This window comes from Pseudoalteromonas sp. AWH4_217 (assembly GCF_056161105.1).
The window spans coordinates 1-57,671 of sequence record NZ_JBSWYM010000004.1 but is presented as its reverse complement, the minus strand read 5'-3'; the positions used below and the strand labels follow the sequence as shown (position 1 = coordinate 57,671).

The 57,671-nt window shown below is 46.6% G+C and carries 49 protein-coding genes and 7 tRNA genes (1 of these 56 running past the window's edge); 35 read left to right on the top strand and 21 right to left on the bottom strand.

Annotated elements, in window-relative coordinates; genetic code table 11:
• The 5 genes from ACXAH1_RS05430 to ACXAH1_RS05410 form a co-directional block, all read left to right on the top strand.
• Positions 1 to 1,023, top strand: partial view of a hypothetical protein gene (locus tag ACXAH1_RS05430; RefSeq protein WP_475194535.1) — the 3' portion only. It extends 606 nt beyond the left edge of the window; only the last 1,023 of its 1,629 coding nucleotides appear in the window; the start codon falls outside the window, past its left edge; it ends in the stop codon at positions 1,021 to 1,023.
• 5 nt (positions 1,024 to 1,028) lie between these two features.
• Complete coding sequence (locus tag ACXAH1_RS05425) at positions 1,029 to 1,736, top strand: hypothetical protein (protein WP_475194532.1); 708 nt, start codon at positions 1,029 to 1,031, stop codon at positions 1,734 to 1,736.
• A 2-nt stretch (positions 1,737 to 1,738) separates the two neighbouring features.
• Complete coding sequence (locus tag ACXAH1_RS05420) at positions 1,739 to 3,598, top strand: type IV secretory system conjugative DNA transfer family protein (protein ID WP_475194530.1); 1,860 nt, start codon at positions 1,739 to 1,741, stop codon at positions 3,596 to 3,598.
• Positions 3,595 to 4,644, top strand: a complete 1,050-nt coding sequence (locus ACXAH1_RS05415) for a hypothetical protein (protein ID WP_475194528.1) — start codon at positions 3,595 to 3,597, stop codon at positions 4,642 to 4,644. The genes ACXAH1_RS05420 and ACXAH1_RS05415 overlap by 4 nt, the downstream gene beginning before the upstream one ends.
• Positions 4,645 to 5,258: 614 nt before the next feature.
• On the top strand, positions 5,259 to 6,893 hold the full coding sequence (locus ACXAH1_RS05410; protein WP_475194526.1) for a DUF342 domain-containing protein: 1,635 nt from the start codon (positions 5,259 to 5,261) through the stop codon (positions 6,891 to 6,893).
• A gap of 49 nt (positions 6,894 to 6,942) precedes the next feature.
• On the opposite strand, the gene rnt is transcribed toward ACXAH1_RS05410, so the two are convergent.
• Complete coding sequence (rnt, locus tag ACXAH1_RS05405) at positions 6,943 to 7,608, bottom strand: ribonuclease T (RefSeq protein WP_475194525.1); 666 nt, start codon at positions 7,606 to 7,608, stop codon at positions 6,943 to 6,945.
• A 278-nt stretch (positions 7,609 to 7,886) separates the two neighbouring features.
• Here rnt and ACXAH1_RS05400 point away from each other — a divergent pair, with 278 nt between their 5' ends.
• Complete coding sequence (locus ACXAH1_RS05400) at positions 7,887 to 8,762, top strand: flagellar protein MotY (protein WP_138546393.1); 876 nt, start codon at positions 7,887 to 7,889, stop codon at positions 8,760 to 8,762.
• 44 nt (positions 8,763 to 8,806) lie between these two features.
• Here ACXAH1_RS05400 and mnmC read toward each other — a convergent pair whose 3' ends face one another.
• The gene (gene mnmC / locus ACXAH1_RS05395) at positions 8,807 to 10,792 is read right to left on the bottom strand and encodes a bifunctional tRNA (5-methylaminomethyl-2-thiouridine)(34)-methyltransferase MnmC2/FAD-dependent 5-carboxymethylaminomethyl-2-thiouridine(34) oxidoreductase MnmC1 (protein WP_475194522.1); all 1,986 of its coding nucleotides are present in this window, start codon (positions 10,790 to 10,792) and stop codon (positions 8,807 to 8,809) included.
• 180 nt (positions 10,793 to 10,972) lie between these two features.
• Between mnmC and fabB the strand changes: the two genes are divergently transcribed.
• Positions 10,973 to 12,187, top strand: coding sequence for a beta-ketoacyl-ACP synthase I (gene fabB / locus ACXAH1_RS05390; protein ID WP_138552412.1), 1,215 nt, complete (start codon positions 10,973 to 10,975; stop codon positions 12,185 to 12,187).
• 64 nt (positions 12,188 to 12,251) lie between these two features.
• On the opposite strand, the gene smpB is transcribed toward fabB, so the two are convergent.
• On the bottom strand, positions 12,252 to 12,731 hold the full coding sequence (smpB, locus tag ACXAH1_RS05385; RefSeq protein WP_046004234.1) for an SsrA-binding protein SmpB: 480 nt from the start codon (positions 12,729 to 12,731) through the stop codon (positions 12,252 to 12,254).
• 129 nt (positions 12,732 to 12,860) lie between these two features.
• On the opposite strand from smpB, the gene ACXAH1_RS05380 reads away from it, so the two are divergent.
• Complete coding sequence (locus tag ACXAH1_RS05380; RefSeq protein ID WP_046004233.1) at positions 12,861 to 13,298, top strand: SRPBCC family protein; 438 nt, start codon at positions 12,861 to 12,863, stop codon at positions 13,296 to 13,298.
• Positions 13,295 to 13,618 carry an RnfH family protein gene (locus tag ACXAH1_RS05375; RefSeq protein ID WP_475194519.1) on the top strand — a complete coding sequence of 108 codons (324 nt, stop codon included), beginning with the start codon at positions 13,295 to 13,297 and terminating at the stop codon, positions 13,616 to 13,618. Before ACXAH1_RS05380 ends, ACXAH1_RS05375 begins: the two co-directional genes overlap by 4 nt.
• Before the next feature lie 62 nt (positions 13,619 to 13,680).
• On the opposite strand, the gene ACXAH1_RS05370 is transcribed toward ACXAH1_RS05375, so the two are convergent.
• The 5 genes from ACXAH1_RS05370 to ACXAH1_RS05350 form a co-directional block, all read right to left on the bottom strand.
• Positions 13,681 to 14,133, bottom strand: coding sequence for a DUF2069 domain-containing protein (locus ACXAH1_RS05370; protein ID WP_253049651.1), 453 nt, complete (start codon positions 14,131 to 14,133; stop codon positions 13,681 to 13,683).
• Positions 14,130 to 14,681, bottom strand: a complete 552-nt coding sequence (gene wrbA, locus ACXAH1_RS05365) for an NAD(P)H:quinone oxidoreductase (RefSeq protein ID WP_054017103.1) — start codon at positions 14,679 to 14,681, stop codon at positions 14,130 to 14,132. Before wrbA ends, ACXAH1_RS05370 begins: the two co-directional genes overlap by 4 nt.
• 4 nt (positions 14,682 to 14,685) lie before the next feature.
• On the bottom strand, positions 14,686 to 15,033 hold the full coding sequence (gene arsC / locus ACXAH1_RS05360) for an arsenate reductase (glutaredoxin) (protein ID WP_138546387.1): 348 nt from the start codon (positions 15,031 to 15,033) through the stop codon (positions 14,686 to 14,688).
• A gap of 182 nt (positions 15,034 to 15,215) precedes the next feature.
• Entirely contained in the window at positions 15,216 to 16,667 is a 1,452-nt protein-coding gene (gene bepA, locus ACXAH1_RS05355) for a beta-barrel assembly-enhancing protease (protein WP_475194515.1), read from the bottom strand.
• Position 16,668: 1 nt separating this feature from the next.
• A complete protein-coding gene (locus ACXAH1_RS05350; protein WP_475194514.1) occupies positions 16,669 to 17,334 on the bottom strand; it encodes a hypothetical protein in 666 nt (221 codons plus the stop codon).
• Between the two features lie 373 nt (positions 17,335 to 17,707).
• Here ACXAH1_RS05350 and ACXAH1_RS05345 point away from each other — a divergent pair, with 373 nt between their 5' ends.
• A complete protein-coding gene (locus tag ACXAH1_RS05345; protein ID WP_475194511.1) occupies positions 17,708 to 18,784 on the top strand; it encodes an AI-2E family transporter in 1,077 nt (358 codons plus the stop codon).
• Positions 18,785 to 18,933: 149 nt separating this feature from the next.
• Complete coding sequence (locus tag ACXAH1_RS05340) at positions 18,934 to 21,210, top strand: aminotransferase class V-fold PLP-dependent enzyme (RefSeq protein WP_475194510.1); 2,277 nt, start codon at positions 18,934 to 18,936, stop codon at positions 21,208 to 21,210.
• A gap of 34 nt (positions 21,211 to 21,244) precedes the next feature.
• Here ACXAH1_RS05340 and ACXAH1_RS05335 read toward each other — a convergent pair whose 3' ends face one another.
• Complete coding sequence (locus ACXAH1_RS05335; RefSeq protein ID WP_475194508.1) at positions 21,245 to 22,279, bottom strand: LacI family DNA-binding transcriptional regulator; 1,035 nt, start codon at positions 22,277 to 22,279, stop codon at positions 21,245 to 21,247.
• 390 nt (positions 22,280 to 22,669) lie between these two features.
• Here ACXAH1_RS05335 and pgi point away from each other — a divergent pair, with 390 nt between their 5' ends.
• From pgi to pgl, 3 genes are all read left to right on the top strand, one after another.
• Positions 22,670 to 24,310, top strand: coding sequence for a glucose-6-phosphate isomerase (pgi, locus tag ACXAH1_RS05330; RefSeq protein WP_475194505.1), 1,641 nt, complete (start codon positions 22,670 to 22,672; stop codon positions 24,308 to 24,310).
• A 488-nt stretch (positions 24,311 to 24,798) separates the two neighbouring features.
• Positions 24,799 to 26,271 (top strand): glucose-6-phosphate dehydrogenase, encoded by a 1,473-nt coding sequence (gene zwf, locus ACXAH1_RS05325; protein WP_475194504.1) that lies wholly within the window; start codon positions 24,799 to 24,801, stop codon positions 26,269 to 26,271.
• Positions 26,271 to 26,981 (top strand): 6-phosphogluconolactonase, encoded by a 711-nt coding sequence (pgl, locus tag ACXAH1_RS05320; RefSeq protein ID WP_475194502.1) that lies wholly within the window; start codon positions 26,271 to 26,273, stop codon positions 26,979 to 26,981. Before zwf ends, pgl begins: the two co-directional genes overlap by 1 nt.
• A 147-nt stretch (positions 26,982 to 27,128) precedes the next feature.
• On the opposite strand, the gene ACXAH1_RS05315 is transcribed toward pgl, so the two are convergent.
• The 4 genes from ACXAH1_RS05315 to ACXAH1_RS05300 all read right to left on the bottom strand — a co-directional run bounded on the left by ACXAH1_RS05315 (position 27,129) and on the right by ACXAH1_RS05300 (position 31,728).
• Positions 27,129 to 28,475: a sodium-dependent transporter gene (locus tag ACXAH1_RS05315; protein ID WP_253049675.1), complete on the bottom strand. Its 1,347-nt coding sequence runs from the start codon at positions 28,473 to 28,475 to the stop codon at positions 27,129 to 27,131.
• Positions 28,476 to 28,663: 188 nt separating this feature from the next.
• Positions 28,664 to 29,974, bottom strand: a complete 1,311-nt coding sequence (locus tag ACXAH1_RS05310) for a sensor histidine kinase (protein ID WP_475194498.1) — start codon at positions 29,972 to 29,974, stop codon at positions 28,664 to 28,666.
• A 98-nt stretch (positions 29,975 to 30,072) separates the two neighbouring features.
• Positions 30,073 to 30,780 (bottom strand): response regulator, encoded by a 708-nt coding sequence (locus ACXAH1_RS05305; RefSeq protein WP_253049679.1) that lies wholly within the window; start codon positions 30,778 to 30,780, stop codon positions 30,073 to 30,075.
• A 141-nt stretch (positions 30,781 to 30,921) separates the two neighbouring features.
• Positions 30,922 to 31,728 (bottom strand): hypothetical protein, encoded by an 807-nt coding sequence (locus ACXAH1_RS05300; protein WP_475194495.1) that lies wholly within the window; start codon positions 31,726 to 31,728, stop codon positions 30,922 to 30,924.
• Positions 31,729 to 31,908: 180 nt separating this feature from the next.
• Here ACXAH1_RS05300 and ACXAH1_RS05295 point away from each other — a divergent pair, with 180 nt between their 5' ends.
• On the top strand, positions 31,909 to 33,069 hold the full coding sequence (locus ACXAH1_RS05295) for a serine hydrolase domain-containing protein (protein WP_475195118.1): 1,161 nt from the start codon (positions 31,909 to 31,911) through the stop codon (positions 33,067 to 33,069).
• A gap of 20 nt (positions 33,070 to 33,089) precedes the next feature.
• Here the strand turns inward: ACXAH1_RS05295 and yhbY are convergent, their stop codons facing one another.
• A complete protein-coding gene (gene yhbY / locus ACXAH1_RS05290; RefSeq protein WP_054017088.1) occupies positions 33,090 to 33,386 on the bottom strand; it encodes a ribosome assembly RNA-binding protein YhbY in 297 nt (98 codons plus the stop codon).
• Between the two features lie 83 nt (positions 33,387 to 33,469).
• Here yhbY and rlmE point away from each other — a divergent pair, with 83 nt between their 5' ends.
• The 10 genes from rlmE to ACXAH1_RS05240 all read left to right on the top strand — a co-directional run bounded on the left by rlmE (position 33,470) and on the right by ACXAH1_RS05240 (position 43,226).
• Entirely contained in the window at positions 33,470 to 34,099 is a 630-nt protein-coding gene (gene rlmE, locus ACXAH1_RS05285; RefSeq protein ID WP_138546373.1) for a 23S rRNA (uridine(2552)-2'-O)-methyltransferase RlmE, read from the top strand.
• 68 nt (positions 34,100 to 34,167) lie between these two features.
• Entirely contained in the window at positions 34,168 to 36,102 is a 1,935-nt protein-coding gene (gene ftsH / locus ACXAH1_RS05280) for an ATP-dependent zinc metalloprotease FtsH (protein ID WP_475194490.1), read from the top strand.
• 287 nt (positions 36,103 to 36,389) lie between these two features.
• A complete protein-coding gene (gene folP / locus ACXAH1_RS05275) occupies positions 36,390 to 37,235 on the top strand; it encodes a dihydropteroate synthase (protein WP_475194486.1) in 846 nt (281 codons plus the stop codon).
• On the top strand, positions 37,232 to 38,572 hold the full coding sequence (gene glmM, locus ACXAH1_RS05270; protein ID WP_475194484.1) for a phosphoglucosamine mutase: 1,341 nt from the start codon (positions 37,232 to 37,234) through the stop codon (positions 38,570 to 38,572). Before folP ends, glmM begins: the two co-directional genes overlap by 4 nt.
• 79 nt (positions 38,573 to 38,651) lie before the next feature.
• On the top strand, positions 38,652 to 39,395 hold the full coding sequence (tpiA, locus tag ACXAH1_RS05265) for a triose-phosphate isomerase (RefSeq protein ID WP_475194482.1): 744 nt from the start codon (positions 38,652 to 38,654) through the stop codon (positions 39,393 to 39,395).
• Between the two features lie 4 nt (positions 39,396 to 39,399).
• Positions 39,400 to 39,747: a preprotein translocase subunit SecG gene (gene secG / locus ACXAH1_RS05260; protein WP_253049694.1), complete on the top strand. Its 348-nt coding sequence runs from the start codon at positions 39,400 to 39,402 to the stop codon at positions 39,745 to 39,747.
• Positions 39,748 to 39,759: 12 nt separating this feature from the next.
• A tRNA-Leu gene (locus tag ACXAH1_RS05255) sits at positions 39,760 to 39,845 on the top strand.
• A gap of 82 nt (positions 39,846 to 39,927) precedes the next feature.
• A tRNA-Leu gene (locus ACXAH1_RS05250) sits at positions 39,928 to 40,013 on the top strand.
• A gap of 309 nt (positions 40,014 to 40,322) precedes the next feature.
• Complete coding sequence (locus ACXAH1_RS05245; protein ID WP_475194478.1) at positions 40,323 to 42,116, top strand: UvrD-helicase domain-containing protein; 1,794 nt, start codon at positions 40,323 to 40,325, stop codon at positions 42,114 to 42,116.
• A gap of 129 nt (positions 42,117 to 42,245) precedes the next feature.
• Positions 42,246 to 43,226: an ATP-grasp domain-containing protein gene (locus ACXAH1_RS05240; protein WP_475195114.1), complete on the top strand. Its 981-nt coding sequence runs from the start codon at positions 42,246 to 42,248 to the stop codon at positions 43,224 to 43,226.
• Positions 43,227 to 43,280: 54 nt separating this feature from the next.
• On the opposite strand, the gene ACXAH1_RS05235 is transcribed toward ACXAH1_RS05240, so the two are convergent.
• Together ACXAH1_RS05235 and queC are read right to left on the bottom strand one after the other, a co-directional pair.
• A complete protein-coding gene (locus ACXAH1_RS05235) occupies positions 43,281 to 43,511 on the bottom strand; it encodes a hypothetical protein (protein ID WP_046005768.1) in 231 nt (76 codons plus the stop codon).
• A 125-nt stretch (positions 43,512 to 43,636) separates the two neighbouring features.
• Positions 43,637 to 44,293 (bottom strand): 7-cyano-7-deazaguanine synthase QueC, encoded by a 657-nt coding sequence (queC, locus tag ACXAH1_RS05230; RefSeq protein WP_138552435.1) that lies wholly within the window; start codon positions 44,291 to 44,293, stop codon positions 43,637 to 43,639.
• A gap of 230 nt (positions 44,294 to 44,523) precedes the next feature.
• Between queC and queE the strand changes: the two genes are divergently transcribed.
• The gene (queE, locus tag ACXAH1_RS05225) at positions 44,524 to 45,189 is read left to right on the top strand and encodes a 7-carboxy-7-deazaguanine synthase QueE (protein ID WP_253049704.1); all 666 of its coding nucleotides are present in this window, start codon (positions 44,524 to 44,526) and stop codon (positions 45,187 to 45,189) included.
• Here the strand turns inward: queE and ACXAH1_RS05220 are convergent, their stop codons facing one another.
• The 5 genes from ACXAH1_RS05220 to ACXAH1_RS05200 all read right to left on the bottom strand — a co-directional run bounded on the left by ACXAH1_RS05220 (position 45,190) and on the right by ACXAH1_RS05200 (position 52,205).
• Positions 45,190 to 46,164 (bottom strand): AraC family transcriptional regulator, encoded by a 975-nt coding sequence (locus ACXAH1_RS05220; RefSeq protein ID WP_475194470.1) that lies wholly within the window; start codon positions 46,162 to 46,164, stop codon positions 45,190 to 45,192.
• On the bottom strand, positions 46,151 to 47,530 hold the full coding sequence (locus ACXAH1_RS05215) for an MATE family efflux transporter (RefSeq protein ID WP_475194468.1): 1,380 nt from the start codon (positions 47,528 to 47,530) through the stop codon (positions 46,151 to 46,153). The genes ACXAH1_RS05220 and ACXAH1_RS05215 overlap by 14 nt, the downstream gene beginning before the upstream one ends.
• Positions 47,531 to 47,630: 100 nt before the next feature.
• Positions 47,631 to 48,512, bottom strand: coding sequence for a substrate-binding periplasmic protein (locus ACXAH1_RS05210; protein ID WP_475195112.1), 882 nt, complete (start codon positions 48,510 to 48,512; stop codon positions 47,631 to 47,633).
• A 215-nt stretch (positions 48,513 to 48,727) separates the two neighbouring features.
• On the bottom strand, positions 48,728 to 49,696 hold the full coding sequence (gene cysK / locus ACXAH1_RS05205; protein WP_253049711.1) for a cysteine synthase A: 969 nt from the start codon (positions 49,694 to 49,696) through the stop codon (positions 48,728 to 48,730).
• Positions 49,697 to 49,895: 199 nt separating this feature from the next.
• The gene (locus tag ACXAH1_RS05200; protein ID WP_475194465.1) at positions 49,896 to 52,205 is read right to left on the bottom strand and encodes a carbohydrate binding family 9 domain-containing protein; all 2,310 of its coding nucleotides are present in this window, start codon (positions 52,203 to 52,205) and stop codon (positions 49,896 to 49,898) included.
• Between the two features lie 214 nt (positions 52,206 to 52,419).
• Here ACXAH1_RS05200 and ACXAH1_RS05195 point away from each other — a divergent pair, with 214 nt between their 5' ends.
• From ACXAH1_RS05195 to ACXAH1_RS05155, 9 genes are all read left to right on the top strand, one after another.
• On the top strand, positions 52,420 to 53,586 hold the full coding sequence (locus tag ACXAH1_RS05195) for a dicarboxylate/amino acid:cation symporter (protein WP_475194462.1): 1,167 nt from the start codon (positions 52,420 to 52,422) through the stop codon (positions 53,584 to 53,586).
• Between the two features lie 182 nt (positions 53,587 to 53,768).
• Positions 53,769 to 54,419, top strand: a complete 651-nt coding sequence (uvrY, locus tag ACXAH1_RS05190; RefSeq protein WP_010385932.1) for a UvrY/SirA/GacA family response regulator transcription factor — start codon at positions 53,769 to 53,771, stop codon at positions 54,417 to 54,419.
• Between the two features lie 39 nt (positions 54,420 to 54,458).
• Positions 54,459 to 56,282, top strand: a complete 1,824-nt coding sequence (gene uvrC / locus ACXAH1_RS05185; RefSeq protein ID WP_475194460.1) for an excinuclease ABC subunit UvrC — start codon at positions 54,459 to 54,461, stop codon at positions 56,280 to 56,282.
• A gap of 43 nt (positions 56,283 to 56,325) precedes the next feature.
• The gene (pgsA, locus tag ACXAH1_RS05180) at positions 56,326 to 56,871 is read left to right on the top strand and encodes a CDP-diacylglycerol--glycerol-3-phosphate 3-phosphatidyltransferase (RefSeq protein WP_138552443.1); all 546 of its coding nucleotides are present in this window, start codon (positions 56,326 to 56,328) and stop codon (positions 56,869 to 56,871) included.
• A gap of 214 nt (positions 56,872 to 57,085) precedes the next feature.
• Positions 57,086 to 57,161: transfer RNA gene (locus ACXAH1_RS05175), tRNA-Gly, on the top strand.
• Between the two features lie 33 nt (positions 57,162 to 57,194).
• Positions 57,195 to 57,268, top strand: a tRNA-Cys gene (locus tag ACXAH1_RS05170).
• Positions 57,269 to 57,305: 37 nt separating this feature from the next.
• Positions 57,306 to 57,392, top strand: a tRNA-Leu gene (locus tag ACXAH1_RS05165).
• 86 nt (positions 57,393 to 57,478) lie between these two features.
• Positions 57,479 to 57,554: transfer RNA gene (locus ACXAH1_RS05160), tRNA-Gly, on the top strand.
• A 32-nt stretch (positions 57,555 to 57,586) separates the two neighbouring features.
• Positions 57,587 to 57,670 (top strand) — tRNA-Leu (locus ACXAH1_RS05155).
• Position 57,671 lies beyond the last annotated feature (1 nt).

Below are 57,671 nucleotides of genomic sequence, written 5' to 3'. Positions count from 1 at the left end.
GGTTTTTTAGCAAATCTGAGTTTAGCACAGCAGCTTAAAAATGAGAGTGACAACAGAGTTTCAAACCTTGTTGATGCTTTTGGAGTATTTGAGGCTAATCGTACAGTTGAGAGTGAAGAAGAATTACTCACGGCATACAAAAAGCTTACTAAAGTCGACAAGTCTAGAAACTATCATGGCTATCAGCAGCTTGTGTTTAATTCATCACAAAAAATGGCCGAGGATAGAGTAAAACGTACTCAGACACTTATTCGTCTTGAGTCTTTGGTAGACAGAGCCGAAAGTCGAGAAAGTATTGCAGATACAGAGTTGGAAGCATTTGCTAACGTACTAAACTATTTAAATACTATTGACTCTGTACTTTTAACAGAGCGTGAAAAAGAGTTAGTAGAACAAGCCAGCGAATTGTCCTTTGGTCATCAAGTGCAAAAACTAGATGACTTAATAACCCATTTCAATAGCACAAAAAGCAACGACTTAATCGAGCCAATAGCTAGTCAGTTTAAGCAAATAAAAGCGAGTTACCCTAACCGAGTGACGGAACTAAACAATGATATAAGTGCTATTTCACTTGATGCTGTAACTAAGGTTGAAGCGAGTAATCAGAGGCTGGCAGCTTTGATAAACGCAGCGGAAAATTTAGCAAATAAAATGAGCCCAGCCAGCATTAGTCAGATACAACAGGCGCAAGGTCGCTTAACCAAGCTCGATTTAACTCGGCTTACGGCGGAGCACAACCAAGCTATTAGGCTTGCTGAAAAGGCATCATCTGGTGTGTTAGAAAGTGATGAACGAATTAAAAGTTTTGTGTTGGCGTTTAATAACTATGTGAATCAGGGGTGCTCTAAAGTAACTTTAAATGCGCTAGTCAAATCTAAAAATGTACTCGGTAAGCTTGACATAGCTCGGACGTCAGAAAAAGTTAAACGCGCTATTGATATAGCAAATTCTTATACAGCTAGGACTTATTGCATAGAAAGTCCATTGAGCAAAGTTAGACCAATAAATAATTCAAGGGATTAAATAGAATGTTGAACGTAAATATCTCACTTATCGCACTTCTCTCAAGTACGATGGCTTTTTCTGCTGAGCCTGAAGTTGAAAGCGTCGCTGTCATAACTAATCTTACTGAGCCAACTGAATTGTACAGCGATGGCTTGATAGCAACAGTTTATTCATCGTCAAAAAGTGTAGGCACCTGGGCCTCAAAAGACCCTATAGGGGTTCCTATTGGTGAGTTTATTGATGCAACACCTTCTCGTTTCTCATTTTCTGATTTGGAAAGTGATGAAGATTCGTGGGCTACTTTCTTAGGTTCTCACGTCGGTGTTAAATGGAGCGGCTTTCTTAACGCGGAAGAGGAGGGGAATTATGTCTTCTCTCTTGATTTCGTGAAGTATACAAAAGGTGGTACTTTGGATGGCTGGGCACGTTTTTATGCAAATAGCTGCTATTCTTCAATGAAGATTTCGGGTAAAAAGCTTATAGTAAATCAATACAAATTTAAGAAAGAAGATAGCTATATAGGAGGTGAAGAGACAAGAAAAACCGAAAGTGCGTCCGTTGACTTAAAGAAGGGCTACTATCCATTGGAAGTATGGGTTCATTGTGGGGTGGCTTATGAATGGAACAGCTGGATTAACACTGCAAAAAATGCGTATTGGGATTTTAGAGTTAAAAGACCGAGTGATCGGATCGTTAATGAGGCACCTAAAGGCGTTCTTGTCTGGAAGTAACCATGATTGCTAAATTAATCTATAGAGCTGCCTTATACGGCAGCCCTATCATTATTTGGTACTTATCCAGGGTTATGGCGGGCAATCTGGCTGAAGGTACCGCATTTTATGGCGTTGCGTTAACGCTGGGCCCGTTTTTATTGTTTGTGACGTGTTTTGGCTTGTATCGCGGTCGCATTTTACCTCTAACCGTTTATTCGCTAAGCCTGCTGGGCAGTGTAGCGTCAGGCATTTATGCGTTGTGGGCTGAGTACAGTCGTTGGCAATCAGTTCAGGGGCCTGGCTATGACTTTTTTACAATATTAAAACACCTCGACTACCCTTTGGTTGTAAGTGGTTTAATTTGTATAGCTGTGCCTTTTTTCGCCATATATAGCTCAACAGATTTTTATAGAAGGTCCAGACTTTTATCACGAAATAAAAACTTACAAGGTTCGGCGAAATGGATGCCGCTTCGAGAAGCGAAAAAAGTGCTATCAAGCGGCAGCTTAGTATTAGGGGAAGCATACTCACCTAATAAAGAAGAGCTTGCAGGTAAAGCGCCTTTATTGCATTTCGATGGTAGCGGTCATTTAATCACGGTAGCAGGCTCTGGTGGTGGAAAATCGGTGAGTGTTGCTATTCCAAATACGTTAAATTGGGAAGGAAACCTTGTTGTACACGATCCAAAAGGTGAGCTCGCAAGTTTATGCAAAAAGGCAAGAGAAGCGAAAGGCCAAAAGGTAGTTGTTTTAGATCCTAACAGCAATCACTCAGACTCAATTAATGTTCTTGACTGGATAGATACCTCATCTGCACAGGCAATAGAGGAAGCTCAAGCTATTATTGGTTGGCTGAACCCTGATAAAGGGACTGTAGGCCATGATAATTATTTTGAAAAAGAAGGCGAAAAGCTACTATTGACTTTATTACTACATGTGTTGTTTAGCCCCAGTTTCTCCAAAGTAAATAAAACGCTCACTGAATTTAGAGGGTTGGTTTCTTCTGGAGTTGTTGAGCACATATTAGAAAAAGACATCCTTACCCAAGGTGACGATTATGGCTTTGGGGTGCCTGTACAGTATGCAAAAGAGCTTTTGTCTATAGCTAAAACGGCTGAAGGGCAGTGGGCTGGTATTATTGGGCATGCATCTAATATTACTGCCTGGTTATCACAGCCAAATTTGGCAGCATTAGTAAGTGGAAAAGCGACAAACCAAGTCGAGATTATCGAACTAGTGACAGGTCAAGTAGACTTCTTTATTAATATTCCGATTAAGACGCTTGAAACTACTGCTTCCCCTGCGCGCTTAATCATAGGTGCGTTGCTAAATATCAAATATGAATATGCGAAGCAGCATCAAGATGAAAAACCGGCTAAAGCCCTCTTTTTATTAGATGAGATGCCAAGGCTCAAAAAGATGGAGATCCTTGAAACTGCAAGGGACGTGGGACGAGGGGCTGGTATTGTATTGTGGTCAATTATTCAAGATCTTGGGCAGTTAGAGCAATCTTATCAAAAACATGGTTGTCGCAGTTGGCTAGAGAATGCCAAAGTTAAAACATTTTTTGGTATTTCAGACTTGGAAACTGCCAAACTATTATCTGAGATGCTTGGTAATGAAACCGTACTTTCGTCAGCAATAAACAACTCTCAACAACATGGAGCTAGTGCAGGCGGCAATTCAGGCAGTAGCCATCAAATAATATCCAAGCCGTTAATGGCTCCTAGTGAAATTATGAACATGAAGGTTGATGGTAAGAACGATCCTGACGAGCAGCTTATTTTCGTTAGAAGTTGTCAACCTATCCGATGTGGTATGGCAAAGTATTACAGACGACCAGAACTTAATAATATGGTTAGTGCCAGGAGTGTAACATGAGTGACTCTAAAATAAATAACGTGTCTGATGGTCACAAGAGGGACGAACTAACTGATTACTTAAACGGTATCAAAGAAAAAATTAGTCGAAGTGAATTAATGGCATCTACTTCTTTATCAACTGCTGCTCTTACGAATGCACAAAGTGCCTTTTTGAGCTCTGGCTTTTTGGACAAGGAAGGGAATGTTGATTTGAGTATGAGTACCCCAGAAAAGCTCGAGTTTTTTGAATCTTCGAATAATAATATAAACTGGTTTGCTAAATTGATGGATTCATATCAAAAAGGACCGTTATCACCACAGGGTCTAGATAACACTTTATCGAATTCGACTGATGCTATAACCAAAGCTCTATTTAATTTACATGAACAAATTGTTTCTATACCACTCTTAGGTGAGTATGCGGCGACGAAAGATGAATTTACTATAAGCGTTTTATTTGGGACTACCGTTATTTTGTCTGGGGTTACAGCTTCCCAATTGCCTGAAGCGAAGGGTAAAGTACTAGAGTCCTATCATTCAACCAAGCTAAAGCTATCAAGACTTATGGAAGGTGGAGCTCAAGATGCAAAGGATGAAGAAATACAAAAAATACTAACTGAAGCAAATTCAGAAATCATAAGTTATGCAAATGGCTCTCAGCAATGTGATGCTATGAGCGGACTAATTACAACTTTAAAATTAGCTGTAAGTACCAAGTATTATGCGGAAGTTTATCAGCATCAATCAAAAGATAAATTAAGCTCTATTTGTCAATCGGTTAAAAATTACTTTGATATGAAGTTAGGCCTTGACAAAGTTCAAGAAAATCACGTGCAACTTAATGAAGCGCAAGAAGGTGAATCTCAGAATAGTGAATCTAGTGAGCACAGTAAACAGCGAGATATGGAGTATGAGGGGCATTTGTCAGATATGAATGGTGGCAAGTTCAACTCAAAGGGTGATGATTTAAAGTCATATCTAGACTCACTTAAACAAAAAGTTGATGAGAGTAAAAAGTTAGACAATTTAAAGGTTAATCATAAATCTAAAGACTTGAAAATGTAGCTTAGAGATGTTCACTGGAGCTGTTGCGGCCGATCTCTGTCAGTCAGTGATTGTGGTCTACCCAATAAAATCCCTAAAGCTCAAGCTAAGTTTGCCGATAAGTATAGTGATAAGAACTACTTGGCGGTTTTATACTCAAGTCTCATTTACAATCGTTTATATTTTGTGTAGTTGAGCGACTGGTTGGGCTTAACAATTAGGGAAGGTTGTGCTCAAATAAGGCAAGGCGATGGTTGTTTTAACTTGTCGCTGTAAGTCAGTTTGACCGGTTCGTACCTGTTTTAGCTAGGTTCGAATTTTGGCTGCATCTTAGATTATGGGAAATATAGCACTTTGGTTGTATTTTTTCCAAATTATTTTTGTTGTTTGCCAAGATTAGCTTGCATATATAGGTACAACTGTAAAATGATGGGACTTGATGTTGGCGCACTAAAAAGCATGCGTGCTTTTACGGCGACGGCATAACAGGCTGTTTTCTGTTTAGGCTCTATACAGATTGTCAGCAAGGATGCAATACAGTATCAGAGGTTACACAGCGGCCCTTGTCCTATGTATAGACCTGGTAGTGCATAATAAATTTAATAACATCATGCATAATTTTCGGGAAGTAAGTGATGTCTTTGTTTCAATTTGATGAGGAGTCAGGGTACGTTTCAATTAACGAACACCCTGCAAATACCGGATTTCCGGCCAGTTCCGCGCAGCTTGTTGAAGCGCTGGAAAGCTCTCCTTATGCCGACTTTGATATCATACATGCCAATATCGGGCAGTTGTTTTCGCCGTCGGATGATAGAGAAAAGGATTCCTTAATTGTAGCTAAGGCGGTTGACGCTGAGCTGTCTATTCGGGTCGACGACAACAATATGATGGCCGAAGCACGACTGACGACAGCACGGGGCGGCAAAATGGTGACCATGGAGCAGGCCCGTGAAGCGCTAAAATCGGCCGGGGTAAAACGCGGGATCAGCAAGCAAGCATTGGATACCTTCTTAGGTCAGCAGTTTGAGCAGTCTCCTGGTAGTGTCTATAGTGGCATTGTTGCCCACGGTCAGCGTGCCAAAGATGGCACTGACGCCAGATTTGTCCGTTTGTGTATGACAGCGCAGGACAGAGTTCTAAGCCCGCAACAAAAAGACGGTGGCAAGGTTGATATGCGTGACCTCGGTGCCATCATTACCGTCAGCCCCGGCAGCCCGCTGATGAAGCGTGTGCCGCCAACGCCAGGCGAAGACGGGTATTCTGTATTTGGTGATGTGCTTGAGCCCAAACAGGGTAAAGACTTTGCGCTGGAAGTACCGGAAGGTACCAAAATTTCTCCCGATGACCCTAACCTGTTAATTGCTGACTCCAAAGGGGTGCCCGTGGCTATCCCACGCGGTATTCGCGTGGATGACGTGCTGTGTTACGACCAGGTGGATGTGACAACGGGCCACATTGAGTTCGATGGCAGTGTGATTGTCAGTGGTGATGTTAAAGACGGCATGAAAATCAAAGCGTCTGGTGATATCACAGTGATTGGCTTTGTTGAATCTGCACACCTTGAAAGCAATGGCGCGGTGACAGTTATGCTGGGCGTGATAGGTCGTAAGCGCGAAGAGGGCGAAGATTTCAGTTGTTGTATAAAAGCAAAACGCACCGTTTCTATTGGCTATGCACAGTATTGCCATATTGAATCTGAGCAGGATCTGTTAATTGAGCGTCAGGTATTACATTGCGATCTCAGAGCCAAACGCATGATCCGGGTCGGCAAAGGGGATACGCCCAGAGGTAAATTGATAGGCGGTACTGTATTCGATGCCATGCGTATTGAAGCCGGTGAAGTGGGTGCACCGTCGGGAACCCGAACACGTATTGCGCTGGCGCAGGATTGGCATATGCTGAAGAAAAAACAACAAGAATTCAAAGATCTGGAAAAGCGCCTTGCCGATAAAACCCTTGCCCTGAAGCGGGCCCAAATCAAAGCGCAGAAAGCACCGGCTTCCACCAAACGTGATGCTTATCTCAGTAAACTGGCTGTGAATGAGCAGCAACTCAGCAAACATTATGCACGTAATCAACGCAATATGAAGCTGGTACAGCTCAAGCTGGCACGGCTACTAAAGATGAGCCGGATCAAAATCAACGAGCTAATGCATCCGGGTATCGAACTTACCATTGCCAGAGACAGCAAGTCATTCTCACGGATTTATCCGCCGCATTCGGTATTGCTTGATGAGGGTAAGATCACTCAGGAGTTTGCTACACAATAATGTTGTCGCGATACCTGTGGCAGGTATCGCGCATGATGTCATGCCCTGGCTATTGAGCCGGCTCGTCATCCTCTTCATCCGACATGTTAGGTAAAGGCCAGCCACCCAGTGCTTGCCACTTATTTACGATATGACAAAACAGCTCTGCGGTTCGTTCGGTATCATATAGTGCGGAGTGTGCCTGACTGTTGTCAAACTCAATCCCCGCGGTACGACAGGCTTTGGCCAATACCGTCTGGCCCAGTGCCAGTCCGGCCAGCGAGGTGGTGTCGAAACTTACGAATGGGTGAAACGGGGTACGCTTGATTTTACAGCGCTCGATGGCGGCATTTAAAAAGCCGTGATCAAACGCAGCATTGTGGGCCACCACCACCGAGCGCTGACAGCCTGCGGCCTTTTGGGCTTTACGCACTGCTTTACAGATCTCTTTGATTGCTTCTTCTTCGTCTACGGCGCCGCGTAAGGCACTGAAGGGGTCTATACCGTTGAAGTCTATCGCTGATTGTTCAATATTGGCACCCTCAAAAGGCGCAACATGGAAATGAACCGTGTGGTCCAGGCTGAGCAGGCCCTGGTCGTCCATCTTGAGCATGCTGACGGCAATTTCCAGCAGTGCATCGGTGTCTTTATTAAAGCCTGCGGTTTCAACGTCAATGACGACGGGAAAAAAGCCGCGAAAGCGCTTTGCGAATAGGGTTTGCTCTTGTTCTGCCATAATCTGCTTGGTTTACTAATTTGAGCGGCCTATTATACTGATCAGAAATAAAGATGCGAACTTAGTGGCGCGTTTCCTGCTTCAGTATGCGTATCTGGCAGTACAGCCGTCATATCAGGTGTACCGTTTAAGGCTCTGGTGTCAGAACTCTGCCGTTCAGGAGCTTGGATTTAAGGCACGATTATTGCTTTGACTTTCAGTAAGACGCCAACGAAAGGCTGCCCTGTTTGCGGTCGCCGCGTCTCGTTCGGTATTTTTGTTCAAAGCGGAGTAAAAGCGTGAAGTTTAATACAAACCTGATCATTGCCACGACATTGAGTATCCTGACGCTTCAGGCGCAGGGCGCAATGCGGCAATACTCTGCCACGGCAGACAGCTCGCAATGGTTTGTCGACAGGACCACCCGGTTGTCGTGCGCGTTATCACACGAAGTTCCTTATTACGGTGAAGCAATTTTCTCTGCAACCGCAAGTAAAAACAAAGACCTGACCTTTAATCTGGATATGGTTGTAAGGCCCGATAGTTACGACTTTGCCGGGCTGGAATCGGTGCCGCCTGCCTGGCGCGCGGGTATGCCGGCCCGGGTAATGGGTCAGATGAAGTTGTTGAAAAAATTTGATGGTGAACTGACTAACGACATCTCCTGGGAAATGCTGACTGAGCTTGAAAAGGGTTATTATCCAACTTTTTATTATCAGGACTGGCAAAACCAGCACGACCAAATCTCAGTGGCGCTGTCTTCGGTGAATTTTAAAAACGCCTACTGGGAGTTTTTGCAATGCCGCGACAATTTACTGCCATACAGCTTTGAAGATATTGCCTTTACTGTAATGAATTATAAGTTTAACAGCAGCGAGCTCACCAAGTCGTCGCGCAAACGCCTGGATATGATCGGGGAATACCTCAATAACGACCCTGAAATTGAGTCGATTTATATTTCGGCTTACACAGACAGCTACGGCGGCCGCTCGGTTAATATGGCGATGTCGAAAAAGCGTGCGGAAGCAATTAAAACCTATATGGCGTCAAAAGGCATACCGGAAGACAAAATTGTCACTGATGGCTTTGGTGAGAAACGCCATGTTGCGCCGAACGATACACCCATCGGGCGTGATAAAAACCGCCGCGTGGTCATCCAAATCTCTAAACCATAATAGCAAGGCTCCCGTTTTGGGAGCCTGATGGCATTACACACTATTTAGATTTTATTCCTGATCAAATCCCTAACCACAAAGCGGGCTGGGTGCAGAGCCTGATTCAGTCGCTCGCTAAGCGGGCGGGGTTCATCACACAGCGCAGCAACCAGGTGCTCAGTCACCAGCGGTGCACTGCACAATCCGCGTGCGCCAAATCCGGTCACTACATGCAGACCTTCATGGGGTTGCGTTAGTGGTTCAAAATCATGATGTTTGCCCCGGCGCAGGTTCGCAAAAGCGTCGCACAGACTGGTTGGATCCGGTACCTGACCTATCATGGGGAAGTGATCGTTAAAGCAGCAACGTACCGCCGCTTTGGCACCTGTGATCTCCCCCAGGCTCTGATCAAACTGCGTATCACCATAAAAGCCCTGTAACTGAGCACGGTTGGTGGCATTATCCTGCTCGGTGACTTCCCGGCCCTTGCTGTATTTTTCAAAAGTCGCCCCCATACAATGTTCGCCCTGCAGGCTGGGTGTAAAGTAGCCTTTGTGGCATAACACTGTGGTGAGCTCTGAAGAGGCTTCACCGGCCTGGATATGAGAAACCTGGCCCCGCACACCATGCAACCCTAAATGCTGTGTCTGAGAAAACCCATCGCTGTGCTCACCGCCACATACAAAGACGTCAGAAAACGGCCCCTGCCACTGAGTATTAACGAGCAGATACCAGCCATCTTCACGTTTGTCGAGTTCGCTGACATCAGCATTAAAGTGCTGCTGACCCGGGCACTTAGCCTGTGCTGCGTTGTGGACGGCTTCGGTCAACTGAGGGGGGCTTACCCAGCCGGCCTGTTCGATAAACAGGCCGTCAAACGGGGTGTCTATATTGGCCAGATTTTGTGCTTCTGTTACCGAGACATAGCGTATTAATGATTCTGGAAACAAATCACTGCTGGTAATTTTCTGATGCTGTGTCCGTTTGCCATCGGTCACACTTTGCAGCAATACACCACACCAGTCATGGTCGTAGTTAAAGCCAGCCGCTTCAATGTGCTGATAAAAACGCCGCGCGTACAAAAAGCTTAGGGCATACAGCTCACTGGTGGTGCTGTACTCGGCCTGCAGGTTGGGGTAGACGGCGCCCTGGCGATTGTGCGATGCACCGCCGGCTAGGGTTTCATCTTTACAAAACAAGGTGGTGCTGATGTTACGTTTGGCAAGCTGGTAGCTTAAACAGGCCGAACCAATCCCACCACCAATGACGGCAACACGCTCAAGCTTGCGAGCAGAGTGACGATAGTATTCAGGGTTGGTTGCCTGCAGATTCGCCTCGTTAAACTGACCGATCACCATTTCCCGCTTACGACCGTAACCTTTGACTTTTTGACAATCAAACCCTGCCTGTTGCAAGCCCCGGCGTACAAAGCCCGCAGCGGTAAAGGTGGCGAAGGTGGCATTGGTACGGCTCAGTGCTGCCATGGCATCAAACAGAGATTGTTGCCACATATCCGGGTTTTTGCTGGGAGCAAAGCCATCCAGATACCAGGCATCCACCAGGCCACTGGGCGCATACGAGAGTTTAGGTAAGGAGGTATGTACATCGCCAAACCACAGATCCAGAATGACTTCACCGCCATCAAACTCAAGGCGATGACAGCCCTCAACGGCATCCGGGTATTGCGCGCACAATTGGTGTGCTTGATCCGACAAATCTGGCCATGCTTTTAAGGCTTGTCGTAAATCTTCAATCTTGATGGGGTATTTTTCAAATGAAATAAAATAAAGACGCTGAACGTTGCGCTGTGTTTTCAGGTGCTGAAACTGAGCCCAGGTATTAAGAAAATTCAGCCCTGTGCCAAATCCGGTTTCGGCAACCACAAAGTGGTCCCTGTCATGGTTGAGCAATCGGGTATTGAGCTTGTTCTGTGTATAAAAAACATAATCCGATTCTGCCTGACCGTCATCGTTCGAAAAGTAGACATCGTCAAAGCTGTCTGCGACCGGTGTGCCTGCGTCGTTAAAATGTATCTGGGCGTTGCGTATCATAATGTGTCTAAAAGTTCGCTACTGAATTGGCGTCTATTTTACGGATTTTATTTGCGTTCGTCCGTTGCATTTTAACAAATATCAGTTCAGAGTACGTGTGTACGCTGGAAAGCTGACCACTTGGTGCCTGGTTTCAGCGTAGAATACGCGTAAATTTAAAAAGTCCTAAGGGAATTACCCATGAGAAGAGCCGTTATTACGGGTATCGGTGTAGTGTCAAGCATCGGTAACAACAAGCAAGAAGTACTAGATTCTTTGAAAGCGGGTAAAAGTGGTATCGCTTTTAACCAAGAGTTCGCAGACATGAATCTGCGTAGCCAGGTATCGGGCAAGCTGGATATTGACGTAAAGTCTCTGGTTGACCGTAAAGCACATCGCTTTATGGGAGATGCAGCTGCATTTTCTTATATTTCAATGGCGCAAGCGATTGAAGACTCAGGTCTGGCCCCTGAGCAGGTTTCTAATGAGCGCACTGGTCTGATCGTTGGTTCAGGTGGTGGTTCATCTAAGTACCAGGTTGAAGCCGCTGACATTCTGCGCGAGAAAGGCGTTAAACGCGTAGGTCCTTATATGGTACCACGTACTATGGCAAGTACGGCTTCTGCCTGTCTTGCAACACCGTTTAAAATCAAAGGTGTTAACTATTCAATCAGCTCTGCCTGTGCAACCTCTGCGCACTGCATTGGTAATGCGGTAGAGCAAATTCAGCTGGGCAAACAAGACGTGATCTTTGCCGGTGGTGGTGAAGAGCTGCACTGGACCCTGGCTATGGAATTCGATGCGATGGGGGCATTGTCTACCAAGTATAACGAAGCACCAGAAACGGCTTCACGTACTTACGATGCAAACCGTGACGGTTTCGTTATCTCTGGCGGTGGCGGTATCGTGGTGGTTGAAGAACTTGAGCACGCACTGGCACGTGGTGCACACATCTATGCTGAAATCGTAGGTTACGGCGCAACGTCTGACGGCTACGACATGGTTGCACCGTCTGGCGAAGGCGCTGTGAGATGTATGAAGCAGGCAATGCAAGATCTTGAAGGTCCAATCGACTACCTGAACACCCATGGTACTTCAACGCCGGTTGGGGATGTGAAAGAGCTGGGTGCTATCCAGGAGCTGTTTGGTGACAACTCTCCGGCGATCAGTGCGACTAAAGCAATGACAGGTCACGCTCTGGGTGCTGCTGGTGTTCACGAAGCGATTTACTCAGTGCTGATGCTGGAAAATAACTTCATTGCACCATCTATCAACATTGATGAGCTAGATGAGCAGGCACAAGGCCTGGATATTGTAACTGAAATGCGCGAGCGCGAGCTGAACACTGTGATGTCGAACAGCTTCGGTTTCGGCGGCACCAACGCAACCTTAGTGATGCAAAAGTATAAAGGTTAAGGCTTTTGCCATTGACCCAAAAAAACCGCCAAAAGGCGGTTTTTTTATGGGTGTCTGACAGCAATTAAGCTTTATGTTTCATCAGACGTTCTTTGTCGCGCGACCAGTCTCTGTCTTTGATGTCGGCGCGTTTGTCGTGCATCTTTTTACCTTTGGCCAGGTGGAATTCAAGTTTTACCCAGCACTTTTTCCAGTACATGGCGGTGGCCACCAGTGAAAAGCCATCGCGCTCGGTTGCACCGATCAGGCGGTCAATCTCGCGCTTTTTAAGCAGCAGCTTGCGATAACGCATTGGGTCACAAATGACGTGCGTTGAGGCGCTGTTTAATGGCTGAATTTGACTGGCAAGCAAAAAAGCTTCGCCGTCTTTAAGGTGAATATAGGTATCGGTGATATTGACCTTGCCGGCGCGGATGCTTTTTACTTCCCAGCCCTGGAGTTCAATACCTGCTTCGAACTTGTCGTGTAAAAAATACTCATGACGCGCCTTTTTATTCAGCGCTATGGTATTGCTATTTGATTTGTTTGGTTTTTTCTTTGCCATAATGGCGTAGTCTACCTTGTATATCGGCGCGGATCAAAAATTGTGGTTATTTTCCCCCAGTCGCCTGTCACAAACAAGATAAATCTTGAAAACCTTGGTAAAATCGCTTTGTTAGAGTTTGGAGAGCGTATGCCACAAGTAGAAAAAAGTGCGTTAGTGATGTACAGCACACAAGAGATGTTTAACTTGGTCAATGATGTTGACGCTTACCCCGCTTTTTTGCCTCATTGCTCCGGGGCGCGGGTGATTGATACTTCGGATCAGGGCATGACAGCAAGCCTTGAAATCTCCAAGGCGGGTCTGACCAAATGGTTTACCACTAAGAATCAGTACGAAGGCAATCGGGTCAGAATGCAGCTGGTTGACGGTCCGTTTAAATCCTTACATGGATATTGGGAGTTTATCGAGCTGGACGAGCAGGCCTGTAAGGTGTGTTTAAAGCTCGAGTTTGAATTTGCCAACAAACTAATTGAGCTGGCATTTGGTCGCATCTTCAATGAAGTTGCGAAGAACATGGTATCGGCCTTTACACAAAGAGCCAAAATAGTATACGGAGTACGTTCATGATCCAGGTTGAAGTGGTATTTGCCTTGCCCGACAAAGCCACAACGCTCAGTGTTGATGTAGCTGAAGGGACGTCGGTGGAGCAAGTGGTGCTGCAAAGTGGTATTTTAGAGCGTTGTCCGGAAATTGACCCAACCAATTTGAGTCTGGGGATCTGGAATAGAACGGTCAAGCTGAATCATGTTGTCCGAGCCGGGGACCGGGTTGAGGTGTATCGTCCACTGATAGCCGACCCTAAAGAAGCACGTCGTCGCCGTGCAGAAAAGGCCAAAGAAGAAGGGCGGGCCAATAAAGTCACAGGTGGCCGCCCACTGTCTAACTAAGGCTCAAATAAGAACAGGCCACCGAGTTAGTGGGTAATATTCACTGGCGTGGCCTGTACGATTTATTTCTCTTCGTCCTTCTGCTCACCTTGCTCGTAAGCTGCCTTTTCATCCGCTAAGTCTTGCTTCAGTTTACGGATCTTCAACCCCAGCTCCTGGCCCCGGTGTCTGGCATAATAGGTACAGCCAATAAACATACAGGTGGCAAAAAACAACTCGAGTAAGATCAAGGGCATTTCTTCGGGAGACACCCATAACAAGGTTAGCCCGTGTGTAAAGTAGATCAACACGATGAAGTTGGCCCAGGCATAAGTGTAAGGTTTGTCCTGAATAATGCCTTTCAGTGGTAACAGCAGGGGTAAAATATACACCGCAAATACAAAGCCTGTGCTGTAGCCTTCACGCGGTGCCAACACAAACAACCACAAGGGCATGAGAATTAACAAGCCCACATACCCAATAAGGGCTGAGGCCTGAAAGCGTTTTGTAACGGGTTTTTTGGGGATCTGGCTCATGATAATTTATTGCTAATGGTAAAGAGTCGTTTTGCAAGTGCCCTGCAGATTTTCAGCTCCGTATCCGTCAGCTCGCTGCTGTTGTCCATACCGGCTACATGGGTTGCGCCATACGGCGTGCCGCCACTGGTGGTCGACAGCAACTCAGGTACATCATACGGGACACCCATCAACAGCATGCCGTGGTGTAGCAGGGGCAAGGACAGGTTCAGCAGGGTCGCTTCATTACCGCCATGCATGCTACTGGAAGAAGAAAACACACACGCTGGTTTATCGATAAGCTGGCCTTTAAGCCAGATATCACTGGTTGTTTCCCAGAAGGTTTTCGCCTGCGATGCCATCATCCCAAAGCGCGTTGGTGTGCCAAAGGCCAGTGCATCGCAGTCAATGAGATCTTGCTTAGACACCACAATGTCATGGGCTTGTTTTGCAACAAAAGTGCGCAGTCTGACTTGTGCACCATGAAACTCCAGGGTTTCTGCAATTTCATGTGCCATGGCTGCAACAGAGCCATGGCTGGAATGATATAAAACTAAGATCTCTGGCATAGGATCACAGAATATCCAGAACGGATTCAGGTGGACGGCCAATGGCGGCTTTGTCACCTTTCACGACGATTGGTCTTTCGATCAACTTGGGGTTTTCCAGCATTGCCTGACGAATACGCGCTTCGTCACTGTCTTTGCTCAGGCCCAGCTCTTTATAAATTGTTTCTTTGCTGCGCACCAGCTGGTGTGCAGAAGTAAAGCCTAATTTTTGTAGCAGAGCACTCAGGGTGTCTTCACTAATTGGTGTTTTAAGATACTCGACAATCTCAGGTTGAACGTCTTGAGATTCCAGCAAAGCCAGAGTTTCGCGAGATTTTGAGCAACGTGGGTTGTGGTAAATCGTAACTGACATATAAGATCCTTTACGGTATTAATACTTATCTGATTCAGCTCAAATTGTACCGTATCCTGTCAGCCATGCCTACGTTTTTCAGGTCAAGAGCCCCTGATGCTTTGAGGGGGAGGTGTGTCCGGGGTCGACCAGATTTACCCTGAGCGTATGGTTTTTCCCGTTTACGCTCAGGGGGTCCTGATTTAGAGCTTAGCCAGTTCTTTTTGCATATCCCGATACTGAGTCAGTAACGCTTTTAAGCGCAAACGACGTACGGTTTCTTCCTTTTCAACGTGATTAAGTGCCTTCTGAATTTCGTCCGCTGCCCGCATAAAGGCGCCATAGTGGCTAAGTAAGCTCGCCTGACTCTCATGATAGTCCGCTTTGGATTCCATTTTCTTGTAGGCATCCGTGAGCAGCTGCCGCGCTAGCACATGCCCCGGTTTTTCCAGTAAAAAGACTTTCAGAAGTTGCTCGGCCAGTTCATATTGCTCGCTCTTAATCGCGACATTGGCATAATTGAGCGTGATAACCTGGTTGTTGGGCCTAAGCTCATGTTTTTCGGCTAATAGCTTAGTGATAGCTGTATAGTCTTTTTTTGCCAGCAGCAGATCTGTGTATACGTCAAGGTAGAAGAGGTTGTTCGGATCAGCATTTAATAGCTTGTCCATCACACTTTGTGCCTTGTCCAATTTTTTCTGATCCAGGTAAGTGATGGCCAGCCCGTATTCAAGCGCACTTTTGTCCAGGTCGGAGGATTGTCTTAGTGCCTGTTCAAAATAGGCTTGTGCTGCTTCACCTTCCAGTTGGTATCTGGCGATAACCCGACTTTTAGCAAGCTGGAATTGTTGGCTTCTTGGCACATACCTTTGCTGATATTGCTGCGCACGCAGACGTACATCTGACACCCGGGAGTCGGGTAACGGGTGAGACATTAAAAAGACGGGGGCTTTGTTCTTGAATCTTACCTGTGCGGCTAGTTTGCTCAAAAACTCGCTGGATGCACCTGGGTCAAAACCTGCATTGTATAAGGTTTGCATGCCAAAGCGGTCAGCTTCTTGCTCGGCCTTTCGGCTGTGGGTTAGCTGGTTTAGCGCAGACTGAGTTGAACTGGCAGACAGGATAGCCATGCCTGCATCGGGGGCAATCACGGTGGCCAGAATACCAGTGATCATACCCGCAATTGTCAAAGCGCTGTTGTCTTTGGCTTGCTGGATCCTCCGTGCCAGGTGACGTTGGGTTACGTGGGCTATCTCGTGACCCAGTACAGACGCAAATTGACTTTCGTTGTCGGCCTGTGCCATCAACCCGGTGTGTACGCCAACATGCCCACCATAAAACGCAAAGGCGTTTATGTCTTTATTGTTAACCCAGAAAAATGAAAAGGGAAAGCGTACATCATTGGCATTGGCAACCAGTTTATTGCCCAGCGCTGAGAGGTATTCATCAAGCACTGGATCCTGCACAAGCTTTGAGCCTGAGCGGATCTGCATCATCATGATTTCGCCGATGGCTTGTTCTTTATCTATGGGGAGCACTTGTACCGCAGAAGTGCCCAAGTCAGGTAATTTCAATGAGGACTGAGTGAAGCCTGAGGTCGAAACAGTCAGTGACAGGGCACAAACAGATGCCTGAAACAGTTTTTGTAACTGCATTCTAATCCTTATTTATATCATCGCCGAGCATGATCTTGGCAATGTCCACTTCATCGCTGCATGCCCGGGCGTCTTTTTCGCATAACATATAAAAGTCTTTTATTGAGACCCCATCAACCTTAATAACGTTCAATTCTCGTTGCAGCATGGTCAATGTTTTATGTACCACTTTGTGCGCATGCAGGATCAGCGCTTTGTCTGCGGTATCGCCCCGGTCAAAATAAAAAGCAATAAATTTATGGAGTTGATTGAAACGCAACAGGACTTTCATGGTATGTGGATCCCAGACGTTAAACTCAAGATATTTATTGTCTTTTAGGTATCTGTCTACTTTGACCCCCTTGGCAATAGGGTACGCCCACAACTCAAATCCGCGATCTGTAAATACCTGATGAAGAGATAAAGCAGGCGCTTTATCACAGTGAATAAGACCGTTTTGATCTTCGTATCCATCAAGCAAAGATAAGTTCCAGTTCCGTTTGTCTAATAAACGTTTAACGGCATGATCGAATCCATGTTGAAAAATCCCTTCACCTTCGCTAACCGAAGAGGCGACAAGATGATAAAATGGCGGCAACTCACCCCAGTTAATTTGTTTTTTAAACCAGTTTATTTCTTTTAAGGTTGGGTTGTCAGGCAAACGCGCCTTGTTGTTCGCACCAGGCATGTGAAAATCCGAAAAAACACTATCTCTGTTATAAGGATAACGCATTGACCGAGTTCAGGCTATACGGTTTGCAGACAGAGTAAATCCGATACGTGCTAAGGTACAGCAAAAGAGTTGTAATAGGTTGAAAGTAGAATTAAATAAGGCCCTAGCAGAGTGATAGAATATGATTTACGCCCTTTGCGGTGTCCGCAGCTTTTTGTTCAATTTAAGTGGCAGCTTAAACAGGCGAAGCTTAAGGCAGATGCCGTGCGATTTTTTTACTCAAAAGAACAAGACCTGCGAGATATAATGCGCTATTTAGACAGTCAAGATATGGTATTTCATCATAATCAACAGTCAGAACCATTTTTTATACAAGTGGAGTGTGTAAATGATTGAACTCATTAAGTCCTGGTATCGGGCCAAGTTTTCAGATCCTAACTCAGTGACACTGTTGCTGATGTTGCTGGCAATGGCCGCGCTGCTGTATTTCTTCGGGACTTTTATCATCCCTGTATTAGTGGCGATAGTGATAGCCTACCTGTTGGACTGGCCCGTTACTCGTCTGCAACGGCTTGTGCCGAGCCGCCAGATGGCGACCAATATTGTAATGCTGGTGTTTGTGAGTGTCATGCTGGCGCTGATGTTCGGCATTTTACCGGTGTTATGGGCACAAACCAGTAACCTGGTGCAAGAGGCGCCGACTATGATTGAAGAAGGCAAGTACTATTTGTTGCATTTGCCCGATACTTATCCGAACCTTATTTCCGCGGAGCAAGTGCAAAACCTGGTTGGGACGGTTGAAACTAAGTTATTTGAATTTGGCCAGCAGGTGGTCTCTGCGTCTTTGACATCGATTAAAGACGTGGTGGCCTGGCTGATTTATCTGGTACTGGTGCCCCTGTTAGTGTTTTTTATGCTCAAAGATAAGAGCCAGCTAACGGCAGGACTGCTGCAACTGGTGCCAAAAGAAAGACGCCTTATTAATCAGGTTTGGGAAGAAATGGACCATCAAATCATGAACTACATTCGGGGCAAAGTCTTTGAGATCATCATCGTGGGCTTATCCAGCTTTGTGGCGTTCACCATTTTGGATCTGCGTTATGCAGCTTTACTCGGTACTTTGGTTGGTTTCTCGGTTTTAATTCCTTTCATTGGGGCTGCGGTGGTCACTTTGCCCGTTGCTGCGGTTGCGCTGTTTCAGTATGGAGTCGCACCAGAATTCTGGACTGTACTAGTGGTCTACGGCGTGATCCAGGCATTAGATGGCAATGTACTGGTGCCTTTGCTGTTTTCAGAAGCGGTTGATCTGAATCCGGTCTATATCATAGTTGCCGTGTTATTTTTTGGCGGTCTGTGGGGGTTCTGGGGAGTGTTCTTTGCAATTCCTTTAGCCTCGCTGGTAAAAGCACTTCTTAATGCCTGGTCAACTCAGCATCAGGAATATCTGGCCTCTGAGGCTGACTAATCTCTCTCATCTGACAGGTGGCGAATTCGCGTCACCTGTTGCTTTTGTGCTCCTCCCCGAATGTTATCTTGTACCATTTTGGAATAACGATCTTCATTTATACAGCAAATGATTATTATGCTTGCTCTACCTTTTGTGTAGAATGGAATATGATATTCTATATTGTTATAAAGGAGCGCCGTGTGATCCAGTCTGAGCAAGACCAATTAATCTACCTCGATGCTAATGCCACTACACCGGTATTACCCGAGATTGCCAAAGTCGTGGTACATACCATGCAGGTTTGTTTTGGCAATCCCTCTAGCGCCCATATTACGGGTGTTCAAGCTAAGCACCTGATGGAAGAGGCCAGGAATAAAGGTCGGGAAGTGATTGGGGCAACAAGTGGTGAATTGCTTTTTACCTCAGGCGCAACAGAAGGAATTCAGACTGCCATTGTTTCTGCGCTCAGTGATTACGTTCAGCAAAGAAACAAGCAGTATGCACACCCCGTTCTAATGTACGGCGCGACAGAACATAAGGCTGTGCCAAATACCCTAAAACACTGGAACCGCTTACTTGGCCTGAATGCTCAGATCCTGGAAATCCCGGTAGACTCGAAGGGGTTACTGGATCTGGACTTTATCGCCGAGCATATCGAGCAAGCCGTGATGATCTGTACTATGGCTGCGAATAACGAAACAGGAGTTAAGCAGGATCTGGCTCGTCTGGAGCAGGTGATCCGTGAAGGTAACACGCAAACGGCGTGGATGGTGGACTGCGTGCAGGCGCTGGGGAAACTGCCGCTTAAGCTGTCTCAAACTACGATTGATTACGCCCCGTTTTCAGGACATAAACTCTATGCACCGAAAGGGATTGGGTTTTTATATATTCGCAGTGGCAGTCCCTATACACCCTTTATTGCAGGAGGCGGCCAGGAATCAGGTATGCGTTCTGGTACAGAGAATATCCCGGGTATCGCCGCGCTCAGTAAGCTGTTTGATATGTTGCTCGACAAAGATAATTCGCCCTTTAATCCGGTTACGCAGCTTGAAAAGCACCGCAGTATGCTGGCTGAAGCCGTGGAGACAACGTTTAAACAAGTCACCTTTCACCATGATTTTGCGCTCTCGGTCCCGACAACACTGAATTTTTCAGTAGATCACCTGACCAGCAAAGAGGTGATTGACCTGCTGGATGCGGCGGGTATTCGAGTCAGTGGTGGCTCTGCTTGTAGTTCGGGCTCCAGTCGAAGTTTTGTACTGGATGCGATGAATGCGCCTGACTGGCAAAGCGAGAATGCCATCCGTCTTTCATTTGGGCCTGCTGACAGTGAAGCCCAGATCCGCCGTGCATGCGATACGCTGAAAAGTCTCAAGCCAATATTAGAGAACAATTGCCTGGTGGTGTCGGATAGCACTGCACCTGAGCAAGAAGCATGTGCAGTTGGGTTAACCCAGCTGCGTCATCAGGGCGCTTGCTGCTGGCTGTATGTGACGACCGATAAACAAGCGGTAATCGTTGATCCAGTCCCGGAGCTGGTGCCTCGATTGCAGCGCTTGCTTGATAAACAGGGATTGGGCTGTAGTGCAATACTCAAGACGCACTTGAGCGAACAAGCTGCTGATGCCGTGAGCCTGTTGGCCCATAATCTGACTGATAAAAGAGCGGTAGATGAGTTTGGCTGGCCCGAAGGCGAGTCCGGCGGCTTGTTGCAGGGGGCGTTGAAAAAGCTCTCACTGGCAGATAATGATACTCAAGAGTGCTGTTACTTACTTATGCAGGGTGAAGATGTCTCGGCTTGCTTTGTTGGTAAGCTGTTATTACCTCAGGGATTGGGTGATAGTCAGGGGGAAACCTCACGCGCGATGTCAATGGCGGCAACTTTGCTACGTCTCAACGAGGTACTTGATGACAATAGTCTGATATGTAGCGCATTAGATTATCAGCAGTGTTTTGCTATTAACTGGCATGCTCAGGTGCAGATCAGTCCGCTCCTGGGGCGTTTGCTGAATGGAGCATGCTCTACAGATGAGTTTGTAGAGCAAAAAGCCGGTATTGATCGTGACTCCACCACATTCAGAGAGCGTTTCCTCGGTGCACTCATGGACGCGGCAGTGCCATCGGTTCAGTCGCTCAACAAATCGGCTGCAGAAGACTGGTTGCAATCTCATCAGGGCGTAATTATTGACTGTCGCGAACCTTATGAATCGGATGTGTCGCGACGTAGTATCACTGAATTGTTCGGTGATCTGGCCTCTGGTCGGGTGTTGAATATTCCGTTGAGCAGAATGACGGACGTGCTGAGAAATGGTGCGTTGAATTCATCGCAGCATTATCTGCTTGTATGCCGAACAGGCAACCGCTCAATGCAAGCAGGGAACACGCTTGCTTTACTCGGTTTTGACAGAGTAGCCAATTTGGCAGGTGGGTTGGCGCTGAATTGATGCAGGTTTGCCCCGGCCTGCCGGGGCAAACCTTTTACTTAGGAGCCGGGCCGGTACTTTCTCGTACCACCATACTTGGTGTAAATGTGGTAATGACGTCTTTATCGTGATTACGGCTACCGCGAGTTTTAGAAAACAACAGCCGCGCAGCATGTTCAGATATCACGTTATTGGCCTGGTGTGCCGTCGTTAATTTTGGCCAGGTCTGGCGTGAGAAAGGAGAGTCCTCAAACCCGGAAATGGAAAGCTGAGCGGGAATCTCGATATTCATCAAACGCGCAGCAAATAACGCGCCCGCGGCCACCTCATCGTTACCGCCTAAAATTGCGGTGATCTGATTAGGGTTACCACCTTTGAGTAATGCTTTTGCACCATTAACACCGGATTCGAAAGAATAAGTACCCTTGTGTATAAAGTCTTCGTTGAAGGCTATCTGGTGATCTGCCAAGGCTTGTTTATACCCTGCCAGCCGCTCAGTTGTTGATTTGTGTTCCTCATCACCACAGACAAAGGCAATATGTTTGTGGCCCAGGGTTATCAGATGCTCAGTTATCTCATAAGCGGCTGCAAAGTCGTCGACATAAATGCAGTTTCTTGAACTTTCTTCCTGCTCGTTGTGACCAGATAGTAAGCGAACATAGCTCACACCCAGTTCATCCAGCATATCAATAATAGGCTGTTGCTCAGATAAAGGCGGGGTTAGCACCAGTCCGGCAAGGCGCGAACGTTTGATCATGGTGGCAATTTCCGCCTGCATATCTTCGTGCTGCGCGTTGCAAGGGTGGATCACCAGTTCATATCCTTCTTCTTTACACCGGGACAACACACCATTTTGCATATCTATGATGTAGTAGGCATTGGGGTTGTCATAAACCAGGCCAATGGCAAACGAAGAAGTACCCGCCAGATTCCGTGCGGCAGTATTTGGTTGATAATTCAGCTCTTTGACGGCTTGCATCACCTGATCATAGGTTTTTTTGCGTACCGATGGTTCCTTGTTGATCACGCGGGATACGGTTTTCATCGACACGCCAGCGTGTTTTGCTACATCGTTGATGGTTACTTTCATCTTGTTTTTCTTCTGTGAGAGAAGGTGGTACTATATTGTGTACAAGTGACTAACTGCGCACTTTATAGCGCGATCATTGCGCATTTGTGATGACTCGCAGTTGGGTTTTTTACTCGGTATAGTCCGTGCCTTGATTTCATAAAATGATCATTTGATGCTTCTAGTCTATCCAATTTGCTCTCAAATTAGCAGCAAAAAATCTACCAAATAAATTAATGATACCGGTGTCAAAAAGTCAAAATTCGGGTATTATGCGCAATGTAAAATTGAATATTAGCTATTTGACAGCGTTGTCATTTTGACTTATGTTTAACGCAATACACCGTTTAACACTTGTGATAATTACAATTTTTATTGTTTCGAAAACGCATCGTCACTAGGGGAATTTTTATGAGTTGCCGTACACAACTAGAGAGTTGGCAGGCTTTAACAACAGCATCAGAGCAGCTGAAGACACAACATCTTAAATCTTTGTTTGAGCAAGACCCAAACAGATTTGAACTGTTTTCTCGTCAGATCCCGGGCTTGTTGTTTGATTTTTCTAAGCAACTCATCGACAAAGACACATTTGCTCAGCTTATTAAATTAGCACAGGAATGTGATCTGCCTCAGTGGCGAGACAAGTTGTTTGCGGGTGAAAAGATTAACATCACCGAAGATCGTGCTGTTTTGCACGTTGCATTGCGTAATCGCGGTAATACACCGATTTATGTCGATGGCGAAAACGTCATGGAGCAGGTGAATACTGAACTTGAGAAAATCAAAGCTTTCAGCCATAAGGTGCGTAGTGGCGATTGGCGTGGTTATACCGGCAAGTCGGTTAAAGATGTGGTAGCGATTGGAGTCGGCGGCTCTAATCTGGGCCCTCAGATGGTCACTGAAGCGCTTAGCGCTTATGCCGACGAGACGCTTAACGTACACTACGTGTCTAATGTCGATGGTGTACAGTTAGCCCATGTATTAGATAAAGTGTCTCCTGAAACAACGTTATTTGTTATCTCATCAAAGACGTTTACGACGTCGGAAACCATGACGAATGCACGCTCAGCTGTTGCCTGGTTCCTGAGTGCTGCGCGAGACGAAACTGAAGTGGCCAAACATTTTGTGGCGGTCAGTACGAATCTTGAGAAGACCCGGGCATTCGGTATCGCCGACGAAAACGTATTCACTATGTGGGACTGGGTGGGTGGTCGTTTCTCTTTATGGAGCGCTATCGGGTTACCCATTGCATTATACCTGGGCTATGACAAATTCGAGGCCATTTTAGAAGGTGCCTTTGAGGTAGACGAACACTTTAAAAATGCGCCACTTGAGCAGAATATTCCGTTGATCATGGCGTTGTTGAGCGTTTGGAATACCAGCTTTCTGGGTTATCAGTCGCAAGCCATTTTACCTTATGATCAGGCGTTACACATGCTGCCTGCTTACTTACAGCAGGGCGAGATGGAAAGTAACGGTAAACATGTCACCTTTGACGGACATACAGTACCTTACACAACCGTGCCACTGATCTGGGGCATGACGGGCATTAACGGCCAGCACGCATTTTATCAGTGTCTGCATCAGGGGAACGTGATTGTACCTGCTGATTTTATCGCCTCAGTAAAACCACAGCGCAATGTTGATAAACACCACGATATTTTACTGTCCAATTTCTTCGCTCAGACAGAAGCGCTGATGGCGGGTGTGAATGAGCAACAGGTGCGCGAAGACTTGGCGAAAAAAGGTAAGTCGGAAGCTGAAATTGAGCGTCTGCTGCCGCATAAAATTCACGAAGGAAACCGACCAACAACGTCGATGATCCTGGATGAAGTCGATGCCAAAGCGGTTGGTCGCCTGATTGCGTTATATGAACATAAAATATTCTGCCAAGGCATTATACTTGAGATTTGTTCATTTGATCAGTGGGGCGTTGAGTTGGGTAAGGGGTTAGCCAGCGCCATTGAGGCCGAACTTACGCAAGACGGGGTAGAGCACGCACACGATAGCTCCACAGCCGGATTGATTGCGTACTATAAACAGAATAGATAATAAAAACTGACAACTAAACGCAGTGTCAGGTGTCCGATTGCTACCAGGACACGAGTGAAAAGAATACCTTTGAACGGGTAGCGCTGGAGTGCTTAGGGCCTGTATTTTTGTGAGAGGAATTACAGAGCCCCTAAGGCTCATTTATTCAAATTTATTCGCTTTGTCATAACTTATCATGGGCAAGCGGGTAAACTGGCTTTAACAGAGCCAACAAGCAGTGACGGAACAGACTCTTATTGGGGATGTATGACGTAGTCGTCACGACGAAGTACATACAGACGTATCAAATCGGCAATACGTTATCATCCCAACGGAACTTCGGCACAACAAACCTGGTATCATCAGCAGTACCGCCATGTTGTGCAATCGAATTCAAATCCAGCATGAAAGCAGTGTTTGCTAGTCTAAGGTCAGACTGGAAAACGGTTTTAACTAACGAGCGTGTGATGCACTGATGTGCTACGCGCCTAACCTTGTGAGACATAATTATGCTTAATCCTTTTGATATCGTAATTTTTGGTGGGGGCGGCGACTTAGCGTTACGAAAGTTGTTACCTGCAATGTATCGTGCGTATCAAGAAGGTAATTTACCTGAAGGCTCACGCGTATTGCCTACCGTCCGTGCTCAAGAACAAAGAGAACAATACCTCGCCACGGCAGAGCAGGCACTACAATCTCACCTCAGCGAAGGGGAATTTAACGGCAAAGACTGGCAAGCCTTTTCGCAATTCTTAGTACCTGTGGTTGTCAATGTGACAGCGGCAGACGATAATTGGGATGTTCTGAAAGATATCCTGGACACTGATGGTGAAGAAAAGTCTCGTGTCTTCTATTTATCTTTGCCACCTGCAGTATATGGCACCTGCTGTGAGCTGCTGTCGCAGAAAAACCTGATCACTGAAAATTCTCGCGTCGTGGTCGAAAAGCCAATTGGATATTGTGGTAAATCGGCGGAAGAGATTAACGGTAAGATCGCGCAGTTTTTTGATGAGAACCAAATCTTCCGTATAGACCACTACTTAGGTAAAGAAACCGTACAGAACCTGATGGCATTGCGGTTTGCGAACGCTTTGTTTGAAAACCTCTGGGACGCTAAGTCAATTGACAACATTCAAATCAGTATTTCTGAGACCGTAGGCCTTGAGAGTCGTGCAGGGTTTTATGATAAGGCTGGTGCATTGCGTGATATGGTTCAAAACCACTTGTTACAGCTGCTATGCCTCGTTGCCATGGAATCTCCATCAAAGCTAAATGCCAATAGTATTCGTGCCGAAAAGCTCAAGGTGCTTGAAGCACTGCGCCCTTTGGTTGGCGAAGACGTTGATGACAACGTGGTACGTGGCCAATACGTACCGGGTGATCTGAACGGTAAATTGGTACCAGGTTACCTTGAAGAGTTGGGAGAAGGTTCAAGTAAGACAGAAACGTTTGTGGCTATTAAGGCACATATCGATAACTGGCGCTGGGCTGGTGTACCATTTTATCTCAGAACAGGTAAGCGGATGAAAAAGCGTTGTGCTGAGATCGTGGTTGAATATAAGCCAGTATCTCACAATGTTTACGATCCGAGTGTGGGCCCAATTCAGCCAAACCGCCTTGAGATCCGCCTGCAACCAGAGGAAAGCATCCAGTTGACTTTGATGTCAAAGCGTCTTGATAATCTGGAAATGCAGCTGCAACCGGTTACTTTGAACATTGAGCTAAGTCAGCAGTACAGCAAGGGGTTCCACTCAGATGCGTACAAGCGTCTGATGCTGGATGCCGCGGCAAATAACCCGGCACTGTTTATTCACCGTGATGAAGTTCGTCAGGCCTGGCAATGGATCGACCCAATTGTCGCGCGTTGGCAGGAAAAGGGCACGCCTTCACTTTATCGTGCGGGCTCATGGGGTCCTGAAGCGGCTGATGAATTGCTGGAAGAAAGTAACCATGCCTGGTTCAATGTAGGAGAAAAAGCATAATGGCGCAGCTGAACGAATCGTTTTTTGATAGCAAAGAGGCAATGACCGAAAAGCTGGCTGAGCTTTTAAGTAGTACACTCAGTGACGCCATTGACTCAGACGGTCGTGCAACTATGCTGGTGTCCGGTGGGTCGTCACCAGCACCGGCCTACAGACACTTATCAAACCTGCCACTGTCATGGGACAAGGTGACAGTGGCTATGGTTGATGAACGTTGGGTCGATGCAGGTCATGAAAAGTCTAACGAAGCCTTTATCAAGGCGACCTTGTTACAAAACGAAGCAAGCACCGCTGAGTTTGTGACCATGAAAAACGGCGAAGCAACAGCACAGTCTGGTCAGGCTACGTGTGAAAAAGCCTATGCCGCACTGAAGGCGCCTTTCGATATTACCATTCTTGGCATGGGTCCGGATGGCCATACAGCCTCTTTGTTCCCTCACGCAGAAGGGCTTGAACAGGCTTTACAAACGTCTGATCTTGTTTGTGCAATCAATGCTAAACAAAGTGAAGTAACAGGTAGTATCACCGAGCGTATGAGTCTGACACTGGCAGGTATTGCTCATACAAAACATGCCGTGTTACTTATCAGTGGAGAGGCCAAGCGCGCAGTGTATGAAGAGGCCAAGCAACCTGGCTCTGAACTCGATATTCCATTGCGGGCTGTGTTAAACCATCCACAGCTGAAGCTCAGCGTTTTCTGGTGTCCTTAACCCGCCACACAGTAGAATTGTATGATTGAAAAAAGCACGCTCAAGGGCGTGCTTTTTCATGTCCGCAAAACAATCGTCAGATGAGGTGACCAAAAAAAGAGAGGCTGTGTTGCCTCTCTAATTCACTGATTTTGACTTATCTGCTAATTACAGAGAATTGATAAAGACCAGTGCGATTGCCAACGGACAGACAAATTTGATGTACAGTGGCCAAATCCGCCAGAACAGGGATGATGCCACTTCCGGGTGACCTTCCTGAATTTCACTTAGCAACTTCTGACGGTGCCAGATCCAGCCAACGAAAATACAGCAGAACATCCCCAGCAATGGCTGGCCGAATTGTGTTGTTAGTTTAACAACCAGACCAAACAGGGCTGAGAAATTGAGGATGATGGTCACGCTCACGGTTGCAATAATGCCGCCAATGATCCAGGTCGCTTGTGTTCTGGCCAGCGCAAACTTCTCTACCGCATAAGACACTGGAGCTTCGAGCATAGAAATAGAGCTGGTGAGCGCTGCGATGCTCATCAGAGCGAAGAAGGCAAACCCAACGAATACGCCAACACTGCCCATACCTTCAAATAAGGCTGGCAGAACCTGAAATACTAACGTGTCCTCTGATAAAAGCTGGCCTGTAGCTGAGAAGATCTCCACCCCCTGAGCCTGTGCCACATACATAGCAGGGATAATAAGTAAGCCGGCAACGAAGGCAATAAAGACATCGATTAAGGTGACATAGGCTCCAAGAGAAACCAGATTTTCCTGCTTACTGATATATGAGCCATAAATGATCATAACACTGGTACCCAGTGACAGAGAGAAGAAGGCCTGACCGAGTGCACTGACAAGTAGCCCGGGGTCGAGTAAAGAAGAGAAATCAGGGACAAGATAGGCTTTTAAGCCAGTGGTAGCGCCTTCCTGCGTAAGCACATACGCAATCAAAGAAAACAGTATAAGCAACAGGGCAGGCATCAGACGTTTAGACCATTTCTCAATGCCATTTTCGACGCCTTTACTAATGATTGATATAGTCAGTGCGACGAAAATTAGGGTAAAGCTGAGATCTCTTACCAGAGATTGCTCTGATAACCATTGAGCCGCCCCAGTGGCGCCAACTGTGTTAGCAACAGGCTCTATGGTGGCACTGAGCATCCAGCCTGCCACAATGGCGTAAAAGCTTAGGATCAGTCCGGCACAAATGATGCCGCCAAAGCCGACGAAAAACGCGAATTTTTTTTGTATGGGGTTATTGCCAAGTTTTTGCAAAGACGAGACCGCATTTGCCTGGCCGTGACGACCAATCACCAGTTCGGCCATCAATGCGGGGTAAGCCAGACAAAACGCCAGGATCAAATACATTAATACAAAAGCGGCACCGCCATTACTGGCAGTTTGAGTTGGGAAGCCCCAAATATTTCCCAGGCCAACAGCAGAGCCTGCTGCAGCCATAATGAATCCGAAGCGAGAGCTGAACTCTCCGCGCACAGTGCTCATATTGTTATACTTCTCTTTTTTAAAGACGGCGGCAACAATCTACTGTAATTAAAAGGAAATAAAAAGGCCTAAATTGCATTGATCTAACACAAGTTTTTGCTTAAATCCTGAGCGTAATCTGAAAAATCCAGTACTGTGTCCGCGTTTGGTTAGTATCTAGCTGATTTATAGCATAAATCTCGCGCTTGTCAGTCAGCCTTGACAGTATTTCTCGGTGCTTTACAGGGAAAAGTCAGTGTGAATTTAGCGCCGCCAAGCAGGTCGGATCTGCTAACACTGGCCTGGCCGTGGTGCCAGTCAACCACTTTTGCAACGATTGCTAAGCCCAGCCCATAGCTTTTACCAGCACGATTACGGTGACCCTGTTCTTGAAAAAATGGGTTAAATACCTTAGCCCAGTTTTCTTCTTCTATACCTGGTCCATCATCTTCGACCCGTATTTCAATCTGATGATCCAGTTGCTGAGCGCTGACGATAATCTGTTTGTTGGCAAAATCGCAGGCATTGCTGAGCAAATTGGAGATGGCTCTTGCCAGCCAATGAGGGTCGGCATCCAGCTGCAGATGTGCCGGGACCGAAACACTCGCATTGATGTGTTTGTTACTCAGTTTAGGTGTCATTTGCTCAACGACATTGCGAATATAGCTGTCTAATTCTGTGGGCGCGAACTTGAGTAGATGCGATTTTTGTTCGAGTGTGGCAAAAGATAGATAGCTCGCCAACATGTCTTCCATCTGGTCGAGATCTTTTTCCATTCTGTGCATCAGGGCATGGACCTGTTCAATGTCATCTTCCTCTAAAGCCGCGTCAAAGCCAAAGCGCAAACAGGCTACCGGAGTACGAATGTCATGAGATAAACTGGAGGCCATTAGCTTGTTTTCGGCAAGCAGCTTTTCTATTTGATTGGCCATGCGGTTAAAGGTGAGCTCCAGGTCTTTTATATAGGTGAAATGATTCACCTCAATTCGAGCACTTAAATCGCCGCTGGCAAATTGCTTCGCTGCGCTGACCAACACGGCAAGTCGCTTGGCAAGTGGTGCCAAAATTACCCACATGAAGGTACAAATACCGGCGTAAAACGCTAAGGTGAGAAAGACATCTGAATCGTACTGTTCAGGTGGTTTTTCTAGCCTGAGTTCAAGGTAGTCAGGTGCCAGTGAAGGGGCCGATTTTAACAAGTAATAGCCCATATCATCTTCTAGCAACAACCCTTCTGGTTGCATCATCTGATTCTTTAACTCGACAGGGAGTGCCAGTGAATCACCGGAGCTGTATGTGATGGGTAAGTCAAAGTCCTTACTGACCTGCTCCATATATGCTGGTCGCAAAGTTTCGGGAATTGAAGCGCTTTGATTGGTTACGCCGTATAGCAACTTTGCCTGCCAGGCGAAGGCATCCTCGGCAGGTTCAGCTTGTTGGCTCAGGGTATCAAGTAGCCAGCCCAGTACAACGATTGAAATAAGGGCGCTAGCCAAAAGATAAAGGTAGAGCTTTTTCATCCATTACTCCAGAGATAGGTACGACTGCACCAGACGGCGCGAAGCGGGGCAAAGTCCGCACTTGAATGCGCGGACTGCGAGAGACCAAATCCTTTGACTTACCAGGCTGAAGGCACAAGCAGATAGCCTTTTCCCCAAATTGTTTTTATTTTTTCAGGATTCTGAGGATCATCGCCAAACTTCTTACGCAGGGCAGAAATAAGGACATCTACGCTGCGGTCCAGGCCATCATATTCGCGCCCTTTAGTGGCCTTAAATACGGCATCGCGAGAGACCACTTCTCCGGCATTGCTGGCTAAAAAATGCAGTAACAGATATTCTGCACTTGAGACATTAACTTCCTGATCGGACACAATAACTTTGCGCGCTTGTGTATCAATTCGCAGGTTTCCGACATTAAGCATGACGGCATTGGTGTCGGAGTTAGAATCACTGTCCTGAGCTACGCGCATGTTGGCCTTGATCCTTGCCAGTAGCGCGCGGGGGCGAACAGGCTTGATGACATAATCACTGGCACCAACTTCTAAACCAATCACCTCATCCATTTCTTCGTCTTTGGCTGTGAGCATAATGATGGGCTTACTGTAAAACTGGCGCAGTTCGCGACAAACACTGATACCGTCCTGTCCCGGTAACATGATATCCAGCAACACCAGATCCGGCTCGTGTTGTTTGACCATACTGACAACCTGATCGCCGCGATAACAACATTCTGTGGTATAACCCTGATTATTCAGGTAGTCGGCAACCCACTGCGCAAGCGACTCGTCATCTTCAACCAACAAAATCGTGCCGTATTGCTCCATTTGACTTCTCCTTAATTGCGCTTGCCTGACTTACTGACAAGGCTACGTTTACTTTGCTTTAATTATGTTCTTGACTGCAATTATAAGTACGAATCGCGTAAAAAGTGTAATTAAGTGTGTGTTCTTGTTTTAGAACTCTTGTTAAAGCAATACATTAAGCTTTTCTATGAGGCCGCGACTTAAGTGGTGCATCATGTCACTGGTCAGGGCGCTGACTTCTGTTTTATTACAGGCACCCGCCGTTTTTACGAGCGGAGATATTTGCGATTCCACGCGGTAGGGTGGGATCTTCACAGCCTGATTGTATCTGGCTCGGCGGGCTTCTTCCTGATTTTGTTCCACAATAAATGATACGACTGCGTGCTCGTTCGCCACTTTCTCAGTTTCTGTGAACGTATACTGTAGTGGAATGCCCTGATACCCAGCGCTATTAATAGATGATTTAGCAAACCAGATAACATCGGATGAAGACTTGTGCGTCAGCCGCATACTTAATGAAGCAATGATATTGCTACACTGCTTACTCGGAATCGTCTGAGCTAGCTCTGCAATGTAGGGGTGTGGATCCTCTGGCTTGTTCAATACATACACTTTGTCCTTACCAAAGGACAAGTCAAGCTGTTGAACGACCAAATGATAGTCGCTGCTTTTTTGTGCAACAACTGTCAAGCCCTTGTCTTTTAAAAGCTGGATAATTTGTTTGCGTAATGTATCCGTCATGCTGACTTTGCTGGTATCGATATACACCGTGTTACCACTTTTGACGGGGTGAGCAGGCAGTTGAACGGATTTGATGCGTGCAGACTCTAATTCAGTACTGTACGACAGTTGATACACTGATTTGGTTAACAGTGGCTTAGCCGGCACATCCAGTTTGGGTGCCATTGGCGGTGTTGTAATACACCCTGTTAGTCCGGCCAAGGCGATAATTGAAAGCAAGCAGCGCATGACTTATACCTCTAAATTTAGTTTTATAGTTCAGCACTTAGCTGCATTAAAACACGACAAATTCGTTGGCATTATCTCAGTGGCCGAGCAGAAGAAATTCTATCGCCAACAGGGATTGTCCGCGTGAGCAGTGCCAAACTTCATGATATTATGTGCAGCGTGTTAATGAATCGGATCATTATGAAGTCACTGCATCATCTTATTGTTATTGCATTCGCACTGACGACTTTGGTCGTTCAGGCTAGCCCAGGCAGCGAGCAGCAGCGCTGGGAGCAATTTGTGAACGCATATTCTAAGCAACTCAAACAAAAACTAAAAGAAAAATCGATACCGGGCGCGGCATTGAGCATTGTGCACCGCGAGCATGGTGAGCATATTGCCGGAATAGGCCTGACTAAAGTCAGAAAAGGGCAAAAAGTCACTGCTAGTACGCGTTTTCGTTTAGCATCTGTGTCTAAAACATTTGCAGGTTCCCTGACCGCCAAACTGGCTGCGCAGGGCCTGCTCGACATTGAAGATACGGTTGCCGAGCACCTGCCTATCTTCACCAAAAGTGCATATGGTGAAGCGAAGCTATACCACCTGCTGAGCCATTCTAGTGGTTTGGTGCCAAATGCGTATGACAACCTGATTGAATCCAGGATGAGTTATGACAAAATCTATCCGAAACTGGTCGATGTAGAGCATATTTGCAGACCTGGTATTTGTTATGGTTATCAAAATGTCATGTTCAGTCTCATCGGGGATGTGATTAAACAAAGTACTCAGCTGAGTTACGAGTCCTGGTTAGAGCATTTTTTCTTTGAGCCTTTGGGTATGAAAGATGCGGGTTTAGGACATGCACATATGACCAAAGATGATAATTTTGCAGCGCCTCATGTTCGGGGCAAAAAGCGCTGGCATACCGCAAAGTTAAAACCCCATTACTACAAAGTAGCACCCGCTGCGGGTGTGAATGCCAGTGCTGCAGATATGAGCCAATGGTTAAAGGCACAATTAGGTATCTATCCTTCGGTACTGTCATTGGATGCACTGACCATTCAGTCTCGCCCTTACACTCGTACAAAGCGTGAGCTGCGCCGACGTGTGTGGCGTAATTACGTTGAACAAGCCCATTATGGTCTGGGGTGGCGCATATATAGTTTTTCTGGTGTTTTAATGTATTACCACAGTGGCTGGGTGCAGGGATACCGGACGGATGTGGCGGTGTTACCTGAGCTGGGAATAGGGTTCAGTCTGCTTTTAAATGCAGAAAGCGGTGTGATCAATGGCCTGAGTACAGAGTTTATTCGTCAGGCCATTGAATTTAGCAGAACTGCTGAGACGCAGGCTAATGAATAGTCAGCCCTGCTGGCAGCCTGCTACTGGCGAGGAAGCTGGATTTTTTTGTCTTCGCTTTGGCGATATAGCACAATGATGTGCCCAATCACCTGAACTTTGTGAGCGCCTGTCTCGCGAACAATGGCATCGAAGATAAGCTGTTTGGTTTCACGGTCATTGGTTGGTACTTTTACTTTAATGAGTTCGTGAATGTCTAAACACTGCTCAATCTCTAACAGAACCCCCTCTGTCAGCCCGTTACCGCCGAGCAAAACAACAGGTTTTAGGTCGTGTGCTAACCCTTTTAGGTACTGCTTCTGTTTATTTGATAATGTCATATTGGTACAATTTACTAATTAAGGCTTGAATTACCGCTATTCTAACGCCATCTAAAGAATATTACTAATGAGTTGCAGTTAATATGGCAAATAAAAAGCACTCAGCGAGCTCCAAACGCTGGTTAAAAGAACATGTTGAAGATCCTTATGTTCATGAGGCACAAAAGCGGGGCTATCGCTCTCGTGCTGTGTTCAAACTTGAAGAGATCCAACAAAAAGACAAATTGTTTAGACCAGGCATGCATGTTGTTGACCTGGGGGCTGCGCCAGGAAGTTGGTCACAATATCTTGCAGAGCAAGTAGGTGATAACGGCGAAGTAATCGCATGTGATATTTTGCCAATGGATTCCTTACCCGGCGTAGCATTCCTGCAAGGCGACTTTCGTGAGGAAGCGGTCTTGAACGCGTTGTTGGACCGAATTGGTGGCAAAAATATAGATGTGGTATGTTCAGACATGGCGCCTAATATGAGCGGTAACACCGTGATAGATCAAGCGGGCAGCATGTATCTGGTTGAACTGGCGTTTGACATGTGTCACCAGGTACTTAAGCCTAACGGCGCTTTTGCCGTCAAGGTGTTTCAGGGCGAAGGCTTTGATCAATTTGTACAGGACGTGCGTAATGCCTTTAAAGTGGTTAAAATCCGCAAGCCCAAAGCGTCACGCCCCCGATCTCGTGAAGTATATATAGTGGCGACGGGCTACAAACTGTAGTACAGTTGAAACGCTTTTAAGACGAATTTGAATTATTTTAGATACAAGAGGTTAACCCCTTGAGCGATATGGCGAAGAACTTAATACTCTGGTTGGTAATAGCTGTCGTGCTAATGACCGTATTTCAGAGCTTCAATGGTGGCGAACAAGCAGATCGCCAAACTAGTTACACTCAGTTTGTGAACGAAGTGCGCAGCGGTGTCGTCCGTGATGTGAACATCGACCGGACAGCTGGCACGATTACAGGGATAAAAAACAATGGTGAGCGTTTCCAAACTATTATGCCATTGTACGATGATGATCTGATCAACGACTTACTTAAGAACGATGTAAACGTTAAAGGGGTTGCACCCGAAGAGCAGTCATTCCTGGCCAATATCTTTATTTCCTGGTTCCCAATGCTCTTGTTGATTGGTGTATGGATATTCTTCATGCGTCAGATGCAAGGGGGTGGCGGAAAAGGCGCCATGTCATTTGGTAAAAGTAAAGCTCGCCTGATGGGTGAGGACCAGGTAAAAACCACATTTGCTGATGTTGCTGGTTGTGATGAGGCAAAAGAAGACGTCACTGAGCTGGTTGACTTCTTACGAGACCCGTCTAAGTTTCAGAAACTGGGCGGTAACATCCCGAAAGGCGTGTTGATGGTTGGTCCTCCTGGTACTGGTAAAACCTTGCTAGCCAAGGCGGTTGCAGGTGAGGCGAAAGTCCCGTTTTTCACTATTTCGGGTTCAGACTTCGTAGAAATGTTTGTGGGTGTGGGTGCGTCACGTGTACGCGATATGTTTGAGCAGGCTAAAAAAGCAGCGCCTTGTATTATTTTCATCGACGAAATCGATGCCGTGGGCCGCAAACGTGGTGCCGGTATGGGAGGCGGTCATGATGAACGTGAACAGACATTAAACCAGATGCTGGTAGAAATGGACGGCTTTGAAGGCAATGAAGGTATCATTGTTATTGCTGCAACTAACCGTCCGGATGTACTCGACCCTGCACTACTTCGTCCCGGGCGTTTTGACCGCCAGGTTGTTGTTGGGTTGCCAGACGTGCGTGGCCGTGAGCAAATCCTGAATGTACACATGCGCAAAGTACCGTTAGATGAAAATGTTGAGGCATCAGTGATCGCCCGTGGTACACCTGGCTTCTCGGGTGCCGATCTGGCTAACCTAGTGAATGAGGCTGCCCTGTTTGCTGCGCGTGGCAATAAGCGTAAAGTAAGCATGGCTGAGTTTGATGCAGCAAAAGACAAAATCATGATGGGCGCAGAGCGCAAGTCCATGGTTATGTCTGAGAAAGAGAAAGAAATGACAGCCTACCATGAAGCGGGTCACGCTATTGTAGGTCGATTGGTCCCAGAGCATGATCCGGTCTACAAAGTGTCTATTATACCGCGTGGTCGAGCGCTGGGTGTCACTATGTATTTGCCTGAGCAAGATAGAGTCAGTCACTCCAAAGAGCATCTCGAGTCTATGTTGTCCAGTTTGTATGGTGGCCGTATTGCAGAAGCCATCATCTATGGTGATGATAAAGTGACGACGGGAGCCAGTAACGACATTGAACGGGCTACTGACATAGCTCGCAAGATGGTGACACAGTGGGGGTTAAGCCCCAAATTGGGTCCGCAAATGTATATGGAAGAGCAGGGCGAAATGTTCATGGGAGGCGGGTCGTCTCGTATGGCTGGCGTTTCCGATGAAACGGCTAAGCTGATCGATGCTGAAATTAAAGATTTTGTAACCCGTAACTACGATAGAGCGGAGCAAATCCTTAAGGACAATATGGATATTCTGCATGCGATGAAGGATGCATTGATGAAGTACGAAACCATCGATGCCGGTCAAATTGATGACTTGATGGAACGAAAAGAAGTGCGTCCACCCAGAGATGCTCATGATCGTAAGCCATCAGACAATGGTAATGCAGAAAACCAGACAAGCGCGAATAACAATGAAGATAAGCGCGAAAGTGCATCAGCACCTGGTTCAGAGCTTGATGACAAGTCATAACCTGAGTTAGAATTAAGACATTGAAACCCCAGCCCTAGCTGGGGTTTTTTATATTTTAATAATAGGACTTCATACCAATTCGCTGTAGGCGAGCTGAGTGCTAGGGTGTAACGTATAATCACTGCATTCTGATGCTGTCTTATAAGTATGCGCAAGACAAAGGATTGGTGTGAGTAAGCTGCCATTCAGATGATGTCAGTTAGGCTCTCCACCGCGAGTGCTCACTACCTTTATGTGGCAGTTTTTTTTAAAATGTGCTTAGATACAGGCATTTCAACAGGCGAATTATGCTTCAGCTTAAACTTCCTCGTGGTCGTAGGCTTGACCTCACGACTCCCCGGATAATGGGGATAGTCAATGTAACCCCTGATTCATTCTCAGATGGTGGCAAGTATTGTCAATCTGACAGCGCTGTCAATCATGGCCTGACTTTGTTGGATCAGGGCGCTGATATCTTGGATATTGGTGGCGAGTCAACTCGACCTGGTGCACCTGACGTATCTTTAGAACAAGAGCTTGATCGGGTTATCCCGGTCATTGAAGACCTGCGTGCGCAGTCCGATTGTGTTATTTCGATTGACACCAGCAAAGCTGAGGTGATGGCTGCAGCGATAGAGGCTGGTGCAGACATCATTAATGACGTTCGGGCCCTACAAGCGCCTGGTACTCTCGAGGTTGCAGCGCGTTATAGCAACGTTGCTGTCTGTCTTATGCATATGCAGGGCCAGCCCAGAACAATGCAAATCGACCCTGCCTATCAGGATCTATTTACGGATATTCGTGAATTCTTTGAGTCACGCATTGCTAGCTGTGAAGAAGCTGGGGTCGCACGTGACCGCCTAATTATTGATCCAGGCTTTGGTTTTGGGAAAACACTGAAGCACAACTTTTCGCTGTTAGGGCAGTTATCTTACTTTGCTGAACTAAAACTACCTGTTTTGGCCGGGCTATCCCGGAAATCTATGTTTGGCAAATTACTTAATCGGGATACAGATGAGCGCTTGGCTGCAAGCCTTAGTGGAGCATTATTATGTGCTCAGCAGGGTGCGCAGATCATACGTGTTCATGATGTAAAAGAAACCAATGATGTGCTGCGGGTTTGGCGCGCAGCAACGCATGGAGTAGAGGAATGACAACAAGAAAATATTTTGGTACCGACGGTGTACGAGGAATGGTGGGAGAGTTTCCAATCACGCCAGAATTTGCACTCAAATTAGGCTGGGCAGCGGGTAAGGTATTATCCAAGTCTGGCACTAAAAAAGTGATTATAGGAAAAGACACGCGTATTTCAGGGTATTTACTGGAAACGTCACTGGAAGCCGGTCTAATTGCTGCGGGTATCAACGTCGTTCTGCTGGGCCCTATGCCGACGCCCGCCGTTGCCTATTTGACACAGACTTTTCGTGCTGAAGCCGGGATTGTGATTAGTGCATCTCATAACCCGTATCATGACAACGGCATTAAATTCTTCGGCGGTGACGGAAAGAAATTACCTGATGAGGTTGAGCTGGAAATCGAGGCCATGCTCGACGAACCAATGACATGTGTTGCCTCAGATAAACTAGGTAAAGCAAGACGTCTCGAAAATGCGGATGGCCGTTACATTGAATTCTGTAAAGGGCAATTCCCTAACGAGTTGTCTCTAGAGGGGCTCAAGATTGTCTTGGACTGTGCAAATGGCGCTACTTACCACATTGCTCCTGCTGTAATGCGTGAACTGGGGGCTGAGGTTATATGCACGGCTTGTGAACCTAATGGTGTAAATATCAACGAAAAGTGCGGTGCAACGCATGTTGATGCACTAAAACGTCACGTATTAGAGCATCAGGCTGATGTCGGCATTGCATACGATGGCGATGGTGACCGGGTTATGATGGTAGACCACAATGGCCGCGTATTCGACGGCGATGACATTGTTTATATCATCGCAGCACAAGCACAATGCAGTGGACAATTGAAAGGCGGTGTAGTCGGCACTGTGATGTCTAATATGGGGTTAGAAAACGCGCTAAAAGAGAAGGGCATCCCTTTTGAGCGCAGCAAAGTTGGTGACCGCTATGTATTAAGCAAGCTTCAGGAGCACGGCTGGACGATTGGTGGTGAGAGCTCTGGTCACGTACTAAATCTGGATCTTATTCCAACTGGTGATGGGATTGTATCGAGTCTTCAGGTGTTGGCAGCGATGGTTGCACAAAATCAAACTCTCAAAGATTTAGGTGCTGGGTTTGTAAAATACCCGATGAAAATGATCAACGTACGGTATGCCAAAGGAACCGATCCGGTCTCTGCAGAAGCTGTTCAGCAAGCCGTAAGAGACGTTGAATCTGACCTGGGCGATAAGGGTCGGGTGTTACTGAGAAAGTCAGGCACAGAGCCGGTTGTTCGCGTCATGGTTGAGGCAGAGCAAGAAAAGCAAGTTATTGACTTTGCCACTAAAATTGCTCAAGTCGTTGAATCTGTGAGCAACTAAACAAAAAACCACAATTTTTTCTTGTAACTTAGGGTGAGTGGCGTTAGTATCTCACCCGCTTTCTGACGCGGAGTAATACATGGGACAGAGAAAGCCAATCGTCGCAGGCAACTGGAAAATGAACGGCTCGCCAGAGCTGATAAAAGAAATTGCAGCGGTGAGTGCGCAAGTCACAGGCGAACAACGTGAGGTGTTGATTTTTCCTCCGGCAGTTCTGCTTTCTGAAGCAATCTCAGCAGGTTTAGAGTGTGGCACACAAACTGTGTCAGAATTCGACGCCGGTGCTTATACAGGTGAGATTCAAGCTTCCTTAGTCAAATCTCTGGGCGCAAACTATACCTTGGTCGGTCATTCAGAAAGACGCAGTATTTACGGCGAGTCAAATGAAGATATTGCCAATAAATTTGCACAAGCGCAAAAGAACGGCCTGACACCTATTCTGTGTATTGGTGAAACCCAGGAGCAGAGAACGGAAGGTAAAACAGAAGAAGTTGTTAAACAACAGCTTGTGTCTGTAATCGAAAAATTAGGCATAGCATCACTGGTTAATTCTGTGATAGCATACGAGCCAGTCTGGGCAATAGGTACCGGTTTAACAGCCACTCCAGAACAAGCCCAGGAAACACATAAGTATATACGCGACTTGTTACGTAGTTATGATGAACAGGTTGCCGATGCACTACGTATCCTATATGGCGGTAGTGTAAATGAAAGTAACAGTGAATTATTATTCGCACAAGCAGATATTGATGGTGGCCTGATCGGCGGAGCAAGTCTCAAACCACAAAGCTTCAAGGCTATCTGCGAAAGTGCAAAGGGATAAGTAAATGTACGAGATTCTTTTGGTTATTTATTTGGTTGTCTCGCTGTCATTGATCGGCATGATCTTGATCCAGCAAGGTAAAGGCGCAGATATGGGTTCTTCATTCGGCGCTGGCGCATCGGCAACTGTGTTCGGGTCATCAGGTGCTGGTAACTTTATGACTAAGACAACAACAATACTTGCAACAATATTCTTTGTACTAAGTATTGTTTTGGGTAGCATGACAGCAAGCCAAATTAAGCAAGCTGATCAGTGGGAAAACCTGGAAGCTCCGGCGGCAACAGTCGCACCTTCTAGCGACGATGTACCCGCGTCAGAAGAGTCTCAAAACAACTCAGACGTACCAAACTAAAGTTATTACTTAGCGAACGTGGTGGAATTGGTAGACACGCCATCTTGAGGGGGTGGTGAGCATAGCTCGTGGGGGTTCAAGTCCCCCCGTTCGCACCAAATCTCAGAGCCAGCAATGCACTGGCTCTCTCATTAAATAGAGAATAATTGAGCTTCTGGCTCAGATGCATTACACCGAATTGCGAATGTGGTGGAATTGGTAGACACGCCATCTTGAGGGGGTGGTGAGCATAGCTCGTGGGGGTTCAAGTCCCCCCATTCGCACCAATCGGTTATCCTATATCTCATAATTACTTTCCAAAAGCTTCTAAATTTAAATCACTTAGCTGCACTATTGCCTGCACATTGAGTTACACTAAAAGAAACTGGCCCGTATTTTTCTTTATGCTTTTTCCTGCTCACTTTATTTCAAGAGTATTTCATAACATTAAATCCGTTGAGGTGGGACCGCAAGGGATAAGCGTTCAACGCTCAGGCAGCACACAGTTACTCGGCTGGATTGAACAATCTCGGCCTCCTGTACTCGTGATAGACTGGTTGGGAACTCGTATTGAGTGCTATCAACAGGATACGACCTTGAAACTTCGATTACGGGGGCATTGTCACCCCCAGTTGCAGCACCACCTCGAGATACTCTGGATAAATACCCACAAAGCACGTCTGCTTTCGTCAGTCAGGGCAATAGAGCAACTCTTGCAGCGCCGTTACCTTTCGGTGCGTCACTGGGCTGCAATTCGCTCTGTGGTAGCTGAATTGGCAAAGCGCTGGAGCGGCTGGACAAGTCAGGCTCAGATGCACAAGACGCTAAAGCAAGCCCAGAACACCGTCAAAGAGCTACACGCTTGGCAAGAAGAAGATCTAGCTCAGTTCAGAGAAGCGTTTGTGCAGGCGCAGTTAACTCGCTATGAAGCCTTCTTTGATACAGTGTGCGGTCATCCGCTGACGCAGTCGCAGCGTCGTGCATGTGTTGTTCAGGATGAACGTCAGCTATTGTTAGCCGGAGCCGGTACTGGAAAAACCAGTGTTATGATTGCAAAAGCGGCTTATCTGCTGCATTCAAAGCAGGCTGAAGCCGAGCAAGTATTGATGCTGGCTTACGGCAAAGAAGCCGCAGATGAGATGCAGCAAAGGCTCAAACATAGCAGGGTAACGATAGAGTGTGCCACGTTTCACAGCCTTGGGTTAGGGATCATTGCACAAGTTGAGGGTCATAAGCCAAAGCTGTCTGCATTGTGCCTGAACGATAGTGCGAGAGAGCGGTTTATTGCTGACACTTTGGCATCTTTATGTCAGGACCCTCAGTATCAGAGAGATTTACTTGCCCTACTAAAAAATGAGTTTGCTGATCCACAACAAAGCCAGGAGCTCGATTTGGGGGGGCGTGCGGCCAAAAAACTCATTCGACAGTTTACTGAAGCACTCAGCTTTTACAAACAGGCTCTGTTTTTGGGTAAAACACAAGCATTGAGTCAAGAATTTGCGCTCTGGATTAACTGCTTCAGGCCAGTACTGGCGGACTACCAGCTTTATCTGCAAAAAGAGCAGTGTATCGACTTTGACGATATGATCACGCGCGCGATCGACTATGTGCGCAGCGGTCAGTTTTGTAGTCCCTGGCACTATGTGTTAGTTGATGAATTTCAGGATATCTCACCTCTGAGGGCTTTGCTTATCAAAGCCTTGCTTGCGCAAAACGACAAAAATGCTTTATTTGCTGTGGGGGACGACTGGCAGGCGATTTACCGCTTCAGCGGGGGAGATGTGTCTATGACCACACACTTTGCTGAGCACTTCGGACAGGCCACTATCCAACAGCTGGATATGACCTTCCGTTATCCACAACAGTTGCTGGATATCGCCAGTGAGTTTGTTTGTCAGAACCCTAACCAACTAGTTAAAAGGGTCAATGCCAGTAACGTAGCGACCTGCCCGGCTCTGATAGCGCGTCCAGATGGAAGTGACGCACTTAGCACAGCAATCGAAGCCTTTTTAGACCAGACCGCAGAGCCGTGTAGCGTCCTTTTACTGGCTCGGAATCACAAATTTTTGCCTTCCTCCGAGGTGATAGCAAGCTTTGCTCAGCGCTTCCCCAGAGCCCGGGTAACGGCACTGACATTTCATGGTGCCAAGGGGAAAGAGGCGGATTTCAGTATTTTACTCGGCCTGCATCAGGGTAGTGTGCCGGCCAGAGCGCATAATGCTGCTATTACAGAGGCGCTTTTGCCCGAGTCCGAACTGTACCCGGATGCAGAAGAGCGTCGCTTGTTCTATGTTGCATTGACACGCGCCAGATTACAGACTTGCTTATTAGTACCTGAGGACCCCAGCCCCTTTATCGAGGAAGTCTTGGCACTGGTAAACGAGTCATGATTGCAGTGTTCACTGGGTGTAGACTGGTTCCAAATAATTCATCCTGACGACAAAATTATTTTGTTGTACTTCATCTGGCTCGCTCATCATAATCCGCGTTTTAACGCAATCGATAAACGAGAAACACAGATGCGTGGATGGATCATATACAAAGACTCAGCAACCCTATTAAAACCTGAAACTTACGAGATCAAACGACTGTTAGAAGTCGCTCAGGAAGAGAACATTGATCTGCAGGTTTACTCTCCCGATCAGTTTGACTTGCTCGTCTCTCGCGAAGATGACCAAAGCGTATTGATTGATGGCGAGCCGGTTTCATTACCAGACTTTGTACTTCCGCGTATGGGGGCTGGCACCACCTACTTTGCACTGGCAATTATTCGTCACCTGGAGCGTCTTGGTGTACATTGCTTTAACAGTTCAGAGGCCACGGAAACAGTAAAAGATAAGCTGTTTGCGCAACAGATACTGGCGCAGCAGAATTTACCTACACCAAAGACGATGCTGGTGAAGTTTCCGGTTAATATTGATCTTGTTGAAAAGCAGATCGGATTTCCTGTGGTGGTAAAAACCCTGTCCGGATCGCAAGGCAGTGGGGTTTTCCTGTCAAAAACACGTAGCGAGTTCGATGATTTAATGCAACTGATTGAAGCGACCAGCCCGAAAGCCAATATCATTTTGCAGAAATTCATTAAATCGAGTCATGGCCGCGATCTGCGAGTACTGACCATAGGTGGACGTGTCGTGGCGTGTATGGAAAGAAACTCGGGTGGTGCAAATTTCAAAGCCAATGTCAGCGCCGGTGCTAAGGGCTTGTCTCATCCGATCACCCCAGAAATTGAATGGCTGGCCACCCAAACGGCAAACATTCTGAACCTGGATATGGCGGGCATTGATCTGTTGTTTGATGAAGAGCATTTTAAGATCTGTGAAGCCAATTCAAGCCCAGGCTTTGAAGGGCTCGAAGCTGCTGTTGATGTGGATGTTGCGCGAGAAATTTTGCACTTTATCCGTATTCGGTTAGGGATTTTCGATAAGAAAAAGCCGAAGCCTTTAGAGGCCAAAAAGTCTACTGTTAAAGCAGACTCGGCAGCTGCTACTACCGCTTAATATTCACCGTGACTTAGGCCAATTGTGATACCGGCTGGTAAATCCAGCCTGGTATCACAGCTTGTTGATTTCTTTGGCAACTTGATAGCCATCGTCGGTGATGATCTGTTCCAGTGTCGCAACCCGTGACTTAAGTTGTTTGATTTCTTCTTGCATAGCCTGCTTCTCAGACTGATTCATTCCATCGAGTTTTTTCATTTCCAGGCGTTTAGCATAGATTTCCCTAACTGTGCCAAATCCTACTGCAATTAGGACAATCAAAAACACCATTGTGGTACCGGGCATACGTATTACTCCATTTCTAAATTTGGTACTCCAATCGTAGCAAATTATACAGCAGAGATCTGTGGCGTATCTGTTTCAAGATGTGATTTAGCGTGTGGGCGACATATGCGCCCACAGGGGAGGGCTTATTCGTATGGTAAAGGATCACTGGCCTGGTTTAATTCAAAGGCTTCCAAACGCTCCTGACAAGCGCCACATTTGCCGCATGCTTTCTCACGGCCGTTATAACAGGTCCAGGTTTTACTATAGTCCAGTCCCATTTTCAGGCCGTCTGTGAGGATCTCAATCTTAGTGTTGTTCAGGTAAGGACAAACAATCTCGATTTCTTCGTAGTTTGCGATGCGACAGACATCATCCATTTTCTTAACAAATTCAGGACGACAATCCGGATAAATTGCGTGGTCGCCTGAGTGGGCACCGTAAAAGACTTTACTGGCTTTGAGAGAAACCGCATAACCCACCGCAAGAGACAGTAAAATCATGTTACGGTTCGGCACAACCGTGCTTTTCATGCTTTCTTCTTCGTAGTGGCCTTCAGGCACTTCGATATCGTCGGTCAAAGAGGAGCCGCCGATCAACTGGTTAATAGCGGAGATATCGACAACTTTATGCGCTACCCCAAGTTCATCACAGGCCTGGCGGGCAACTTCGAGCTCTTTTACATGGCGCTGGCCATAGTTAAAAGACAGTGCATAGACCTCATAGCCTGACTTAAGTGCTTTGTTCAGGACCGTATATGAATCCATACCACCGGAATAAATAACAACGACTTTTTCGCTCATTGGTTTGCCTCGTTTATGTGCTCGAATACTCACTGACATTGGCCTCGATTTTAATAGAGGTTTGTGTCAGGGCGCGATATACTACACGGCCGCTGAAAAAATGACAATCCGACGGGTCAGATAATGCCAGTTTTTCAGCGCAGTTGCTGTAGCCAATGTGAATTGTAAACGTTAGATAATTGCCACTTATCCGGGCTGAACCCGGGAAGTAAAGTGAGTTCGGAGCTGTTTTGTACAAGATTAATGAAGTGTTTGAAACCATCCAGGGTGAAGCAAGCCACACTGGCGTGCCTTCTATTTTCGTGCGGTTACAGGGATGCCCGGTGGGGTGTGCCTGGTGTGATACCAAGCAGACCTGGGAGGTGGATCCGGTTTATCTTGTCAGTCTGGAGCAAACGGTGGAGAAAAAGGCCGATTCAGATTACTGGGCCAATGCGACGCCGGAGCAATTACTGACCTTATTTAAAGAGCGGGGTTACACTGCCAAACATGTGGTTATTACGGGTGGAGAGCCCTGTATGTATGACCTAAACCCACTTTGTGACAAGCTTCACGCTGAGGGGTACGACACACAGGTTGAAACCAGTGGAACATTTGAGATTCTGGTGCCGGATGAAACCTGGGTTACTGTTTCGCCTAAAATTAATATGCGTGGCGGGTATGAAGTACTGGCGAGTGCCATGCGCAGAGCCGATGAAATTAAGCACCCTGTGGCAATGGAAAAGCACATCGAAGAGTTAGAAGCTTTGTTTGAAAAAACCGGTGTGCACCCTAAGCTGGTGTATTTGCAACCAATCAGCCAAAAGGCGAAAGCGACCAAACTGGCTATTGATACCTGTAAACAAAAAAACTGGCGCCTGTCAGTACAGGTACACAAGTATATTGGTATAAGCTAGTCAGACACCGGCTCGTAGCGGTTTCACCTTTAGCCATATTTCCAGTGCGATGCTGCGAGTTGCCGGGTCTTCAGCGTTGCTATCTGATATCGGCCGGTTGTAGTGCTCAATGAGGGGCGCATCGTCCGGCTCGAAGCCACTGTGTGGCAACCAGGCCGAATACAGTGCCAGCTGAAAAGGCAGCAGGTTAGCGGCTAAATCATCATAGTTAAAAACAGCATACTGCCCACTGTTCAATGTGCTAAGCCTAAACGGCTCTCTGACAGCTGTTTTTAATGTAGCCGGGATCACCAGCGCGCCGTCGTATCTTGCTTTATCCAGAGGGGTAAAAAGCGGGTTATCATGACCAAATCCGAGCTTAGTGACGCATTCAGAGTCGAGACCTTGTACTTTGGCCCATTGATGGAGCTGCTCCCAACATTGCCAGATCCCCTCAAGATGATAACCCTCTGATGCTCTCAGCGTACACAAGTCCCGAGTGTCGACGTTCATGATTCGGGTGGGCACGGGAGTCTCGTCCGGCATGTGTGCCGACATTCGTTGTGCTTGCAGTTGCAGGAGTAACTCAATATTTAACTTTTGTGGTGCCATGTGCTGCGCTAGCTGTTGTCTCAGTCGTTCAGTTTTTCTCACGCTAACCGGTGTAATACCATAGTGATCTTTGAAAGAGCGAGCAAAGTTAGCGCTACTTGAGTAACCGCAATCCAGTGCTATTTCTGTCACGCTTTTGTCGGGATGGAAAAATAACAAAGACGCAGCGCGTTCAAGCCTTACTCGGTTACTATATTGTGTGAGAGATTCCCCCATCAGTGCAGAAAAAATACGCTGAAAATGAAACCGGGAAAAATGGCTGAGCGCTGCGGCTCTATCCAGTGTCAGCGGCTGACTCGATTGACTGTGGATATAAGCAAGCACCGGCTTCAGGCGTTGATAGTACTGCTCACGATGTTTGTCTTGCTGTTTACGGGTTTGCATTGAGACCTTCTAACCTGGATAAGTTGTGCTTGTTGTAGTGAAGCCAGCATAAAACGCAGGTTACTAAGGCTGCGATGATGTCAGCACTGACGATAGCCATAAAAACTCCCTGAAGATCAAACCACACCGGCAACACCAAAAGTAAAGGAGTAAACACAAATATGACTCTGAGCGCACTATAAAAGCTTGCCCGGCGAGCGTCGCCGATAGACTGATAGAAACCGCTGGCGATCAACACAATAGCTATCAGTGGTAACCCCCATAAAGCCGATTGTATCATTGTCTGGCCTTGATTAATCAGTAAGGACTGCTCTGTAAACCAGGCCATAATGCCGGATGCAAAAAAGACCAGCATTAATACCAAGAGTGTTGCGTACAGCATCATAGCGCCTAAGGCCACTTTCACTATTTTTCGCACGCGAGTTGTTTTCTGTGCGGCGAGGTTATAAGCGCAGATTGTCTGAAAGGTGACTAACATGGCAATCATCGGCAAAGTTGCAAAGGTGAGTACACGGCCCAGCATACCGTAAGCAATCACCCAGTTTTCACCCGCTGTCTTCATCAGCTGAATGTTCATGATGGCGGTTTGCCAGCCAAGACAGAGCTGGGTGATTAGGATAGGGGTTCCGATTGCCAGGATAGATAACCAGGCTCTGCACTCAGTAGTGAAGAGGATAGGTGTATCTCTGTCTTTGTTTTTTAGCATGTATATAGCCAGCACTATTGTGACTGCCTGTGATACCACTGTTGCCTTTGCTGCACCAGCTACACCCCAGTTAAACACCGCAATAAACAGGTAATCCAGTAAGATGTTTAGCCCCGAGGCGGTCAACATCAATAACATAAGCTTATGCGGCTGCCCCTCGGCACGAAAAATGTCGCCAAGTACGGGTAACAGAATCGCCACAAAGCTAAACAAGACGATGGGACGAAGGTAGGCATAAGCATCAGCTTTAAATATGGGGGCTACACTGAGCCAGTTGATTATTTCCAAAGGATAAAGCCAGCCTAAAAGCAACAGAATAATACTCAATATAAAGGCAATCTGGAGGGTATGACCGATTATCAACCCCGCTTTTTTTCGCATGCCAGCACCCAGTTGACGTGTTACCAGGGTGGCCATACCTGAAGATAACATGGCGGCCATTGCAGCAATCACCATTTGTATTGGAAAAGCGACTGCCACGGCACCCAAAGCCAGTTCACCCACAAAATGGCTGATAAAGAGCCCATCAATAAAGTTGAACAGGCCAACAACGAGCATACCAATACAAATAGGGAAAAAGTGCTTAAAAAACAAGGTGACAACTGGCTCGACTGCCAAGTGTCCAGTGCTGTGTAGCGAGGTTTTATTATTTACGGCCATCAAAAATGTCCTGTCGTATTTAACTTCAGGCTATTTTATTGACCCCGAATCACAGAGAATATTCAAATCTTGCGCAGTTGGGAGTGACCGCGCAGATCAGTCAATAGCACTCAGAGCTACCCATTTCAATAATCCGCTCGGTTTCACCACTATTTTTAAATAAATACAGGCCTTTATTGATGTCATTGAGCACGCCCCGCCAGTTAGGCTTGGCTTTACTGAGTGCAAAGTAAAGATTGTTATAGCGCAAGGCGGGTTCAACATTTTCAAGGCCTCTGAGCAAAGTGACCTTTTCAGACTTGGCCAGATCAGAGTAACTCACGGTAAAACGCAGCACCTTAGGGTCACCAATAATCAGGTCAACACGTTTGCCAACCAGCAATTTTACCAGTTGCAGATCATCGACGGCCTCCACAATCACAAACTCATTGTTGTCCATCATAGCGTCAAACTCAGGGGTGTTTTGATAACCGCGTACAACTCCTATGGTGGCGCCTTTCAGCGCATTGAGATTGCCTTCAAAACTATCTGACTCACCGCGACGTTTTAGTAACGCTATCTCGCCACCAGGGTAAGCGTTAGACAGTGCCAGCAGCTCACGACGTGTTTTCCCCTGATAGTTATCGGACGGTGATGCATCTTCGATAAAATACTCGGGGAAGAGGATATCTGCGCGACCGGATTCAACAGCTTTGACCGCTCTTGCCCAGGGCAGGAATTCGACATAAACCGGATAATCCTGATCGGCCAGCAAGGAAATGGTAAACTGAAATACCCAACCTTTATTACACAGCTGATCGCCGATATAAGGCGGCCAGTCGAGCGTTACCAAATGTAGTAGCGGTTTGTCACCACTTTTGTTATACAAATAGCCATTACGGTATTGCTCACCCTGTACCATGATGTACTTGCCCTGCTTAAAGTAGCCAACATTCAGGCTTGCAAAGGCGGTCAGTGAAGCGCTGCACAGTAACAGCAACATTACTACCCTGGTAAGTGTGTTCATAAGGTTTTCCTGGTGCGCACAGTTAAGATAAAAGCGTTTAAAAATAAAACGATGAGTTTGTTTTGAGACCGCATCGATTATTCATTAAGTCTAGACAGTATCACGCCAAAAGGAAGGGAAGAAGACAATAAGGCCAGCATTTTGCTGGCCTTATTCTAAACAATTAGTCTAACAAGAGCAGGTTTACTTGGTTACTGCACCAGTTCCTGATCGGTAAACTCATCTGCGAACAGCGGGCTAGACAAGTAACGCTCTGTAGCACTTGGCAGAATTACAACGATATTCTTGTCTGCGTTTTCAGGCTTTTCTGCCAGGCGTTTCGCAGCAACAACGGCTGCACCTGAAGAAATACCGACTAAGATACCTTCGTCTTTCATCAGCTGGTGGGCCATTGCAATCGCATCTTCGTTTGATACTTGCTCAGTGCCATCAAGCAACTCAAGATCCAGGTTGCCAGGAATGAAACCTGCGCCAATGCCCTGAATTTTATGTGGGCCAGGCTTTAATTCTTCACCTGCAAGAGCTTGGGAGATAACGGCAGAGTCAACTGGCTCTACCGCGATAGACTTAACGTCCAGACCTTTTTCTTTTTTCAGGTAGCGAGTTACACCGGAAATCGTACCGCCAGTCCCCACGCCTGCAACGAAGTAGTCAATCGCACCATCCATCGCTTCGAAAATCTCAGGGCCTGTGGTCTCTTCGTGAATTTTCGGGTTAGCCGGATTTTCAAACTGTTGCAATAAAACATATTTGTCAGGGTCGCCAGCCAGGATTTCATTCGCTTTTTCAATGGCGCCTTTCATGCCCTTGGCACCTTCAGTCAGGACCAGGTTAGCACCTAAGGCTTTCAGTAACTTACGACGCTCCAGGCTCATTGTATTTGGCATCGTTAGTGTCAATTTGTAACCACGAGATGCAGCAACAAAAGCCAATGCAATACCTGTGTTACCAGAGGTAGGCTCGATAAGTTCTTTGCCTTCGCTTAGCAAGCCGGCTTTCTCAGCTTCCCAAATCATAGAAGCACCGATGCGGCATTTTACGCTGAAACTCGGGTTACGAGATTCGATTTTGGCAAAGACGTTGCCACCGGTCACGCGGTTAAGTTTAACAATTGGGGTGTTGCCAATAGACAGGCTGTTATCTGCAAAAACGTTCGACATAATTTTCCCTTGAATGAGCTAAGGATATTTAATACTAGTCACACTTTACTGGGGTTGTAGCAAAACAAAAGGAAAGAATGGCTATAAGATATATTAAAAAGACTTATGCCTTGATGGAATAAAAAAATAAATATGTATAATAAAAGAGCAATGTAAACCCAGCCAGACTCCGCGTGTCTGACTGGGCTAATAAAGGGGCTTACATCAGCCAGGCGTAACTAAATTTGGCAAAGAATGTCTTGTTATCTTTGCTTATCTTGGTCAGGTCATCATCCTGATAGCCATTGTCCGAGTATCCGGCGAAAAACACCGTTTGGGGGTTAAGCTTGTAAGCATAGAGCAGCTGTGTACTGAGGCGTTTGTATCGGCTGTCCACGTCGTCGATGTAATTCGCCTGATTGCGGCGAATGTCCGTTTTGATGAACGCCAGTCTCAGGTAGCTATTGATGTTAAACTGATAGGTAAAGCGCACATCACTGAGGTTAGCGGTAAATACATCCATACCATTGGCGGTGAGTTTTTGATAGGTGTGCCGCAGACGTACCTCAAAATGCTTGCCCAGATAAAAGTCCAGCATAGGGCGGATATAACGCTCATCAGCCATACGGTTATTGGCTAAATCGACGCGGTTTCCTCTGCGCAGCGTTAACCCACTGAACACGCCCGGAGCCGGTTTACTTTCCAGGTAAATCCATTGGGTATTTTCGGTGAACAGATCGGTGTTCCCATCTATGGCCAGGCTGGTTTCGTCATGACGCAGGCCGGTTCGCTTGCGATGATCAATACCAAAATCAATGGTGCTCTGCAGTGGACCGCTGATGGCGATGTTGCTCTGAACTTCTTTTTCCAGCAGCTCTCCATTTTCATTGTGACTGATATCCCAGTCAGTATACCAGCGAGTGCGATTCCACCAGGTCTGGTCATCACCATACCAGCGATATTCAAAACCTGTGATGAACTTATTGAAGTCGACTTGTGACAAGAACCCCATGTCTGCCCTTAATGCAGCATCGTAGTTGCGATAACTCGCAAAGGCTTTCCAATGTTTCTGGTTATGACGGTAGTCAAGCATATAGCCCAGGCCCTGATTATCTTCCTGTAGCTGGGTACGAAGCACACTTTCATCTATCTCACAGTCGTCGAGGGTTTCGTCATCGCACAGCTCTTTCACCATAGCCGGGTCGTAGTCCGTTTTCGAGGTCAGGATCTGTGCTTTAAAAGTATCATTGGCAGTGGGTTCGTATTTACCATCCAGGCTGAACACCTGATTTCGGTAGTCGTTACTTTGCCGGGTTGTGGTTAATGCGCCTATAGACAAAGTTTCATCGGCATCATATCGATAGCGCAACGCCGCATTTTCACTTTTTTGCTCCAATGAAACCACATTTGAGCCCAGGTTACCTGGCACCATGACATTGGTAAACTCATCGTTAGTCACAAAGGCAGCATAAGTATGGCCCTGCTTGCTGCCCGTCAACTTGGCGCCATAGTCCGGCGCAGCAATGTTACGGGTGTGCAACAGGTTGATATGGGAGGAAAAATAGTCCGCGTTATCAAGGAAGAATGCGCGTTTTTCCGGGAAGAATAAACTAAAACTGTTGTTAACACTGAGCTGGCCATTGTCGGCTTCTACCTGAGAAAAGTCCGGATTCAGCGTGGCGTTTAAGGTGGTATCCGGTGTAATGGCCCACTTAACGTCCAGTCCCGGCTCATAGTTAGTGTCGTTCTCCCAGTCCGGGATAGTACTGCCGTCAATATCTCGAGATTGCTGGCGACTGATCACCATGGAGGGGATCACCGCAAGGTTGCTGCTTTGCCTGGCATCAGAAAAGCCGGTGTAAGCGGGCATCTGGCATACCCAGCACTGATTTTCATGGGCAATTTGCATACTGGAAATTCTCAGTCGCTCACTGCGAGGGTAGAAGCGTAAAAACTCCATGGCCATGGTTTTGGTGTCCAGGCTGTCATCAAAATTGAGTACACGTAACGGGATTTCTGCTTCAACTACATACCCAGACTCATTGATTTGCCCAGCAGAGTCCCAAATGCCATTCCAGGAATCGTCCTCGCTGCCACTTAAAACGTTCTCTATGGAATCCTGCTGTACACCGAGTGGGTTGATAAAAAACTGATAAGCACTGCGGCCAGTATTAAAGGAGTCGATCTTTATCCCAACCAGGTCGTCATTCCAGTTGCGGTCTCGGTCGCGGAAAAACGCTCTGATCTGACTGGGGTCCGGATCTTTGGCATCGAAGGCAAGAAACAGGGACTGGCCATTTTCAAACACTCGTACAGAGGTTGAAACCGGGCTTTTGGTATTTTCATATGGCCAGGTGACATTGTCGATGGCAATATGTTTTGCCTGCTGCCACACAGACTCGTCTATTTTTCCGTCGATATTTACGCTGGCATTGATATAAGGGATGCTTGGTTCGGCTGCCAGGCTGGTGGCGCTGAACCACAAGCATGGCGCTACGAATGAGAGTGAGCTTAAAACTTTATTTAACATTATTATCGGGTTTGATAGCACAACTTTGATGGCGCATTAAATACCAGAGATGGTGTGTGAACAATTGTTTAGCGTTTAACGGTAAGGTGGCCAAGTTAAGTGGTATTTTATTTATATTTTGTGAACAGTTAGTCAAGTCATATCGCAGAACTATGTACCTGCATTGTCATTCCGTGGTAAAAAGGCGCATCTGTTTTTTACTCAGGCGTGTTGTATGTCTCTTATTTTAAAACTTGTCGCTGGTATTTTCGCCGGTGTGCTGGCGGGGTTCTATCTGCCAATGTTCCTGGTCGAATTGCTCTACACCGTTAAGGTGATTATCGGACAACTGATTTCTTTTACTATTCCACTTATTATTCTGTTTTATATCGCATCAGGGATCGCAGGGTTGCCAAAGGCATCCGGCCATTTGTTAGGCAAAACAGTTGGTTTCGCATACGGGTCGACGGTCATTGCGGGAACTTTGGCTGTACTCTTAGTCAGTTTGGCGGTGCCCCTGTTTGAGGGCAGTGTTGCTTATCAGGCTGCTGAGGCCACTAAGGTAGAAAGCCTAATTAAGCTTCAAGTCCCACCGCTGATGGGCGTTATGACGGCACTGGCAACGGCCTTTGTGTTTGGTATTGGGATCAGTCAACTTCACCTGACTCAGCTCAAGCAAGTGGTTGATCAAGGCCGTGATGTCATTGATGCGCTGCTGGCTAAAGTGATCATTCCTGCCTTACCATTCTACATTGCTGGTGTGTTCGCAGAAATGGCTGTTGCGGGTACAGTGGCAGATACGCTGAGCACGTTTGGTGTGGTGTTACTGGCAGCTGTTGCCATGCACTGGCTGTGGCTGGCGTTTTTGTATATTACTTCCGGTGTATTGCTAAAGCGCAACCCTGTGGAACTCATTAAAAATATGCTGCCAGCCTATTTTACCGCAATCGGAACTATGTCCAGTGCGGCAACCATTCCTGTTTCTCTGCGTGCCAGTAAATCTAATAAAGTGAAAGAGGAAGTTGCAAACTTCACTGTCCCTTTGTGTGCCACCATTCACCTGTCAGGGTCAACAATCACGATTGTTACCTGTACTATGGCCGTAATGATGTTGTCACCTGAAATGACATTGCCCTCGTTGACACAAATGCTGCCCTTTATTTTTATGCTGGGTATTGTCATGATTGCGGCACCAGGGGCACCCGGCGGCGCTGTTATGTCTGCTTTGGGTCTGCTTAGCACTATGCTGGGTTTTGATGAAAGTGCTGTGGCCCTGATGATAGCGCTATATCTGGCACAAGATAGCTTCGGAACTGCGTGTAATGTAACTGGCGACGGCGTGATTGCATTATGGGTCGACCGTTTCTCCGAGCAGGATCTGAAATTGCATGGTAAATCATAGTCTAACTCTAATACTAAAGGCTGTTTTTACCTAAAGTGGAAACTCGAATTGATTATGCTTTGCAATTTTCTGTGTTACTCTTGCAAAGCATAATGCGTGCATAATACATGCATTATCAGACGATTAAATAAATGACATTTGGCAGTAATTGCCATTACCAAGGCTAGTGTGAGGGTTACCCGTTGATTAACGTACTTTTAGTTGATGATCATGAACTTGTCAGAACCGGTATAAAACGCATTCTGGATGATGTGCGCGGGTTTAAAGTGGTCGGAGAGGCTAAAACGGGTGAAGAGGCAGTGAGCTACTGCCGTCAGAGCGAACCCGATATCGTGTTAATGGATATGAATATGCCAGGTATTGGCGGTCTGGAAGCGACTAAGAAAATTTGTCGATACTGTCCGGATGTGAAAGTCATTGTTCTGACAGTGCACTGCGAAGATCCGTTTCCGAGCAAAGTGATGCAAATTGGGGCACATGGGTACTTAACTAAAAGTGCCGGGCCTGACGAGATGATCAATGCGATCCGTGCTGTTAACGCCGGACAGCGTTATATTGCACCGGAAATAGCGCAGCAGATAGCGCTGGCCCAATTTAGCGGCAAAGTCGATGAAAACCCTTTCCAGTCATTGTCGGATCGTGAACTGCAAATTATGTTGATGATCACCAAAGGTGAAAAAGCACAGGACATCGCAGACCGGCTAAATCTGAGTTCCAAAACGGTAAACAGTTACCGTTACCGCATGTTCGAAAAACTGAACGTCAGTGGTGATGTGGAATTAACTCACCTGGCGATTCGCCACAAAATGATCGACATCGACAGCTCTCATTAGGATGAGCGTGTTGTTCTAAATTAGAAGCAGTTTTCGACCATGGCAGTGTTTGACAGTCAGGCGTTTCTCAAAACGCTGACCACAGAACCTGGTGTTTATCGTATGTACGACGAAGATCATCAGGTTATTTATGTCGGTAAAGCAAAAAACCTTAAAAAGCGGGTCAGTAGCTATTTTCGCAGCAATATACCAGATGCTAAAACTCGGGTCTTGGTGAGCAATATTCGTCATATTGAAGTGACGCTGACGAATACTGAGACCGAAGCTCTATTGCTGGAAAACAACCTGATCAAAAAGTACCAACCCAGGTACAATATCCTGCTGCGTGACGACAAGTCTTATCCCTACATCTTATTGACCGATCACCGTCACCCTCGCTTAGCGTTTCATCGTGGCTCCAGAAAGAAGAAAGGCGAGTATTTTGGTCCTTTTCCTAGCAGTGCTGCTGTATCTGAAAGCTTACGCTTGATGCAGAAGATTTTCCCTGTCAGACAATGCGAAGACGCCTATTATCGGGCGCGAAGCCGGCCTTGTTTACAATATCAACTAAGACGCTGTTCCGCGCCTTGTGTGGCGAAAGTCAGTGATAAAGATTACGCTGAGCAGGTTGATATGGTGCGCCAGTTTCTGAGCGGTAAATCTCATCAGGTCATCGCTACTTTGGTGGAAAAAATGGAGCAGGCGAGTATGGCGCTCAATTTTGAAGCTGCGGCGAAGTTCCGGGATCAAATCGCCTTGTTACGTCAAATGCAGGAGCAGCAATCGGTTGCGGGCAATTTTGCTGAAATGGATGTAATTGGCTTTGCACAACGCAATGGCCTGAGTGCCATTCACATGTTGATGATCAGAGAGCATAAAGTTTTGGGGTCTAAAACCTTTTTCCCTAAAATACCCAAAGATTCGGGTCGAGAAGAGATCCTGACCAGCTTTGTAGGCCAGTACTATGTATCGACGGGCAGCCACGGTCGGATAGCGAAAGATATTGTATTGCCATTTGATATTGCTGAGCTGGACGATCTGGCCACAGCCCTTACTCAGGTTGCAGAGCGTAAAGTTCAGTTGAGGGTGAATGTGCGCTCAGAGCGAGCGCAGTACCTGGAGCTCGCTAATAAGAATGCCCTGAACAGCATTATGGTGAAGCAAAATGCGCAGGACTCCATTGATAAACGATATGCCAAATTAAAGGCGGCGCTGGGCGTGTCGGATATCAACCGTATGGAATGTTTTGATATCAGTCATACCATGGGTGAAAACACCGTGGCATCATGCGTGGTGTTTGATGGTCAGGGGCCTAACAATCGGGAATATCGCCGTTATAATGTTACGGGTATTACACCTGGTGATGACTACGCGGCTATGGCATTTGCGTTGAATAAACGATATGGCAAGGTCACAGACCCTGACAAGGTGCCAGACATTATCTTTATAGATGGCGGTAAGGGCCAATTATCGCGAGCAGAATCATTCTTTGAATCCTGGACGCTGGAAAAGCTACCTATGTTGATAGGTGTGGCGAAAGGCACCAGCCGTAAGCCAGGCTTAGAAACTTTACTGATCGATGGCGGGCGTAAAACCATTAATCTGGATAGTGACTCACCTGCATTGCATTTGATCCAGCACATCCGTGATGAATCTCACCGTTTCGCGATAGCGGGGCACAGAAGTAAGCGTCAAAAACAACGTACGCAATCTGTTCTGGAAGAAATAGAAGGCGTTGGTCTGAAGCGACGCCAGGCACTGCTCAAATACCTTGGAGGAATGCAGGGCGTAAAAGCCGCTAATATACAACAACTAAAACAAGTGCCGGGGATCAGCCCTCAGTTGGCTGAAAAGATATTTAACCATTTGCATGACAAAGCTTAAGCGTTCATGCGAACATAGTAAAAAAGAGTCTCTCTTAGTAGTTATGTGGAACATTCCAAACACGCTCACAACATTTAGGTTGTTACTTATTCCTGTTTTTGCAGTGATCTTTTATTTGCCTTACTCATGGGCATTTTTTGCTGCTGCTTTTATTTTCTGGCTGGCATCTGTGACCGATATTCTGGATGGCTATCTGGCACGCAAGCTGGAACAGTCAACGCCATTTGGTGCATTTCTGGATCCAGTGGCCGACAAAGTTATGGTCAGTGTGGCACTGGTGGTACTGGCGACCCATTATCAAAATATGTTTATGACTATTGCTACCATTGTCATTATCAGTCGTGAAATTGTCATTTCGGCACTCAGAGAGTGGATGGCCGAGCAGGGCAAGCGCGGTCATGTGGCGGTATCCTGGATGGGGAAGTTTAAAACTGCTGCACAAATGCTGGCCATCATTGGTTTGATCTGGCAGTTTGAACCCTGGATGGTGACGCTAAGTTATGCATTGTTAGCCATTGCGACTTTACTGACTGTGGTCTCTATGGTGCAGTATTTCTATGCTGCCCGTACTGAATTGATTAAATCTTAGTATTCGTTGGCTGAATACAAAGCGTTTTAGATAAAAAATAAGCAAACGATTAAAAAGCTTCATTTTTTATGTTGACGCCTCCCGGAACTTCTGTAGAATGCGTCCGTGTTGAGAGGCAACAGCCTAACAAAAAGAGAAGTTCAAAACGCTTCAATATCTTGAAAGTTTTGAATTTAACTAGGGTTTAAAACTGAAATTTTAAATTTCTAGTAACGCGAGTATAGCTCAGCTGGTAGAGCGCAACCTTGCCAAGGTTGAGGTCACGAGTTCGAACCTCGTTACTCGCTCCAATTTCTCTTTATCTGATTTAGTCAGAGTAGTGTGGCGGAATGGCAGAGTGGCCATGCAGCGGATTGCAAATCCGTCTACCTCGGTTCGACTCCGGGTTCCGCCTCCATTTTCTCAACAAACTCCACATGCGAAAGCAGCCCGATGCCCGGGTGGTGGAATTGGTAGACACAAGGGATTTAAAATCCCTCGCTGGTAACAGCGTGCCGGTTCAAGTCCGGCCCCGGGCACCATTGTTTAGAGCAAGTTAACTTAATTAAAGAAACAAAAAGAGCAATAAGCATCTTAAAGTTTTAAAAAGTTACAAAGCTCCTGGAACGCGAGTATAGCTCAGCTGGTAGAGCGCAACCTTGCCAAGGTTGAGGTCACGAGTTCGAACCTCGTTACTCGCTCCAATTTAAACAACCGGTGCTTTAGCAAACCCGATGCCCGGGTGGTGGAATTGGTAGACACAAGGGATTTAAAATCCCTCGCTGGTAACAGCGTGCCGGTTCAAGTCCGGCCCCGGGCAC

What these genes read in the sequence shown, in the direction of transcription:
- ACXAH1_RS05295 (WP_475195118.1), top strand. Translation starts at nt 31,909, where the DNA reads ATGAAGTCACTGCATCATCTTATTGTTATTGCATTCGCACTGACGACT.
- glmM (WP_475194484.1), top strand. Translation starts at nt 37,232, where the DNA reads ATGACAACAAGAAAATATTTTGGTACCGACGGTGTACGAGGAATGGTG.
- ACXAH1_RS05375 (WP_475194519.1), top strand. Translation starts at nt 13,295, where the DNA reads ATGATCCAGGTTGAAGTGGTATTTGCCTTGCCCGACAAAGCCACAACG.
- ACXAH1_RS05340 (WP_475194510.1), top strand. Translation starts at nt 18,934, where the DNA reads ATGATATTCTATATTGTTATAAAGGAGCGCCGTGTGATCCAGTCTGAG.
- folP (WP_475194486.1), top strand. Translation starts at nt 36,390, where the DNA reads ATGCTTCAGCTTAAACTTCCTCGTGGTCGTAGGCTTGACCTCACGACT.
- ACXAH1_RS05410 (WP_475194526.1), top strand. Translation starts at nt 5,259, where the DNA reads ATGTCTTTGTTTCAATTTGATGAGGAGTCAGGGTACGTTTCAATTAAC.
- ACXAH1_RS05370 (WP_253049651.1), bottom strand. Translation starts at nt 14,133, where the DNA reads ATGAGCCAGATCCCCAAAAAACCCGTTACAAAACGCTTTCAGGCCTCA.
- ACXAH1_RS05350 (WP_475194514.1), bottom strand. Translation starts at nt 17,334, where the DNA reads ATGCCTGGTGCGAACAACAAGGCGCGTTTGCCTGACAACCCAACCTTA.
- secG (WP_253049694.1), top strand. Translation starts at nt 39,400, where the DNA reads ATGTACGAGATTCTTTTGGTTATTTATTTGGTTGTCTCGCTGTCATTG.
- bepA (WP_475194515.1), bottom strand. Translation starts at nt 16,667, where the DNA reads ATGCAGTTACAAAAACTGTTTCAGGCATCTGTTTGTGCCCTGTCACTG.
- queC (WP_138552435.1), bottom strand. Translation starts at nt 44,293, where the DNA reads ATGAGCGAAAAAGTCGTTGTTATTTATTCCGGTGGTATGGATTCATAT.
- arsC (WP_138546387.1), bottom strand. Translation starts at nt 15,033, where the DNA reads ATGTCAGTTACGATTTACCACAACCCACGTTGCTCAAAATCTCGCGAA.
- ACXAH1_RS05415 (WP_475194528.1), top strand. Translation starts at nt 3,595, where the DNA reads ATGAGTGACTCTAAAATAAATAACGTGTCTGATGGTCACAAGAGGGAC.
- wrbA (WP_054017103.1), bottom strand. Translation starts at nt 14,681, where the DNA reads ATGCCAGAGATCTTAGTTTTATATCATTCCAGCCATGGCTCTGTTGCA.
- rlmE (WP_138546373.1), top strand. Translation starts at nt 33,470, where the DNA reads ATGGCAAATAAAAAGCACTCAGCGAGCTCCAAACGCTGGTTAAAAGAA.
- cysK (WP_253049711.1), bottom strand. Translation starts at nt 49,696, where the DNA reads ATGTCGAACGTTTTTGCAGATAACAGCCTGTCTATTGGCAACACCCCA.
- ACXAH1_RS05235 (WP_046005768.1), bottom strand. Translation starts at nt 43,511, where the DNA reads ATGCCCGGTACCACAATGGTGTTTTTGATTGTCCTAATTGCAGTAGGA.
- pgi (WP_475194505.1), top strand. Translation starts at nt 22,670, where the DNA reads ATGAGTTGCCGTACACAACTAGAGAGTTGGCAGGCTTTAACAACAGCA.
- yhbY (WP_054017088.1), bottom strand. Translation starts at nt 33,386, where the DNA reads ATGACATTATCAAATAAACAGAAGCAGTACCTAAAAGGGTTAGCACAC.
- ACXAH1_RS05220 (WP_475194470.1), bottom strand. Translation starts at nt 46,164, where the DNA reads ATGCAAACCCGTAAACAGCAAGACAAACATCGTGAGCAGTACTATCAA.
- tpiA (WP_475194482.1), top strand. Translation starts at nt 38,652, where the DNA reads ATGGGACAGAGAAAGCCAATCGTCGCAGGCAACTGGAAAATGAACGGC.
- pgsA (WP_138552443.1), top strand. Translation starts at nt 56,326, where the DNA reads ATGTGGAACATTCCAAACACGCTCACAACATTTAGGTTGTTACTTATT.
- ACXAH1_RS05215 (WP_475194468.1), bottom strand. Translation starts at nt 47,530, where the DNA reads ATGGCCGTAAATAATAAAACCTCGCTACACAGCACTGGACACTTGGCA.
- ACXAH1_RS05195 (WP_475194462.1), top strand. Translation starts at nt 52,420, where the DNA reads ATGTCTCTTATTTTAAAACTTGTCGCTGGTATTTTCGCCGGTGTGCTG.
- ACXAH1_RS05420 (WP_475194530.1), top strand. Translation starts at nt 1,739, where the DNA reads ATGATTGCTAAATTAATCTATAGAGCTGCCTTATACGGCAGCCCTATC.
- ACXAH1_RS05345 (WP_475194511.1), top strand. Translation starts at nt 17,708, where the DNA reads ATGATTGAACTCATTAAGTCCTGGTATCGGGCCAAGTTTTCAGATCCT.
- ACXAH1_RS05200 (WP_475194465.1), bottom strand. Translation starts at nt 52,205, where the DNA reads ATGTTAAATAAAGTTTTAAGCTCACTCTCATTCGTAGCGCCATGCTTG.
- fabB (WP_138552412.1), top strand. Translation starts at nt 10,973, where the DNA reads ATGAGAAGAGCCGTTATTACGGGTATCGGTGTAGTGTCAAGCATCGGT.
- mnmC (WP_475194522.1), bottom strand. Translation starts at nt 10,792, where the DNA reads ATGATACGCAACGCCCAGATACATTTTAACGACGCAGGCACACCGGTC.
- ACXAH1_RS05315 (WP_253049675.1), bottom strand. Translation starts at nt 28,475, where the DNA reads ATGAGCACTGTGCGCGGAGAGTTCAGCTCTCGCTTCGGATTCATTATG.
- smpB (WP_046004234.1), bottom strand. Translation starts at nt 12,731, where the DNA reads ATGGCAAAGAAAAAACCAAACAAATCAAATAGCAATACCATAGCGCTG.
- ACXAH1_RS05210 (WP_475195112.1), bottom strand. Translation starts at nt 48,512, where the DNA reads ATGTTGCTGTTACTGTGCAGCGCTTCACTGACCGCCTTTGCAAGCCTG.
- ACXAH1_RS05300 (WP_475194495.1), bottom strand. Translation starts at nt 31,728, where the DNA reads ATGCGCTGCTTGCTTTCAATTATCGCCTTGGCCGGACTAACAGGGTGT.
- ACXAH1_RS05425 (WP_475194532.1), top strand. Translation starts at nt 1,029, where the DNA reads ATGTTGAACGTAAATATCTCACTTATCGCACTTCTCTCAAGTACGATG.
- ACXAH1_RS05305 (WP_253049679.1), bottom strand. Translation starts at nt 30,780, where the DNA reads ATGGAGCAATACGGCACGATTTTGTTGGTTGAAGATGACGAGTCGCTT.
- ACXAH1_RS05380 (WP_046004233.1), top strand. Translation starts at nt 12,861, where the DNA reads ATGCCACAAGTAGAAAAAAGTGCGTTAGTGATGTACAGCACACAAGAG.
- ACXAH1_RS05240 (WP_475195114.1), top strand. Translation starts at nt 42,246, where the DNA reads ATGCGTGGATGGATCATATACAAAGACTCAGCAACCCTATTAAAACCT.
- ACXAH1_RS05335 (WP_475194508.1), bottom strand. Translation starts at nt 22,279, where the DNA reads ATGAAAGTAACCATCAACGATGTAGCAAAACACGCTGGCGTGTCGATG.
- uvrC (WP_475194460.1), top strand. Translation starts at nt 54,459, where the DNA reads ATGGCAGTGTTTGACAGTCAGGCGTTTCTCAAAACGCTGACCACAGAA.
- zwf (WP_475194504.1), top strand. Translation starts at nt 24,799, where the DNA reads ATGCTTAATCCTTTTGATATCGTAATTTTTGGTGGGGGCGGCGACTTA.
- rnt (WP_475194525.1), bottom strand. Translation starts at nt 7,608, where the DNA reads ATGGCAGAACAAGAGCAAACCCTATTCGCAAAGCGCTTTCGCGGCTTT.
- pgl (WP_475194502.1), top strand. Translation starts at nt 26,271, where the DNA reads ATGGCGCAGCTGAACGAATCGTTTTTTGATAGCAAAGAGGCAATGACC.
- ACXAH1_RS05310 (WP_475194498.1), bottom strand. Translation starts at nt 29,974, where the DNA reads ATGAAAAAGCTCTACCTTTATCTTTTGGCTAGCGCCCTTATTTCAATC.
- ftsH (WP_475194490.1), top strand. Translation starts at nt 34,168, where the DNA reads ATGGCGAAGAACTTAATACTCTGGTTGGTAATAGCTGTCGTGCTAATG.